This is a genomic window from Serratia sp. TSA_198.1 (assembly GCF_052686505.1).
In genome coordinates this window covers 2,056,021-2,111,762 of the sequence record NZ_JBQZFP010000001.1, presented here as the reverse complement: position 1 = coordinate 2,111,762, position 55,742 = coordinate 2,056,021, and the positions used below count along the sequence as shown (strand labels likewise).

55 protein-coding genes, 6 tRNA genes, 1 pseudogene and 1 riboswitch (2 of these 63 only partly in view) are annotated in these 55,742 nt (G+C 56.5%); of the genes and pseudogenes, 13 read left to right on the top strand and 49 right to left on the bottom strand.

Going from position 1 to position 55,742, the window contains the following annotated elements:
* The 3 genes in view from ACUTSW_RS10140 to ACUTSW_RS10130 are tightly spaced (at most 26 nt apart) and all read left to right on the top strand, a layout consistent with a single transcriptional unit that may run on beyond the window.
* Positions 1–578 carry the 3' portion of a 2Fe-2S iron-sulfur cluster-binding protein gene (locus ACUTSW_RS10140; protein WP_445584306.1) on the top strand. Its footprint begins 493 nt before the window's first position, so the window shows 578 of its 1,071 coding nt (coding positions 494–1,071); the start codon falls outside the window, past its left edge; the stop codon is at positions 576–578.
* A complete protein-coding gene (locus tag ACUTSW_RS10135; RefSeq protein ID WP_445584305.1) occupies positions 572–1,726 on the top strand; it encodes an alkane 1-monooxygenase in 1,155 nt (384 codons plus the stop codon). The genes ACUTSW_RS10140 and ACUTSW_RS10135 overlap by 7 nt, the downstream gene beginning before the upstream one ends.
* Before the next feature lie 26 nt (positions 1,727–1,752).
* Positions 1,753–2,670, top strand: a complete 918-nt coding sequence (locus ACUTSW_RS10130; RefSeq protein ID WP_020438618.1) for an alpha/beta fold hydrolase — start codon at positions 1,753–1,755, stop codon at positions 2,668–2,670.
* Positions 2,671–2,758: 88 nt separating this feature from the next.
* On the opposite strand, the pseudogene ACUTSW_RS10125 reads toward ACUTSW_RS10130, so the two are convergent.
* Positions 2,759–2,929 (bottom strand): annotated as a pseudogene (locus tag ACUTSW_RS10125) (helix-turn-helix domain-containing protein); the annotation flags it as partial.
* Positions 2,930–3,055: 126 nt separating this feature from the next.
* Here ACUTSW_RS10125 and ACUTSW_RS10120 point away from each other — a divergent pair.
* The gene (locus ACUTSW_RS10120) at positions 3,056–4,600 is read left to right on the top strand and encodes a glycosyltransferase family 39 protein (RefSeq protein ID WP_445584304.1); all 1,545 of its coding nucleotides are present in this window, start codon (positions 3,056–3,058) and stop codon (positions 4,598–4,600) included.
* 71 nt (positions 4,601–4,671) lie between these two features.
* Here ACUTSW_RS10120 and ACUTSW_RS10115 read toward each other — a convergent pair whose 3' ends face one another.
* The gene (locus ACUTSW_RS10115; protein WP_164713296.1) at positions 4,672–4,836 is read right to left on the bottom strand and encodes a YnfU family zinc-binding protein; all 165 of its coding nucleotides are present in this window, start codon (positions 4,834–4,836) and stop codon (positions 4,672–4,674) included.
* Positions 4,837–5,145: 309 nt separating this feature from the next.
* Positions 5,146–6,210 (bottom strand): aldo/keto reductase, encoded by a 1,065-nt coding sequence (locus ACUTSW_RS10110; RefSeq protein ID WP_062869904.1) that lies wholly within the window; start codon positions 6,208–6,210, stop codon positions 5,146–5,148.
* 97 nt (positions 6,211–6,307) lie between these two features.
* Here ACUTSW_RS10110 and ACUTSW_RS10105 point away from each other — a divergent pair, with 97 nt between their 5' ends.
* The 3 genes from ACUTSW_RS10105 to ACUTSW_RS10095 all read left to right on the top strand — a co-directional run bounded on the left by ACUTSW_RS10105 (position 6,308) and on the right by ACUTSW_RS10095 (position 9,980).
* A complete protein-coding gene (locus ACUTSW_RS10105) occupies positions 6,308–7,219 on the top strand; it encodes a LysR family transcriptional regulator (RefSeq protein ID WP_445584303.1) in 912 nt (303 codons plus the stop codon).
* A 130-nt stretch (positions 7,220–7,349) separates the two neighbouring features.
* Complete coding sequence (locus tag ACUTSW_RS10100; protein ID WP_004949530.1) at positions 7,350–7,901, top strand: flavodoxin family protein; 552 nt, start codon at positions 7,350–7,352, stop codon at positions 7,899–7,901.
* A gap of 630 nt (positions 7,902–8,531) precedes the next feature.
* The gene (locus tag ACUTSW_RS10095; protein ID WP_037433888.1) at positions 8,532–9,980 is read left to right on the top strand and encodes a GGDEF domain-containing protein; all 1,449 of its coding nucleotides are present in this window, start codon (positions 8,532–8,534) and stop codon (positions 9,978–9,980) included.
* Positions 9,981–9,985: 5 nt separating this feature from the next.
* Here the strand turns inward: ACUTSW_RS10095 and ACUTSW_RS10090 are convergent, their stop codons facing one another.
* Complete coding sequence (locus tag ACUTSW_RS10090; protein ID WP_006324059.1) at positions 9,986–10,147, bottom strand: YnfU family zinc-binding protein; 162 nt, start codon at positions 10,145–10,147, stop codon at positions 9,986–9,988.
* 172 nt (positions 10,148–10,319) lie between these two features.
* The gene (locus tag ACUTSW_RS10085; RefSeq protein WP_020438622.1) at positions 10,320–10,799 is read right to left on the bottom strand and encodes a cold-shock protein; all 480 of its coding nucleotides are present in this window, start codon (positions 10,797–10,799) and stop codon (positions 10,320–10,322) included.
* Between the two features lie 289 nt (positions 10,800–11,088).
* Between ACUTSW_RS10085 and ACUTSW_RS10080 the strand changes: the two genes are divergently transcribed.
* Positions 11,089–11,601 (top strand): VOC family protein, encoded by a 513-nt coding sequence (locus ACUTSW_RS10080; RefSeq protein ID WP_006324061.1) that lies wholly within the window; start codon positions 11,089–11,091, stop codon positions 11,599–11,601.
* 34 nt (positions 11,602–11,635) lie between these two features.
* Here ACUTSW_RS10080 and ACUTSW_RS10075 read toward each other — a convergent pair whose 3' ends face one another.
* The 5 genes from ACUTSW_RS10075 to ACUTSW_RS10055 all read right to left on the bottom strand — a co-directional run bounded on the left by ACUTSW_RS10075 (position 11,636) and on the right by ACUTSW_RS10055 (position 16,748).
* Complete coding sequence (locus tag ACUTSW_RS10075; protein WP_445584302.1) at positions 11,636–12,463, bottom strand: amino acid ABC transporter ATP-binding protein; 828 nt, start codon at positions 12,461–12,463, stop codon at positions 11,636–11,638.
* Between the two features lie 8 nt (positions 12,464–12,471).
* Positions 12,472–13,359, bottom strand: coding sequence for an amino acid ABC transporter permease (locus ACUTSW_RS10070; protein WP_006324063.1), 888 nt, complete (start codon positions 13,357–13,359; stop codon positions 12,472–12,474).
* 41 nt (positions 13,360–13,400) lie between these two features.
* On the bottom strand, positions 13,401–13,928 hold the full coding sequence (locus tag ACUTSW_RS10065; RefSeq protein ID WP_445584301.1) for a GNAT family N-acetyltransferase: 528 nt from the start codon (positions 13,926–13,928) through the stop codon (positions 13,401–13,403).
* 132 nt (positions 13,929–14,060) lie between these two features.
* On the bottom strand, positions 14,061–15,386 hold the full coding sequence (locus ACUTSW_RS10060; protein ID WP_020438625.1) for an LLM class flavin-dependent oxidoreductase: 1,326 nt from the start codon (positions 15,384–15,386) through the stop codon (positions 14,061–14,063).
* 198 nt (positions 15,387–15,584) lie between these two features.
* Complete coding sequence (locus tag ACUTSW_RS10055) at positions 15,585–16,748, bottom strand: M20 peptidase aminoacylase family protein (protein WP_006324065.1); 1,164 nt, start codon at positions 16,746–16,748, stop codon at positions 15,585–15,587.
* A gap of 345 nt (positions 16,749–17,093) precedes the next feature.
* Here ACUTSW_RS10055 and cspE point away from each other — a divergent pair, with 345 nt between their 5' ends.
* Positions 17,094–17,303 (top strand): transcription antiterminator/RNA stability regulator CspE, encoded by a 210-nt coding sequence (gene cspE, locus ACUTSW_RS10050; RefSeq protein ID WP_002210315.1) that lies wholly within the window; start codon positions 17,094–17,096, stop codon positions 17,301–17,303.
* A gap of 68 nt (positions 17,304–17,371) precedes the next feature.
* On the opposite strand, the gene ACUTSW_RS10045 is transcribed toward cspE, so the two are convergent.
* The 3 genes from ACUTSW_RS10045 to crcB form a co-directional block, all read right to left on the bottom strand.
* Positions 17,372–18,562: a multidrug effflux MFS transporter gene (locus ACUTSW_RS10045; RefSeq protein ID WP_445584300.1), complete on the bottom strand. Its 1,191-nt coding sequence runs from the start codon at positions 18,560–18,562 to the stop codon at positions 17,372–17,374.
* Positions 18,563–18,568: 6 nt separating this feature from the next.
* Positions 18,569–19,165: a TetR/AcrR family transcriptional regulator gene (locus ACUTSW_RS10040; RefSeq protein ID WP_004949559.1), complete on the bottom strand. Its 597-nt coding sequence runs from the start codon at positions 19,163–19,165 to the stop codon at positions 18,569–18,571.
* Between the two features lie 294 nt (positions 19,166–19,459).
* Positions 19,460–19,843: a fluoride efflux transporter CrcB gene (gene crcB / locus ACUTSW_RS10035; protein WP_004949564.1), complete on the bottom strand. Its 384-nt coding sequence runs from the start codon at positions 19,841–19,843 to the stop codon at positions 19,460–19,462.
* A 77-nt stretch (positions 19,844–19,920) separates the two neighbouring features.
* Positions 19,921–19,983: riboswitch (Fluoride riboswitch) on the bottom strand.
* Between the two features lie 81 nt (positions 19,984–20,064).
* Here crcB and ACUTSW_RS10030 point away from each other — a divergent pair.
* A complete protein-coding gene (locus ACUTSW_RS10030) occupies positions 20,065–20,496 on the top strand; it encodes a GNAT family N-acetyltransferase (RefSeq protein WP_445584299.1) in 432 nt (143 codons plus the stop codon).
* Here ACUTSW_RS10030 and ACUTSW_RS10025 read toward each other — a convergent pair.
* The gene (locus tag ACUTSW_RS10025; protein ID WP_445584298.1) at positions 20,493–21,554 is read right to left on the bottom strand and encodes a diguanylate cyclase; all 1,062 of its coding nucleotides are present in this window, start codon (positions 21,552–21,554) and stop codon (positions 20,493–20,495) included. The genes ACUTSW_RS10030 and ACUTSW_RS10025 overlap by 4 nt on opposite strands.
* Positions 21,555–21,772: 218 nt before the next feature.
* On the opposite strand from ACUTSW_RS10025, the gene tatA reads away from it, so the two are divergent.
* On the top strand, positions 21,773–21,982 hold the full coding sequence (gene tatA / locus ACUTSW_RS10020; RefSeq protein WP_445584297.1) for a Sec-independent protein translocase subunit TatA: 210 nt from the start codon (positions 21,773–21,775) through the stop codon (positions 21,980–21,982).
* 95 nt (positions 21,983–22,077) lie between these two features.
* Here the strand turns inward: tatA and lipA are convergent, their stop codons facing one another.
* The 13 genes from lipA to leuS all read right to left on the bottom strand — a co-directional run bounded on the left by lipA (position 22,078) and on the right by leuS (position 35,637).
* On the bottom strand, positions 22,078–23,043 hold the full coding sequence (lipA, locus tag ACUTSW_RS10015; protein WP_062869912.1) for a lipoyl synthase: 966 nt from the start codon (positions 23,041–23,043) through the stop codon (positions 22,078–22,080).
* Positions 23,036–23,704 carry a lipoyl(octanoyl) transferase LipB gene (lipB, locus tag ACUTSW_RS10010; protein ID WP_073441164.1) on the bottom strand — a complete coding sequence of 223 codons (669 nt, stop codon included), beginning with the start codon at positions 23,702–23,704 and terminating at the stop codon, positions 23,036–23,038. Before lipB ends, lipA begins: the two co-directional genes overlap by 8 nt.
* A 134-nt stretch (positions 23,705–23,838) precedes the next feature.
* On the bottom strand, positions 23,839–24,102 hold the full coding sequence (ybeD, locus tag ACUTSW_RS10005) for a DUF493 family protein YbeD (RefSeq protein ID WP_004949579.1): 264 nt from the start codon (positions 24,100–24,102) through the stop codon (positions 23,839–23,841).
* A gap of 111 nt (positions 24,103–24,213) precedes the next feature.
* Positions 24,214–25,425 (bottom strand): D-alanyl-D-alanine carboxypeptidase DacA, encoded by a 1,212-nt coding sequence (gene dacA, locus ACUTSW_RS10000; protein WP_006324071.1) that lies wholly within the window; start codon positions 25,423–25,425, stop codon positions 24,214–24,216.
* 241 nt (positions 25,426–25,666) lie between these two features.
* Entirely contained in the window at positions 25,667–26,752 is a 1,086-nt protein-coding gene (gene rlpA / locus ACUTSW_RS09995) for an endolytic peptidoglycan transglycosylase RlpA (RefSeq protein ID WP_445584296.1), read from the bottom strand.
* A gap of 10 nt (positions 26,753–26,762) precedes the next feature.
* Positions 26,763–27,875: a peptidoglycan glycosyltransferase MrdB gene (gene mrdB / locus ACUTSW_RS09990; RefSeq protein ID WP_004949591.1), complete on the bottom strand. Its 1,113-nt coding sequence runs from the start codon at positions 27,873–27,875 to the stop codon at positions 26,763–26,765.
* An 8-nt stretch (positions 27,876–27,883) separates the two neighbouring features.
* Positions 27,884–29,779, bottom strand: coding sequence for a peptidoglycan DD-transpeptidase MrdA (mrdA, locus tag ACUTSW_RS09985; protein ID WP_004949593.1), 1,896 nt, complete (start codon positions 29,777–29,779; stop codon positions 27,884–27,886).
* 38 nt (positions 29,780–29,817) lie between these two features.
* The gene (rlmH, locus tag ACUTSW_RS09980) at positions 29,818–30,288 is read right to left on the bottom strand and encodes a 23S rRNA (pseudouridine(1915)-N(3))-methyltransferase RlmH (protein ID WP_004949595.1); all 471 of its coding nucleotides are present in this window, start codon (positions 30,286–30,288) and stop codon (positions 29,818–29,820) included.
* Between the two features lie 3 nt (positions 30,289–30,291).
* On the bottom strand, positions 30,292–30,609 hold the full coding sequence (gene rsfS, locus ACUTSW_RS09975) for a ribosome silencing factor (protein ID WP_004949598.1): 318 nt from the start codon (positions 30,607–30,609) through the stop codon (positions 30,292–30,294).
* Positions 30,610–30,796: 187 nt separating this feature from the next.
* Positions 30,797–31,459, bottom strand: coding sequence for a nicotinate-nucleotide adenylyltransferase (gene nadD / locus ACUTSW_RS09970; RefSeq protein ID WP_445584295.1), 663 nt, complete (start codon positions 31,457–31,459; stop codon positions 30,797–30,799).
* Positions 31,449–32,483 (bottom strand): DNA polymerase III subunit delta, encoded by a 1,035-nt coding sequence (holA, locus tag ACUTSW_RS09965; RefSeq protein WP_004949603.1) that lies wholly within the window; start codon positions 32,481–32,483, stop codon positions 31,449–31,451. Before holA ends, nadD begins: the two co-directional genes overlap by 11 nt.
* Positions 32,480–33,040: an LPS assembly lipoprotein LptE gene (gene lptE / locus ACUTSW_RS09960; protein ID WP_004949605.1), complete on the bottom strand. Its 561-nt coding sequence runs from the start codon at positions 33,038–33,040 to the stop codon at positions 32,480–32,482. The genes holA and lptE overlap by 4 nt, the downstream gene beginning before the upstream one ends.
* Positions 33,041–33,054: 14 nt before the next feature.
* Positions 33,055–35,637 carry a leucine--tRNA ligase gene (leuS, locus tag ACUTSW_RS09955; RefSeq protein ID WP_445584294.1) on the bottom strand — a complete coding sequence of 861 codons (2,583 nt, stop codon included), beginning with the start codon at positions 35,635–35,637 and terminating at the stop codon, positions 33,055–33,057.
* A gap of 266 nt (positions 35,638–35,903) precedes the next feature.
* Between leuS and ACUTSW_RS09950 the strand changes: the two genes are divergently transcribed.
* Complete coding sequence (locus tag ACUTSW_RS09950) at positions 35,904–36,386, top strand: zinc ribbon-containing protein (protein ID WP_004949608.1); 483 nt, start codon at positions 35,904–35,906, stop codon at positions 36,384–36,386.
* 51 nt (positions 36,387–36,437) lie between these two features.
* Here the strand turns inward: ACUTSW_RS09950 and ACUTSW_RS09945 are convergent, their stop codons facing one another.
* From ACUTSW_RS09945 to miaB, 12 genes are all read right to left on the bottom strand, one after another.
* Positions 36,438–37,136 (bottom strand): FMN-dependent NADH-azoreductase, encoded by a 699-nt coding sequence (locus ACUTSW_RS09945; protein WP_445584293.1) that lies wholly within the window; start codon positions 37,134–37,136, stop codon positions 36,438–36,440.
* Positions 37,137–37,284: 148 nt separating this feature from the next.
* Positions 37,285–38,217: a pyrimidine-specific ribonucleoside hydrolase RihA gene (gene rihA, locus ACUTSW_RS09940; protein ID WP_445584292.1), complete on the bottom strand. Its 933-nt coding sequence runs from the start codon at positions 38,215–38,217 to the stop codon at positions 37,285–37,287.
* A gap of 120 nt (positions 38,218–38,337) precedes the next feature.
* On the bottom strand, positions 38,338–39,063 hold the full coding sequence (locus tag ACUTSW_RS09935) for an amino acid ABC transporter ATP-binding protein (RefSeq protein ID WP_004949614.1): 726 nt from the start codon (positions 39,061–39,063) through the stop codon (positions 38,338–38,340).
* Positions 39,063–39,737, bottom strand: a complete 675-nt coding sequence (gltK, locus tag ACUTSW_RS09930; RefSeq protein ID WP_004949616.1) for a glutamate/aspartate ABC transporter permease GltK — start codon at positions 39,735–39,737, stop codon at positions 39,063–39,065. The genes ACUTSW_RS09935 and gltK overlap by 1 nt, the downstream gene beginning before the upstream one ends.
* Positions 39,737–40,477: an amino acid ABC transporter permease gene (locus ACUTSW_RS09925; RefSeq protein ID WP_020438628.1), complete on the bottom strand. Its 741-nt coding sequence runs from the start codon at positions 40,475–40,477 to the stop codon at positions 39,737–39,739. The genes gltK and ACUTSW_RS09925 overlap by 1 nt, the downstream gene beginning before the upstream one ends.
* 211 nt (positions 40,478–40,688) lie before the next feature.
* Complete coding sequence (locus tag ACUTSW_RS09920) at positions 40,689–41,585, bottom strand: amino acid ABC transporter substrate-binding protein (RefSeq protein ID WP_006324078.1); 897 nt, start codon at positions 41,583–41,585, stop codon at positions 40,689–40,691.
* A 383-nt stretch (positions 41,586–41,968) separates the two neighbouring features.
* Complete coding sequence (gene lnt, locus ACUTSW_RS09915; RefSeq protein WP_062869920.1) at positions 41,969–43,498, bottom strand: apolipoprotein N-acyltransferase; 1,530 nt, start codon at positions 43,496–43,498, stop codon at positions 41,969–41,971.
* Between the two features lie 7 nt (positions 43,499–43,505).
* Positions 43,506–44,384: a CNNM family magnesium/cobalt transport protein CorC gene (gene corC, locus ACUTSW_RS09910; protein ID WP_004949631.1), complete on the bottom strand. Its 879-nt coding sequence runs from the start codon at positions 44,382–44,384 to the stop codon at positions 43,506–43,508.
* An 83-nt stretch (positions 44,385–44,467) separates the two neighbouring features.
* Positions 44,468–44,941, bottom strand: a complete 474-nt coding sequence (ybeY, locus tag ACUTSW_RS09905; protein ID WP_004949634.1) for an rRNA maturation RNase YbeY — start codon at positions 44,939–44,941, stop codon at positions 44,468–44,470.
* A complete protein-coding gene (locus ACUTSW_RS09900) occupies positions 44,938–45,993 on the bottom strand; it encodes a PhoH family protein (RefSeq protein ID WP_004949638.1) in 1,056 nt (351 codons plus the stop codon). The genes ybeY and ACUTSW_RS09900 overlap by 4 nt, the downstream gene beginning before the upstream one ends.
* Before the next feature lie 202 nt (positions 45,994–46,195).
* On the bottom strand, positions 46,196–46,531 hold the full coding sequence (locus ACUTSW_RS09895; RefSeq protein WP_013811883.1) for a zinc ribbon domain-containing protein YjdM: 336 nt from the start codon (positions 46,529–46,531) through the stop codon (positions 46,196–46,198).
* A gap of 130 nt (positions 46,532–46,661) precedes the next feature.
* The gene (miaB, locus tag ACUTSW_RS09890; protein ID WP_062869922.1) at positions 46,662–48,086 is read right to left on the bottom strand and encodes a tRNA (N6-isopentenyl adenosine(37)-C2)-methylthiotransferase MiaB; all 1,425 of its coding nucleotides are present in this window, start codon (positions 48,084–48,086) and stop codon (positions 46,662–46,664) included.
* 197 nt (positions 48,087–48,283) lie between these two features.
* On the opposite strand from miaB, the gene ubiF reads away from it, so the two are divergent.
* Positions 48,284–49,465: a 3-demethoxyubiquinol 3-hydroxylase gene (gene ubiF, locus ACUTSW_RS09885; protein WP_445584291.1), complete on the top strand. Its 1,182-nt coding sequence runs from the start codon at positions 48,284–48,286 to the stop codon at positions 49,463–49,465.
* Positions 49,466–49,572: 107 nt separating this feature from the next.
* Here the strand turns inward: ubiF and ACUTSW_RS09880 are convergent.
* The 10 genes from ACUTSW_RS09880 to nagC all read right to left on the bottom strand — a co-directional run.
* Positions 49,573–49,647 (bottom strand) — tRNA-Gln (locus ACUTSW_RS09880).
* 19 nt (positions 49,648–49,666) lie between these two features.
* Positions 49,667–49,743, bottom strand: a tRNA-Met gene (locus ACUTSW_RS09875).
* A 40-nt stretch (positions 49,744–49,783) separates the two neighbouring features.
* Positions 49,784–49,858: transfer RNA gene (locus ACUTSW_RS09870), tRNA-Gln, on the bottom strand.
* A gap of 44 nt (positions 49,859–49,902) precedes the next feature.
* Positions 49,903–49,977 (bottom strand) — tRNA-Gln (locus ACUTSW_RS09865).
* Between the two features lie 29 nt (positions 49,978–50,006).
* Positions 50,007–50,091, bottom strand: a tRNA-Leu gene (locus ACUTSW_RS09860).
* A gap of 7 nt (positions 50,092–50,098) precedes the next feature.
* Positions 50,099–50,175 (bottom strand) — tRNA-Met (locus tag ACUTSW_RS09855).
* Positions 50,176–50,393: 218 nt separating this feature from the next.
* The gene (asnB, locus tag ACUTSW_RS09850; protein ID WP_445584290.1) at positions 50,394–52,058 is read right to left on the bottom strand and encodes an asparagine synthase B; all 1,665 of its coding nucleotides are present in this window, start codon (positions 52,056–52,058) and stop codon (positions 50,394–50,396) included.
* Positions 52,059–52,346: 288 nt separating this feature from the next.
* Entirely contained in the window at positions 52,347–53,792 is a 1,446-nt protein-coding gene (locus ACUTSW_RS09845; RefSeq protein ID WP_445584289.1) for a carbohydrate-binding protein, read from the bottom strand.
* Positions 53,793–53,993: 201 nt separating this feature from the next.
* Entirely contained in the window at positions 53,994–54,746 is a 753-nt protein-coding gene (locus ACUTSW_RS09840) for an HAD-IIA family hydrolase (protein WP_004949656.1), read from the bottom strand.
* 67 nt (positions 54,747–54,813) lie between these two features.
* Positions 54,814–55,742: the 3' portion of a DNA-binding transcriptional regulator NagC gene (nagC, locus tag ACUTSW_RS09835; protein WP_445584288.1), read on the bottom strand. The gene runs 292 nt beyond the window's last position; 929 of the gene's 1,221 nt are visible here — the last part of the coding sequence; its start codon lies beyond the right edge, outside the window; it ends in the stop codon at positions 54,814–54,816.

Below are 55,742 nucleotides of genomic sequence, written 5' to 3'. Positions count from 1 at the left end.
TCACGCTGAGAGAGCAGGGGCGCGTTTCTCCCCTTTTATGCAATCCGGGCAGCGTCGGGCGCACCCTGTGGGTATCTGGCTGTAGCGGGCGGTTTGGGCAAGTCGATGACGGGAAAGGGCCATTGCTGGCCATAGCCAGCGGCTCAGGTTTAGGAACCACGTTGGGGCTGGTTCGTGCGGCTCTGGCGCGTAATCCCTATCGGGCGGTAATGCTGGTGCATGCCATTCGCAAGCGGCAGGACAAGTTTGACGTTGCCGAACTGCAGCGGTTGCAACAACAGCATGAAGGCTTTCATTACTTGCATGCGTTGTCGCAGGAGAATGAGGGGAAACAGCACGAACTTGCGGGGCGCTTTACATCCTGGCTGGAAGAGTGGCGCAGCCTCTATCCGTACCAAAAATACCGGCTGGAGGCTCCCGGTTGGCGGGCGATGATCTGCGGTAACCCAGGGCTGGCGCAGGCGTGCCAACGGGGGCTGCTTGCGACCGGGGTGATGGCGCGACATATCCAGACGGACTGTTTTTCTCCCGCCGGCGCCGAGGAAAAAATCTCGAACAATAAGGAGTTAGTATGTTGAGTTACCTAAGATTCGCCCTGGTGCCACTGGTGTTTTTACCCATGACAGCGGCGGCCAACGTGCTCGGCGGCGGGTGGATACTGGCCGCCATGCTGTGCGTATCCTTGAGTTATTTGATCTTTGATAATGTGACCCCGGTAGATACTGCCGATCACCACTATCGCTTCACCGCTCTTCTGGCGCTGATCCCCTATCTGCAACTTCCTGCGGCCCTGCTGGCGTTGTTTACGTTGATCTGGCAGGCGGCACCGGGCGATGTGCTGGGGTTTGGGGCCGGGGTCTCGGCGGCGACGGGGTGGGATGTCCCGGCCTTGCACGGTATGCGAATGCCGGAATTGCTGCTGGCCGCCGTGTCCACCGGCTATACGCTGAGTACCAACACGGTGGTGGCTCATGAGCTTATCCACAAAACCCAGAGCTGGTTGGCGATGACCGTCGGGCGCTGGTTACTGGCATTGGTTGCGGACGCGCAGTTTTCTATCTCCCATGTGTACTCGCATCACCCCAATGTGGCGACGTACGCCGATGGGGCGACGGCACGCCGTGGCGAGCATGTTTACCGTTTCTTTATCCGCTCGTCCCTGTCGCAGTACCGCGAGTCATGGCAGGTGGAACAGCAACGGCTAAAAGGCCAGGGCAAGCGGAGTATTACGCTGGGCAATAGGGTGATTCGCAGCGTTATCATGAGCCTGACGATCCTGGCCGCCTGTTATGCAGCGGCAGGGGGGCGTGGATTACTCGCTTGCCTGGTGGCCATGCTGGTCTCCAAGTTCTTGTTTGAAACCGTCAACTATATCCAGCATTACGGCTTAATCCGGGTTCCCAATACCCGCGTTGAGCCACGCCACAGCTGGGATTGCAACAACCAGGCATCTTCTGCCGGCCTGTTGAATCTGACGCGCCACTCGGATCACCACACGAATCCACGTCGGGAGTTCTGGCGGCTGCAAGCGCACAGCTATGCGGTGGGGATCGATCATGGTTACGTGGCGCATATCCTGTATGCGTTGGTACCGCCACTGTGGTTTAAACGCATGGAAGCAAAACTGGCGTATTGGGATCGGCATGTCGCCACGGATGCGGAAAGGGCCCTTATTCGGCAGCTCGATAAGCGTCAAGCGGCGCAAGATGCGCCCGCGCAAGTCTAACGTCATCCGCGATTCTGGAGAGTACAATGAGCGAACACTTTGACCAACTTATCGAACAAGCCTACCGGCAGTATCGTGGGCCGGCGTATATGCGCTCACCGGCCGTATCCTGCATTAAAGTGGGTATCCGGTTGATGGATTTTGTGGTGCCTGGCCCAACGGCCGCCTACCTTGGCAAACGCTTTTTCACCCCACGCCGCGTCCCGACACGCGAAAGCGATAAACAGACGATGGGCATGGCGAGCAGCATTACGTACATCACCCTGAGCAACGATAAGCAGGCGGTGGTGTACCACTGGGGACAACAGGGGCCAAAGGTGCTGTTGGCGCACGGTTGGGAGTCGCGGGCATCGCATTTCTCGCGTTTGATCCAGGTATTGGTGGAACGGGGTTTCCAGGTTGTCGGCTTTGACGCACCGGCACACGGGGATGCGGAAGGCGACCAGAGCAGTATTGTCGAGTTTATCGAAATCATTCAGCGACTGGAGCGGCAAGAGGGCGGTTTTGACGCGATTGTGGCCCACTCCTTCGGTGGCCTGTCGGCGATCAACGCTGTGAAAGCCGGGCTGCGTACCAAAGCCTTGGTGATTGTCGGCGCACCCACGCACTTTAGCGGCCTGGTGACCAAGTATGCTTCTATCCTCAATTTGCCGGCGCGTCAGCAGCAACGTTTACGGGGTTACATTGAGCGTTACTTTGGCATCGGGGATGCCGTTTGGCAGCGCTTTAACGCTTATGAAGGGTTGCGGCAGATTGAACAACCGGCGTTAATCATCCACGACAGCGCCGACGATATCGTCCTGGAAGTGGAAGCAGAATGCCTGGCCCAAGCCTGGCCTGCCGCCTGTCTGGTGAAGACCCAGGGGCTGGGGCATAACCCGTTGCGCCGCCCGGGGGAGGGCATAGATCTGGTGTTGGCGCATCTGGCTCCGCTTCAACCTTAACCGGCGCTATTCTTGCCGGGGCGGGATTGCCCGATAGTCAGGGATAATGGCTATCGGGTTCCGGCGCGGGGGCAAACCCCGCGCATCTTCAGAGCCGGATCCTCGCCTTCCTGTCCAGCAGCAACCCGGCGTCGTCATAATAACGGCCAGGCCAGATCTCGGCGGGATGGACGCCGACGGCTTCGGCAATCATCCATTCACCTTTGGGCCAGGGCCGCACAAGGGCGTTTGCCAGCGTTGAAGAACTCAGCCTTGCCGCCTAGCGCCGCCAGGTTAAAGCGGCGTTGGCTTATTTTGGTGATGATTGAGCTGCCATTTACCTAAGCTCGGTAATGATGATCGCCACGTCTCCACACTGTGTGGAACAACCCGGCGGAATGCGGTTATGTCTCTGCAACAGATCTCTACTAACCTCCTGGCCGGCAAGGCGCTAAAAGGTTTTGGCTACCGGCATTACGTTTATCTGATCCTGATGTTTGCCGCCGGGATCCGGTTTATTTCTTTAACCGGCAGATACCTTTGGTGTGACGAGGCCTCCAGCGTGCTGACCAGCCGTTATGACGTCTCGGCGCTGCTGTACCATGCTTCTTTTGACGTCCATCCTCCGCTTTATTATCTGCTGCTGCGTGGCTGGATGCTGCTGTTCGGCGATAGCATTTTGGCTGTCCGTTCTCTCAGCCTGCTGTTTGGCGTTATTACGGTCGCGCTGGCCATAAAGCTGACGCGCAAGGTCGCCAATGAACGGGCGGCACTGCTGGCCGGCAGCCTGATGGCGATGATGCCGATGGCGGTGCGTTACAGCCAGGAGGCGCGTATGTATGCGCTGATGGGCATGTTGACGATCGCCGCTACCCTGGCGCTGGTGATGTGGTTAAAGGCGCCCGCTAACCGTCGTTATTTGGCGGTTTATGCGTTATTGATGGCGTTGAGTTTTTATACGCATTACTTCACCATTTTTGCCTTAATGACGCACTGGATCGTGCTGTTGGCGCTGTCCTGCCGGCGTGATGAGCCCCAATGTTATCTCAAGCAACCGGCATGGTGGCTGGCCAATTTGGCTATAGGATTGGCCTATATCCCCTGGCTGCTGGTGTTGGTGAACTTGCTGGATCATATTGCGGAGCTGAAAGTGGGCGGGGATGTTGGCTGGATCCCCCAGGTTGTGTGGAGCGATCTTCCTGCCATGTATTGGCGGTTATTCACCGGGAATGATGGCAGAGGTTATCCCGCGATCATTTTTTGGCTGTTGCCGGTGTGCTTCACCGGGTTGTCATGCCTGTGGCTGATGGGGCGGGGAGGGGAAAGAAAATACCTTCTGCTGTTGCTTTGCAGCGTATTTATCCCCGTTACTCTGCTGTTTATTATTTCGTTCCGAACGCCGTTATTCGTCGACCGTTATTTATTTTTCTCCTCATTAGGCATTCCGATCATCCTGGCCCTGTTAATTACTGAAAACGAAAAAAAGGCGCACAGGATTTTATTGTTGTTGCTGGTTAGCCTGCTGTTTGGCAGCGGGTTGCGCAATGATTATCCGCCGGAGAAAGATGAGTTTAAGGAGATGGTGCGCTATATCAACAGTGGCTATCAACCTGATGATGCCGTTGTCGTCAGCAATATGTTCAATTATCTGAGTTATGTTTATTACAACGAGAAAGGGCATCGCGCGTTGCTGTATACGCCGGTCAAGCCCAACGGTAATTCCGGAAAACCCAATGCCTATGGTTTTGGCACTTTTTTCCACGATCGGGCGGCGCAGACCTATGTCGATAATCTCAATGCCCTGGTGGGGGCCCATCGTCGGGTGTGGTTGGTCAGCGGCGGCGATTTTAATCAGGATTTTGGGCGGTTGCCGCCGGGATGGGCCAACACCAGCACCTTTAAAAGCGGCGGGTTCGAATCGCGGCTGTTTATCGTTAAATCAGGCAGGTGAAAGCCGAGGGCAGCGGCGGGTCTTTGATAGCCGCCAACGACACCACTCCGCGGGTGCATTGACGGGAAAAATTACTTTTCTTCTCCAGGGCGGAAATAATGCCCGCATTTAGGGCAGATCATGGTGATATTTTTGCGCACCTTGCTGCTGCTTTGCTCGGAGGCGTAAGCGCATTTTGGGCAAGTCACTTTCACGGATGTGGCGCTGAACATCTTAAGGGCATCAAAGATAGACATATCTTTCACCGGGTAGATGTAGGGGTTATCAGTATACCACCGGGTGCTCCCAATAGCCCTGAATCGATTATTTATTAATCGGTTGTGTGAGATGGGTAAGGCGCCATGCCCATCCCTGAGCGCCGGCGCCACGGTCAACATGTCACATTTCCATCCGGCGTTACATCTGCCGGAGCAACCTTACGCAGGAATGACAGTTCTATACATTGGGATTGGTAAGGTAGTCCTACCCGATGATGTTGTGTGTTAGTCCCTGTAGTGTATTACCCCATCCCTGTTAAGTTTATCCCGCCTCGTGCGGGATTTTTTTTATCTGCGTCCGACGATATTCAGGCCGCCGAACATGATGTTGCGGGTGGTCGACAGCGTCAGAAAATCATGCGGGAAGCCCAATTCAATCGCGCTGAGCGCATCCAGACGTTGCCAGCGATCTTCCGCCAACCTGACCTCCAGCGCACCGAGGTTGTCATCCAGTTGCGTCAGCGTGCGTGCGCCGATAATCGGCGCGCTCACCGCCGGATTGCGCAGCGTCCAGGCCAACGCCACTTGAGCGGGCGTGTAACCGGCTTCGCGGGCGATATCGCTCACGGCATCGGCAATGTCGAGGTTGTGGGCGGTCAGCGTTCCCTTGGTGCGCACGACCTCGCGTCGGGTACCTGTTTCATCCCCCTCCGGTTGCAGATCCTGCCGCCGGTATTTGCCGCTCAGCACACCGCCCGCAAGCGGCGACCAGGGGATCACGCCCAGCCCCAGCTCTTGCGCCATCGGGATCAATTCGCGCTCCACCGTGCGTTCCAGCAGGCTGTATTCGATTTGCAGGCCGATAAGAGGCGACCAGCCACGCAAATCCGCCAGCATCTGCATTCTGGCGGCCTGCCAGGCCGGGAGATCCGATACCGCCAGGTACAGCACCTTGCCGGCGCGCACCAGATCGTCCATCGCGCGCATGATTTCTTCCACCGGGGTGGTGTAGTCCCAGGCGTGCAGATAGAGCAGGTCTATATAGTCGGTATTCAGGCGCCGCAGGCTATCCTCCACCGATCGCACCATGCTTTTGCGGTGATTGCCGCCGGAGTTCGGGTTATCGGGTTGCATCGGCAAGGTGTATTTGGTGGCGATCACCAGACGATCGCGGCGGCCGGTGGCGAATTCACCGACAAAGCGTTCGGCGCTGCCTTCGGTATAGCGGTTGGCGGTATCGATAAAGTTGCCGCCGTGGTCGACATAGGCGTCGAACAGGCGGCGGGCTTCGGCCTGTTCTGCTCCCCAACCCCAGTCGGCGCCGAAGGTCATGGTGCCAAGCGCCAGCGGCGAGACGCGCAGGCCGGAGCGGCCCAGCAGGCGGTAACTGTCCAGCGATAAGGATGTGTTCATGGGCGTTCTCCTGTTGATGTTGATTTCAAGATAGACCCGGCGGGCTGTTCACGGAATACGCTATAATCTTCATGAATTATTAATCAATGGAGGCATAATGAGAGGAAGTGAATTTGCAGAGTTACGCGCTTTTGCCGCCATTGTTGAACACGGCAGCTTCGCCCGCGCCGCCGTGCACCTGGGCATGACCGCTTCAGCGCTGAGTCAGACGCTGCGCAATTTGGAAAGCCGCCTAGGGTTGCGGCTGCTGAACCGTACCACCCGCAGCGTGGCGCCCACCGACGCCGGGGCGCAGATGTTGGCGCGCCTGTTGCCGGCTATCGCCGAAATCGATGCGGCGGTGGAACAGGCAGTCAACCAACGCCAGCAGCCCAGCGGGCGTTTGCGGCTCAATGTTACGCGGATCGCCGCCATGCATTTTCTGGCGCCGTTGATCGCGCCTTTTCACCGGCAGTACCCGGATATCCTCCTCGATCTCAACGTGGAAGACCGGCTGGTGGACATTGTCGCCGGCGGTTTCGATGCCGGCGTGCGTCTGCACGAGAAGCTGGAGAAGGACATGGTGGCGATCAAGCTTGGCGGAGACCTTCGGATGCGGGTAGTGGTCTCCCCGGCGTATCTGGCTCGTCATGGCCAACCGCAGGCGCCGCGCGAGCTGCGCCAACATCTTTGCCTGAATTTTCGCTGGCCAACCAATGGCAATCTTTACCGCTGGGAATTCGAGCGCGACGGGGAAAAGTTGGATATCGCGGTGGAAGGGCCGGTGATCGTTGACGAACCGGAGATCCTGGTGCGGGCGGCGCTGGACGGCGTGGGCATCGCTTACCTGTTTGAGCATCAGGTGGCCGCCGCGCTGGCCGATGGCCGGCTGGTGCCGCTGTTGGATGCCTGGACGCCGCCTTTTCCCGGTTTTTACCTTTACTACCCCGCCAACCGACAAATGCCACGTCCACTACGCGCATTTATTGATTTCGCTCGGCAGCAGGGCGCGCAGGCGGCTGGGGCGTAAATGCCACCCGGTTTTTTTGAATAACTCCGTCAGATAAATTGGGTATTCACCTTGAGGCCGCTTGAGTAGATTGGATCAGCGTATTTACGGGTGCCGCCGGCACCTCGATGCAACTACCTGGGAGTTCCTTATGGCGAAGACAGTGGTGATTTTTCATTCCGGCTACGGCCACACCGAGCGTTTGGCGAACATTGTTGCCGAAGGCGCAGAAGCTGAGCTGATCGCTATCGATCAAGACGGCAATATCAGCGAAGAAGCCTGGCAGAAACTGGATGAGGCCGACGCCATCATCTTTGGTTCGCCGACCTACATGGGCGGCCCGTCGTGGCAGTTCAAGAAATTTGCCGACGCCAGCTCAAAAGCCTGGTTCACTCGCAAATGGCAAGACAAGGTGTTCGGCGGTTTCACCAACAGCGCCAGCCTGAACGGCGACAAGCAGGTCACGCTGATCGCCCTGCAAACGCTGGCTTCACAGCACGGCGGCCTGTGGGTCAGCCTGGGGCTGCCACCGGCCAACAGCAAAGCGGCGCAGCGTACCGATGTGAACAATCTGGGCGGATCTGTCGGCCTGTTGGTACAGACACCTGCCGATGCCGGCGTAGATGAAATGCTGTCGGGGGATTTGGAAACCGCCAAATTGTATGGTCAGCGCGTCGCGAGCATTGCCGCCAAACTGGCGTGATCCCATTCCCCATCGCGTTCGGTGGGGATATCGCGCCGTTCATTTTTTCTGCACATTTGGCGTGTAAACTGAGAAATGTTATTAGCCTGCTTGGGCTAACACTGCATTTCGTACAAATATTCCCGGTTCCTAGACCGGGTTTTTTGTTGCTAAGGTCCGCTTAAGCTTCCGGCTATATAGTGAATAGCGGCACAGGCAGACAATGGCTGTGCCGTAACTGTCAATTTGCTGCTCTTCAAGCGAGCCCGCTCTGCGGGTTTTTTTTATGTTTCCGGTTCTAATTGCGCTTCCGGGTGACTTGCTGGAAAATAATCTCAGGCACAATAGGGTAAACGCTAAATAGCCATCTTATTGTTGTGGTTTTGTGCTGATGCGGTTCAATGGCGGCTTAGGCTATGCTGGTAGATATCGCTGAACATTTTTCTTCGGTTTTGCGTGAATGCGTTCACTCCAGGTTGCGGCGACGAGCTGTGGAGTTAAGAACGTTCTGCTAAATAAAAATGAATGTCTCTTTGTTTTTGAATCATCTGTATTTACTGGTTGAGAACGGGTTTTTTGTCCTCCTTATCATGCCGGGCGAGGGAATATGCAGATAATTGCTCTGGTTATTATGAATTTATGGGTAAGGTGATGAACGCCAGAATAAACGCCAAACATGGCTTGCCCGTTACCCTCCAGCTGATCACTCTTTTTCTGCTGGCATTTTTGCTTTCCTTGTTGGGTATATTTACTCGTCCGATTGGATCCCTTTCCCTGTTTTGGCCGGTGAATGCGATTTTACTCGGCCTGCTATTGCGCAAACCCGCTTATGCCACGCCGCTGGGCTGGCTAACCACCTACCTTGGCATGATTGCCGCCGATTTGACGACCGGCGAAGCGCTACCTTTGGTCATGTGGTTGAACGCCTGCAATATGTCGCTGATTGCCACCGGTTATGGCGTGATGCTGCTGTTGCCGCAGTCGCAGCGCAGAATGGGCAAGCCTCAGGCGATACTTTATATGTTTACCGCCAGCCTGAGTGGTGCTGCGGTGGCGTCGACCCTGTCGATACTGCGCAATGACAGCCTGTACAATAATACGGTGATCACCGCCTGGCTGGCGTGGTTCAGTGAACAGTTCTCTACCAACCTGTTGCTATTGCCGGTGTTCCTGGCGGCACCGCGGCTGAAGCAACTGTTGCGTATGCAGATCAACTGGCCGCTGCGTGCCGGCATGCCGCTGCTGGCGCTGCTGTTTTCCCTGATATTCAGCGTGTACATCGGTGGCCCGGGGGCGATTGCCTTCCCGATCCCGGCGCTGCTGTGGTGTGCGGTCCGCTACCAGCTGTTCACCGTGACCTTGCTGACGCTGTTGACCGGTATGACCGAAATCAGCAGCATCTCCGCCAACCTGATGCTGTATGAAACGCCGAACAACCACAACGCGTTCCTCGATACCCTGATGTCGGCCCGGTTGGGGATTGCCATGCTGGTCATGGGGCCGCTGATCCTCGCCAGTTCGATAGCCGTTAACCGCAAGCTGATGCGCCGGCTGGAGCACAGCGCCAATCACGATTTCCTGACCGGGGTGCTGGCGCGCAGTGCGCTGACGCGAAAGGCCGGTGAACTGCTGGAGCACAAATATAAATCGAAAGAGGCGGTATCGCTGCTGCTGATTGATATCGATCATTTTAAACTCATTAACGACACTCACGGGCACGAAGTCGGCGATCAGGCACTGGCTACCTTCGCTCATATTGTCCGGCGCGAACTGCGCCACGATCAGCTGTTTGGTCGCTTGGGCGGGGAAGATTTTGCGATTATGCTGCCGCGCGCGCTGGCGGCGCAGGGGGTGGCATTGGCGGAGCATTTACGGCAACTGGTGCAAAAAACCGACCTGTATCCCGGAGGCAAAGCGCCGCTGAAAGTGACCATCAGCGTGGGGGTCGCCAGCCTGGCGATGAACGAAGTGAAGTCGCTGGCACAGCTGATGAATATGGCGGACATCGCGCTTTATCGCGCCAAGTCGCAGGGGCGCAATCGCGTGGAGTCGTTTAACGCGGTGAGTGGCAACAGCGTTGGGCACATAGTGTTCAAATAAGCGTTTCAGTTCTGCCTGGGTTCAAACCGGGTGCCGCAGTTCGGGCAGATAAGCAGAACGTTTTGCCGTAGCGTCGCGCATTTTTGGCTGGTGACGTAGGCGCATTTGGGGCAGGCGATGTTGGTGGAACGATTGATAAAGCCTTTAACGCTGCTGGAATCAGTCATATAGCACGGCCTGTGTCAGGTGAAAACCCACGCTAACACAGGTGATATAAAATTGCTTCGAATGTTTTTTATACGCGCCCCCATTAGTAGGGCGCGAATATATTCGTCCCGACGGAGGCGGGCGAAGCAGATAGCGCCCCGACAAGGGGCAGGGATAGGCGTTGGGCCGTGATTAGAGGCTTTTCAGTACTTTCAGCGTTTCATCCATGTCGATCTCCTGCTCGGAGAAGGTATGGGTCGCGTTCTGGAACGTGGTGATGGTCAGCATGCGCAGCGTCTGCATGGTTTGCGGCGCGTCTTCGGACTGCGGGCGGATGCGGTTCATCAGCAGGCCCACCGACAGCACGGTATTTTCTTTGTCCACGTCCGCTTTCACCGGCACTTCTTTGGTGAAAGTGTTGAAAGATTTGATGCTGGTGATCTTGATTCTTTCGTTGGCGATGATGATGTATTTGCTCGCCGCCTGCACCTTGACCGCATACGCCGAAGGGCCTTTGGTGTTGTTGGTCGGTTCGAAGGTCACCGCCGCGTTTTTCTTAATCAGCTCCGGGTTTTGCACTTTAATCACGTGAAAATAACGATTTTCCCCGTTCTCATCGGTAATAAAGCCGAAGCCTTTGTCTTCAAAAAAAGTCGTTATTTTGCCGTTCATCATCATTCTCGTTAATTCGTTCAATACAATATTTATCCCCTATGAATTTCAAGTTGCGGCTGGGCGACCAGCTCGCTCACGCCAGGCGCTTACTTAAGTAAGTCACTGGGGGCACGAGTGCAGACCACAAGGCTGCGGCTTGAAAGGCGACGGGGATATGATAGCGCGGAATGCCTTGCAGTGACAGGTTACGCGCACCGGTTTTGATAATGCGATAACGGCATTTAGCGGGGTTCCGGACACATGCTATTTTCAAGCTGACTTTATTCAATGCGGAAAGGGAAAATCGATGGGAATTAAACGGCTTAACCACGCGGTGCTGTATGTCAGCGATGTGCAGCAAAGCGCGGAGTTTTATCATCAGGTGCTGGGGTTCAAGCTAAAACCTTCGGGCAGCCCCGACAAAGCGGTGTTTACCCAAGCGGCCGATTCGGATAACGATCACGATCTGGCGCTGTTCAGCAAAAATCTTGGGCAACAGCGCGCCGGAGTGTTTCGCGCCAACGGCGAACCGCCGGCGGAAAACGAACCACCGGCCGGGCTGTACCATCTGGCCTGGGAAGTCGATAGCCTGGATGAGCTCGAACGCATTCGCGATCAATTGGCGCAGCGCGGCATTCTCGGGCTGGAGGAGGATCACGGCGTGCACAAGAGCATCTATGGCCACGATCCGGACGGGCTCTTGTTTGAAGTGACCTGGTTTATCCCGCCGGCGCTGTTGACCGAGCAGGATCGCAATCAGCGCGGCATCAAGCCGCTGGATTTCGCCGCCGAGAAACGCCGCTTCGCTGCTGAGGCTTAAGATTATCGGGCGGGGCGCGGTTGCGCCCCGTGAGTCACAGAACTTTGTTGAGGAAGTTAATGGTGCGCTGGTGCTGCGGATGGTTCAGCACCTGCCGGGCGTTGCCCTGTTCGACGACCTGGCCGTCGACCATAAACACAATCTGATCCGCCGCTTCACGCGCAAAGCCAATCTCATGGGTGACCACCACCAGCGTCACGCCCAAGTCCGCCAGCCCTTTGATCACGTCCAGCACTTCGCCGACCAGCTCCGGATCGAGCGCCGAGGTGGGTTCGTCAAACAAAATGACCTTCGGGTTCAACGCCAGCGCACGCGCAATGGCAATGCGTTGCTGCTGGCCGCCGGACAGGTGGCGCGGATAAGCGTCGGCCTTGTGGCGCAGGCCGACGGTATCCAGCAGCTGATAAGCGACTTCTTTTGCCTGAGCGCGCGAATAAATCTTATGCACCACCGGCGCTTCAATGATGTTCTCCAGCACCGTCAGATGCGGGAACAGGTTAAAGTTTTGGAACACGTAGCCGACGTTGATACGCTGCTTGAGAATCGCGTTCTCTTTCAGTTCATACAGTTTGTCGCCTTTACGCCGGTAGCCGACGTAGTCGCCGTCGATGCGGATAAAGCCTTCATCGACGCGCTCCAGGTGGTTGATGGCGCGCAGCAGGGTGGATTTGCCCGAGCCGGACGGCCCGAGGATCACCGTGACCGTGCCCGGGCGCAGCGTCAGGCTGACGTCGTCGAGCGCCTTGTGCTTGCCGAAAAATTTGCTCACGTTGCTGATTTCAATCAGGCCGCGCGCCGGAACCGGAACGACGTTGCGCACCGGCGCTTCGCGCAGGGCATAGTAATCAATAGCTTCGGACATAAATCCTCCTAACGTTTTATCCAGCCGGCCAGTTTCTGCCAGGGTGACGGCGGCAACTCGCGTACTGCGCCTCGGGCAAAATAGCGTTCAATGTAGTATTGGATCACCGACAGCGCGGTAGTGATGAACAGGTACCAGACGGTCGCGACCATCAGCAGCGGTATTACCTGCTGCGTGCGGTTATAGATGACCTGAATGGTGTAAAACAGCTCCGGCAACGCCAGCACGTAAACGATCGAGGTGCCCTTTGCCAGACTGATGATTTCGTTGAAACCGGTCGGAACTATTGATCGCAGCGCCTGCGGCAAAATGATGCGGAAAGTGCGGCGATAGCCCGGCAGACCGAGCGCCGCTGCGGCCTCATGCTGGCCGTATTCCACCCCGAGAATGCCGCCGCGGATGATTTCTGCGGTATAGGCCGATTGCACCAGGGTTAGCCCCAGGACCGCGACGGAAAACTGGCTGAGGATATCGATGGTCGGGTAGCTGGCGAACACCAGCGAGGTAAAGGGAATGCCCAGCGAGATGGAGTCATACAGGTAAGAGAAGTTATACAAGATGATCAGCACCAGAATCAGCGGCAGCGAACGGAACAGCCAGATATAGCCCCAGGCCAGCGAAGCCAACAGATAAGAGCGCGACAACCGCGCCAGCGCCAGCAAGGTGCCGAAAATAATGCTGAACAGCGTGCCGAGCAGCGTCAGCAGCAGGGTTTGCCCCAAGCCGGAAAGCACTGCCGGCGCAAAGAACCACTCGGCAAATACTCCCCATTCCCAGCGCTCGTTGACTGCCACCGACTGGACGATCGCCGCCAGAATAAACACCGAAAACAGTGCGCCCACCAGCCGCAGCGGATAGCGTGCGGGAACCACTTTTAACACTTCTTGTTTGGACATCGTATTGCTCCTGAAACAGATAAAGGGAGGGGGACCGGCCCCTAGGCAATCTTCCTTTCCTGCGCGCAACAGAGTGCGCCTGCTGTTATCAGGCTTTTGCGAAACGGCAATCGGCCGTCGTAGGGCGGGCGGCTGTAAACTTCACTGTCGACGGTGGGATCGAACTGCGGCTGATAGCCGTTGCTCAGATACAGGCCCACTGCCTCCGGCTGGCGAAAGCCGGTGGTCAGGTAGAGCTGGCGGTAACCCTGTTCTTTTGCCAGCGTTTCCAGTTGCTGCAAGACCTTTTGCGCCAACCCCTGGCGACGCAGGTCGGTTCGCGTCCAGATGCGTTTCAGCTCTGCGGTGTGCTGATCGTAGCGTTTGAACGCGCCCATGGCGATCGGCTCCCCGGCGCGCAGCAGCACGATAAACGCGCCCTGTGGCGGGGCGTACAGATCCAGCGCTTCTTGTTCCTGGTCACCAAAATAATCGCCGTAGCGTTGACGATACTCGCCGAACAGCCCTTCAATCACCGGCTCGACCAACGGGTCGTCCGGCAGTGTTTGGATAAAGACGTCGTTTGCCATCGGTATGCTCCTAGTCGCCCAGACCTTGCTGATTTTTCGCCACTTGGCGACGGGTTTTGATGGCTTTTACATGGATGCCGGAGCCGGTAAAGGTGTTTTGCATAGCGGAATATCCCTGAAAAAATATTATTGTTATTGGGTAAATTGGTTCAGCGGCTGCTTCAGGCCAAGGTGGTCGCGCAGCGTGTCGCCGCTGTAATCGCTGCGGAACAGGCCGCGTTGCTGCAGGATGGGCACAACGCGGTCAATAAAGTGGCCGAAGGAGTTCGGCGTGCCGCCGCTGATGATGAAACCGTCGGCGGCCTGGGTGTCGAACCAGTTTTGCAGACCGTCCGCTACCGCCTCCGGCGTGCCGCCGAACACCGGGCGCGGCGAGGCCGCTTCCAGCGCCACTTCACGCAGCGTCAGATTACGCTCGCGGGCGTTGCGTTTGATGGCATCGGTGGTGCTGCGGAAGCTGTTTTGCCCTAAATCGCCGATGTCCGGGAAGGGCTCATCCAGCGGATGGCGGGAAAAGTCATAATGCTCGAAATAGCGGCCAAGGTAGTTGAGCGCGTTCTCGATGCTGACCAGACGTGCGGTTTCCCAATATTGGCGTTCCACGTCTTCATTGTCGTCGCCGACGATCACGCTGACGCCCTGGAAAATTCGCAGATCGTCCGGCTCGCGGCCCTGTTCCACCAGTTGGTTTTTTACGTCCTGATAAAACGCCTGCGCCAACTGCTGGGTTTCATGGTGGGTGAAAATGGCATCGGCGTGTTTGGCCGCCAACTGCTTGCCGTCTTCCGACGCACCGGCCTGGAACAAGATCGGGCGGCCCTGCGGCGTACGGCCGATATTCAGCGGCCCTTGTACCGAGAAGAATTCCCCCTGGTGGTTCAGGGTATGCAGCTTGCCGGCGCTGAAAAATTCGCCGCTGTTTTTGTTCCGCACAAAGGCGTCACTTTCCCACGAGTCCCACAGCCCTTTGGTGACATCGAGATACTCACTGGCGATGCGATAACGCAGGCTGTGCTCCGGGTGTTCGGTGCGCGAGAAATTCTTTGCCGACCCTTCCAGCGGTGACGTCACCACGTTCCAGCCCGCCCGGCCTTTGCTCAGGTGATCCAGGCTGGCGAACTGGCGTGCGACGGTAAAGGGATCGCTGTATGAGGTGGACAACGTGCCCACCAGCCCGATTTTGTCGGTGGCGGCGGACAGGGCGGCAAGCAGGGTCAGGGGTTCAAAACGGTTAAGGAAATGCGGAATGGATTTCTCATTGATATATAAGCCGTCGGCAACAAACACGAAATCCAATTTACCCTGTTCGGCTTTTTTCGCCGTGGCAATATTAAAATCGAGATTAATGCTGGCGTCGGCGGTGGCATCCGGATGCCGCCAGGCAGACATATTTCCCGATGCGCCATGCAAAATGGCGCCAAGACGCAATTGCCGTTTGTTTTTCGCATTGTTGCTCATTGCTTTCACCCTGTTAAGTGCCGCTGTGGCGCTATCTGTCGAGTTCCCACTATTGATGAGCGTCCTCAGGATGTAAAACAACAAAACAGCATATTCAAATGTTGAAATAGCAAATATCGTGGCGCGTATGGATAACGGGAAAATAATAAATCGCAGCGCAGAAGAGTCTGTGCCGCGAAATAATAATGAGGGGAGTTTTTACGCCTTGCTGGTGATTTTTTCCGGCGCGGTGGCTAATTGTTGCAACGTGCGCTCAGCGAGTAGCTCGAAATATTGCGAGGCCGGGAAGATCGCCTGTTCATCCGGGTTAAAGCGCGGATGGTGCAAGCCGAACTCACTGGCTGAACCGATACTGACAAAAGCGCCCGGCACGTGGTGCAGATAAAGCGCGAAATCCTCGCCGCCCATTTGCAGATCCGCTTCTTCTACCCGATAACCGGCTTCGGCGGCGACGGTTTTGCTGAAGGCCGCCCAGCGCGCGTCGTTGACCACCGCCGGTGGGCCTGGCTGCCAGCGCAGTTCCGCCTGCGCGCCAAGCGATGCGGCTACGCCGTTAATCACCTGGCGGATTTTGTCCGGGACCTGATGGCGGACTTTCTCGTTGTGGGTACGCACCGTGCCTTCCAGTTCCACGGTCTGCGGCAACACGTTCCAGGTGTTGCCACCCTCGATGCGCGTCACGCTCACCACCAGCGACTCCAGCGAGCTAAAGCTGCGGCTGGGCAGGGTTTGCAACGCGTTGACAATTTGGCTGGCGGTGACGATGGTGTCTACGCCTTGCTCCGGTTTGGCGGCATGTGCGCCTTTGCCGGTGATCAGGATCTGGAAGCGATCGACATTGGCGTAAAATGCCCCGGCGCGGGTGGCGAAGGTGCCGGTCGGCAGCTCCGGCGCATTATGCAGGCCGAATACCGCAGCCACGTTATCCAGCGCACCGGCGTCGATCAGATGCTGGGCACCGTTAAAGGTTTCCTCTGCCGGTTGGAAGAAAATACGTACCGTGCCGGGCAGGGTGGCCTCGCGCGCTTTCAGCAAATGCGCTGCGCCGAGCATCACCGAGGTATGAAAATCATGCCCGCAGGCGTGCATGACGCCGCTATTTTGCGAACTGAAGGGAACGCCGGAGATTTCTTCTATCGGCAGGGCGTCAATATCGCCGCGCAGCGCAATGATCGGGCCTTTGCCGCTGCCGATTTCGGCGACCACGCCGGTCTTCAGCCCCAGCGGCAGAATACGGATACCCGCCTCTTCCAGCCAACGGGTGAGGCGGGCGGTAGTGGCAAACTCGTGGTTGGACAGCTCAGGGTTCTGATGCAGTTCACGGCGGTAGGCGACGATCTTCTCGGCCAGTTGGCTGGTCATAGTCTTGGCTCACAGTGGTTGATAAGCTCTAACCCTAGTGCAGCTCGGCCGGAAGCAAAAAGACTATCTGGTTATATTTCATAGCGATTATGTCTGCATCACGCTGGCAACGAACGCTGCCGGGGCTGAAACAGGCGTTCGGCCGTTGTTCGATGGAGATTAAAGAGCATTGAGCTGTCAAGACTGGTTACAACAAGCGGTGCAAGAGATTTACAGTGGGCGATACCGATTTTTTCACTCTTTATCGGTTTTATGTGATCCAGGTTGTGGACAAAATCCGGTCTAATTGCTGTACTGTACTGGACACAGGTTTAGTGTCTTACATTCACGTTAAAGGTAAGTTTGATGTCTAAGATTAAAGGTAGCGTTAAGTGGTTTAATGAATCCAAAGGCTTCGGCTTCATTACCCCGGAAGATGGTAGCAAGGACGTTTTCGTTCACTTCTCTGCCATCGCTAGCAATGGTTTCAAAACTCTTGCTGAAGGCCAGCGTGTAGAATTTGAAATCACGAACGGTGCCAAAGGGCCATCTGCTGCTAACGTTATCGCTATCTAAGCTACAGTAGCCGAAATTCTTAAAACCCGCTCCCTGAGCGGGTTTTTTATTGCCCTTTTTACGGTGCCTTACGCCTGAGGTTTGCGCACCAGCAGGGTGAACAGCACGATGGCAATGGCGTAACAGCCGACAATGGTCAGCGCCATCGACACGCTGGAAGTGCCGCCCAGCCCGGTGATAGGCACGCTGCACGCGCCGAGCGCGAACATGCACACGCCGATCAACGCCGAGGCGCTGCCGGCTTTGTCGCCCTGGCTTTGCATCGCCAATGATGACGCCGTAGGGCCGACAATGCCGATCACGGCCACTGAGAAGAACAGCGGTACCATCAGCAGCGCCAGCGGTGCGTGGAGGCTACCTGCCAGCAGCAACAGCAGCGAGGCGACAGCCGCTAATGTCAAGCCGCCTTTCAGCACTAGCCTTTCCCCCCAGCGCGCGCTCAGACGGCTGGCAAGCTGCGCAGAAATAATCAAACCGACGCCGTTAACGGCAAAGCACAGGCTGAACATCTGCGGACTGAGACCATAAATCTGCTGCAATACGAAGGGAGATGCGCCGATGTAGGCGAACATCCCGGCCATGACGAACCCCTGCGTCAGGCACAGGCCCATAAACTGGCGCTGGGTCAGTAACCCGCCCAGCGACATCAGCATGGCCAAAATGCCACCCTGGCTGCGGCGTTCCACGGGCAGCGATTCACGCAGCTTAAGGCTTGAAAGGCTAAACAGCAGCACGGCAATGGCCGCCAGTACGCCGAAAATCCCGCGCCAGTCCATCAATTGCAGCATGGCGCCGCCCAGCACCGGCGCAATAATCGGCGCCAGGCCGTTAACCAGCATCAGCAGAGCGAAGAAGCGCGTCAGTTCATGTCCGGCATAGAGATCGCGCGCGATGGCACGAGAGATCACCGCACCGCCGGCACCGGCCAGCCCCTGCAACAGGCGGGCGATCAGCAACTGGTCGATATTTGGCGCCAGCGCGCACCACAGAGAGGCGGCCAGCAACAGCACCAGCGACAGCAGCAGCGGCCGCATACGGCCGAGCTTGTCGCTGAAGGGGCCAAATATCAGTTGGCCGACGCCCAGCCCAAGCAGGCCGGCAGTCAGGCTGAGCTGCGCCGTGGCGGTGGACGTATTCAACTCGCCGGCCATTTCCGGCAGGGCGGGCAGGTAGAGATCGGTGCACAGCGGCCCCAGTGCGGCCAGCAGGCCAAGCACCACCGCGTACACCAGACGTTGTCTGGATAAGTGTCTGGTCATGGGAAATTAGGGTTTCCTGAATAGGTGAGAGATAGCTTGTTGATACAGGCCGTTCAGCAAGCTGACATCGGCTTTTTGCGTGGTAAGGATGCGATAACCTGTGCCTTCGCTTAAGACGGCGACAAACTCCACCCGTGCGGCGATTTCCTGTTCGGTGAAATACGGGTACATCCGCTGCAGGTTTTGGCAGACGTGATGGAACAACCGCGTTTCCGCGTCGCTGAGCATTTTCGCCACCACCGGGTTGCGCGTGGCTTCGGCGGTGACTTCCAGCATCAGCATATGGTCAGTTTCGTTTTCACCGGGTTGTTGGAACAGCGCACGCGCCGACAGGGTACTGGCGATCAGGTTAATGTGATCGCCAAGATCCTCCAGACGCTGCATTTTACTGGCGATAATACGGTTGACGATTTCTTCGATGATCGCGTCTTTATTGGCGAAATAACGGTAGATTTGACCGACGCTGAGCTGTGAAGCCTGAGCGATTTCCGCCATGCTGGCGGCGTGAAAACCATGCCGACGAAAACAGACTTTCGCCGCCTCGACGATTTGATCGCGGCGGGCTTGCGCTTTGGCTTGCCTGCTGTCGCTGGTGGATATCATTTCCCGATCCTTTGCCAAGAGAGGGGTTCGCATTCTGGGTGCGAACGTTCATTCTCAATTGTAATGCAAGAACGGCAGCAGGGGAACTATAAAGGGAGGATCCTGCGGGGGCGAAGCCTCAGGCGAACAGATAGACCTTGATGAAAGCGGCGACAATCAGCAGGCACAGCAGGGTAGCGATCACTTCAGCGGCGGTTTTGGGCAAGCGAAACATCAGAATTCTCATCCAGTTTGGGACAGTGGATGAGATTATGCGCATGGCTGATTAAGGAAACATTAAGAGAACGAAATCAGCTACTGCCCGTTAACCCAGATGACCAGCATAAACGCCAGCAAGGTCATCGCCAGGGAGCCGGCCAGATTGAGCAGCATATTGGCCAGCGCCCAGGCAAAACGGCCATCCTGCAGCAAGTACACCACCTCCAGCGAAAACGTGGAGAAGGTGGTTAAACCGCCGCAGAAGCCGGTGGTAATCAGCAATTTCCAGGTGGGATCCAGGTGCGTCATGCGGGTAAAGGTGGCGATGGCCAACCCGATGATAAAACCGCCCACCAGGTTCACCGCCAATGTGCCCAAAGGGATATGCGCGTTAAGCGGATTCATCTTCATGCTGATAACCCAACGCAGCACGCTGCCGACACCACCGCCAATAAAGACTGCCAGTAAAGAACTCAACATGGTTGAAATACCTTTCACTAAAAGGGGAAACCAAGGCTCAGAAAGGGGCTGGCGCAACGCTACGCACCCCTTCGAGAGGTTACGTAGACATCATCAGCCTGTGAAGGCGGTTATGGAGGAATGTCATCTCCGTTGTTCGGCGCCGCTTTTTGCCGCGCAGGCTGGATCTTACACCTGGCGTCACCTATTTTGTAGTATCTGTGACGGAGGAAACAACCGAAATGAAAGTGAGGACGGCGGTACAGGCTGATAAAGAAGCTATTGTGGCGTTAATGGCTGCGCTGGATTACGCCGGAACCGAGGCATTTATTGACGCGCGTCTGGCGCAACTATTGGCGCACCCCGATGAAGCGTTGCTGGTCGCGACCGACGACGACGATAATGAGGTGCTGGGGATTTTGTCGCTGCATTTCTTGCCGCAGTTGGCGTTGGCCGGGGATATTTGCCGTATCAGCTATTTTTGCGTTGATAGCCACGCGCGTGGCCTGGGCGTCGGTCAGTTATTGCTGGCTGAAGGCGAAGCATTGGCCCGCCGGCGCGGCTGCGATCGCCTTGAAGTGCATTGCCACAGCCGCCGTGAACGGGCCCACGCGTTCTATCAGCGGGAGGGTTTTTTTGAAGCTCCTAAATACTTTGCCAAGCTGTTAAGTTAGTTGCCGGGCACCGCCAGTTCCAGACGGTTGCGACCATTGTTTTTTGCCCGGTACAGCGCATTGTCGGCGGCTTTCAGCCAGTCCAGATAGCCGCCCATTTCACTGTGGTAATCGGCTATGCCGGCGCTGATGTTCAGCCGCAACTGCGGCGCTTCACGAAAAATAATGTCGTTCAATCGTTCCTGGATGCGCTGCAGCGCAATGCTGGCCTGTTCGGCACTGGTGTTCGGCAGTACTGCGCCAAATTCGTCCCCGCCATAACGCCCGACAATATCCACGGCACGCAGGCCGATTAACAGCTCTTCCGCCAGCACCGCCAGCGCCTCGTCACCCAGCGCATGGCCGAAGGTGTCATTGATGGTTTTAAAACGATCGACATCCATCAGGATCAGGGTCGCAGTGTGTTGGTAACGGCGGCAACTGTCGAATTGGTGATGCAGCAAATGTTCCCAATGGCGGCGATTGTACAACCCGGTCAGGCCGTCACGCATGCTGATGCGCAGCAGCTCCTGTTTTTTCTGCGCTAATCGTTTGGCGGTGCGGTAGGTGACTAACCCCAACAGTGCCGGGTAGAGGTAGATCATCGGCAGGCAGAGGTAGATCTGTAGCGGCGTGCTCTGTGGCTGGAAGGGAAAACCCAACAGGGCGCTGACCGTCAGGGCGCCGGCCAGCTGTGCCACCAGCCCTTTAAAGAACAGTGTCTTGCCGGCGGCGGCAATATTGTTCATGCCCATCATCGACAGAATGACCACCGACGGCAATGCATTGAAGGCCATCATCGCTGCCCACAGACCGCCAAAAAACGAATCGATCAGCAGGTTGCGGGTTTCCGCCTTGAAGGGCGTGGCAGAGCGACGCGCCCATTGGTAGGCGACATGCGGCCAAATAAAACCGTGAAAAATCAGCAGGCCCCACACCCAGGGGGCCGAAGGCTGGGAATGGAGCACCGAAAACACGCACAGAAAACCAATCCCCAGGCCGACGATGCGTGGCAGATAGGTACGTCTGGCGAAGCTGAGGCCGGATCGTCTGGTATCGATAACTGATGGTGCATACATCCTGCGGCTCCCTGATAGGTGTAACGACAGCGTACCATGCAGCGTGATAACTCAGAATAGTCTGATTAATGCGCAATGCATTTAAAAGAGGTCTCGCCGCAGGGATCTCACTCTGTTACATGTTGCTGTTGTCTTGGCTTGGCGAAAGTAGGTAAATAACCCTAGGCAAGGTTTGTTTTTCGCTGCCTCTGCAGCGCTATATGAATAAGAAGGTGAGTATGGAAGGTATCAGTATTACCAAACTTCTGGTGATTGCGGTGTTGGTTATCTTGCTGTTCGGTACCAGCAAACTGCGCACCTTGGGTGCCGATCTGGGCGCTGCGCTGAAGGGCTTTAAAAAGGCCGTGAGCGACGACACGACTCCGCCGCCGGCAAACACGGCAGAAAGCCAATCCAACCCGCAGAGCGTCGAAAAGAAAGACGTGTAATCACGTTTTCTGTTTGGCAATAAAAAACGGATGCCGCAAGGACATCCGTTTTTTGGCTTTTCCGCAAGCTCAAGCGTAACAAATTGTTACCGCATTTACTTCACTTCCATCCCTTTCGCCTGCAAATCGGCATGGTAGGAGGAACGAACAAACGGGCCACAGGCCGCATGGGTAAAGCCCATCGCCATCGCTTCTTCTTTCATTTCATCGAATTCGGCCGGGCTAACATAGCGCTGTACCGGCAGGTGATGACGGCTTGGCTGCAGGTATTGGCCCAGGGTCAACATGGTGACGCCGTGGCGACGCAGGTCGCGCATGACTTCAACGATTTCCGCATTGGTTTCCCCCAGGCCGACCATCAGACCGGATTTGGTTGGGATGTGCGGGTGCGCTTCTTTAAACCGTTCGAGCAGTTTTAGCGACCATTCGTAGTTGGCGCCCGGACGAACCTGGCGGTAGACGCGCGGCACGTTTTCCAGATTGTGGTTGAACACGTCCGGCGGCGTCTCTGTCAGAATTTCCAGCGCGCGATCCATACGGCCACGGAAATCCGGCACCAGCGTTTCAATTTTGATGGTCGGGTTTTTCACGCGAATGGCGGCGATACAGTCGGCAAAGTGCTGAGCACCGCCGTCACGCAAGTCGTCGCGGTCAACCGAAGTGATCACCACATAGCGCAGGCCCATGTCGGCGATGGTCTGAGCCAGTTTCTCCGGTTCGTTGGCATCCGGGGCCACCGGACGGCCGTGGGCCACGTCGCAGAACGGGCAACGGCGGGTACAGATAGCGCCCAGGATCATAAAGGTGGCGGTGCCGTGGTTAAAGCATTCAGACAGGTTCGGGCAGGAAGCTTCTTCGCACACCGAATGCAGACCGTTTTTACGCATGGCGGCTTTAATGCCCTGAATGCGCGTAGAGTCGGCAGGGAGTTTGATCTTCATCCACTCGGGTTTACGTAACAGCTCCTGCCGTTCGGTGACCACCGTTTTAACCGGGATCAACGCCATTTTGTCTGCATCGCGGTATTTAACGCCGCGTTCCATCTGAATTGGTTTACTCATAATCGTGCAGGTTCCAGTTACGAAGCTCGACCTTCGGGTAGCCGAGTAAATGAACAAATTCCTGTACCAGGATTGGGTGTACGTCTTCTATGCCTACGCCGGGCACCAGCGCGCTGACCTGCGCCATTTGCATACCGGCGTAACCGCAAGGGTTGATACGTTGGAAGGGGTTGAGATCCATGGCCACATTCAGCGCCAGGCCGTGAAATGAACTGCCTTTGCGGATCCGCAAACCCAACGAACAGATTTTTTGCTCCCCCACGTAAACACCGGGCGCATCCGGGCGGGCGCGCGATTCGATATGAAAGTGGGCGAGGGTATTAATAACGGTATCTTCGATAGCCGTGACCAGTTGGCGAACGCCAACCTTGTTGCGTTTCAGATCGATCATCACGTACATCACCTGCTGCCCTGGACCGTGGTAGGTCACTTGGCCGCCGCGATCGCTCTGGACCACCGGAATATCACCCGGCATTAACAGATGCTCCGCTTTACCGGCCTGGCCCTGGGTAAACACGGGCTGATGCTGAACCAACCACAGCTCATCGGGCGTGGTATCGGTTCTGCGATCGGTGAAGTTGTGCATGGCTTGGGATACAGGCTCATAGGGCTGCAACCCCAGCTGACGCAAAATGATCTTGTCTGGTTGCAAAAGAGTCATCGTCAGGTTACAGAAGTGGTAATGCCATTATACCGGGCGCTCTGGCCGGCGACCAGCATTTAGCTGACCAAAAATGCGCAACCCGGGCAGACGATCCTCTGGCCCGGGTTGGTTAGCAGGGTTTTGTGCTGGAATTACAGCACCATGCGGACAATTTCAATGTTGCCCAATTCATCATATAACGTCTCAACCTGGTCGATATGGGTGGCGTTGATGGTGATGGAAACGGAGTGGTAATTGCCTTTGCTGCTCGGTTTGACTTCAGGGTTGTAATCCCCGGGAGCATGGCGCTGCACCACTTCAACCACCTGGTCCACCAGCTCAGGTTGTGCCAGGCCCATTACCTTGTAGGTAAACGAGCAAGGGAATTCGAGCAGTTCGTTCAGTTTAGTTTTCATGTGCGCTCCAGAGTGCTGCTATCAACATAGCGAATCTATAAATTATAACTCCCGCCGGAGCGGGAGTTAATGTTAATCAGTATATGAGGGCAATTTTGCCCGTTTCAACTGTTAACCGAACCAGTGGTGGAACATCAGTTTGATATAATCCACGATGCGGCTGAAGAAACCGCCTTCTTTCACTTCGTTCATTACCACCAGAGGGCGCTGATCGATGGTTTTGCCATCCAGCTGGAAGTTGATGCTGCCGACAACCTGGTTTTTGGCCAGTGGCGCATGAATCTCCGGTGTGTTCAGCACGTAGCTGGCTTTGAGATCTTTCATTCGGCCGCGTGGGATGGTCAGGTAGACGTCTTTGTCCACGCCCAGCTCAACGCGATCCGAATCGCCGAACCAGACCGGTTCAGACGCAAACTCTTTGCCCACTTTCAGCGGTGCAACGGTTTCGAAGAAGCGGAAGCCCCAGGTCAGCAGTTTCTTGCTTTCGGTTTCACGGCCTTTATAAGTCCGACCGCCCAGTACCGCAGAGATCAGGCGCATCTGGCCTTCGGTGGCGGAAGCCACCAGGTTGTAGCCTGCCGCATCGGTATGGCCGGTTTTGATGCCGTCCACGTTCAGGCTGGTGTCCCACAACAGACCGTTACGGTTCATCTGACGGATATTGTTGAAGGTGAACTCTTTTTCTTTATAAATCGCGTATTCGTCCGGCACGTCGCGGATCAGCGCCTGGCCGATCAACGCCATATCGCGCGCCGAGCTGTACTGGCCCTGTGCGTCGAGGCCGTGTACCGTCTGGAAGTGGGTGTTTTGCAGGCCCAGCTTGCTGACGTAGGTGTTCATCAGGTTAACGAACGCGTCCTGGCTGCCGGCCACGTAATCGGCCATCGCCACGCAGGCGTCGTTACCGGATTGCAGGTTGATGCCGCGGGTCAGTTTGGATACCGGCACGCGATCGCCTGGCTTCAGGAACATCAGCGAAGAACCTTTGAATACCGGGTTGCCGGTCGCCCAGGCATCTTGTCCCACGGTAACCATGTCTTCCGGGCCGATTTTACCCGCTTTCAGCGCCTGACCGATGACGTAGCTGGTCATCATTTTTGTCAGGCTGGCCGGATCGCGGCGCGCGTCGGCATTCATTTCCGCCAAAACTTTACCGGAGTTGTAATCAATCAGGACGTAGGCTTCCGCATCGATTTGCGGCACTCCTGGGATCATGGTTTTGATATTAACGTCATCGGCTTGCGCAACGGAAGCTGCACTCATCGCGATAACGGAGCCGAGCGCTATGCTCTTGATTAAGCGAAAAGAAGTTACTTGTTTCATGATCGAGAGGACAACATCCATGAGGGTAAAGTTAAAAACGAGCCACACTATAACAGATGAGATTCCGGCAGGCATTATCCATTCATCTGACTAATAGCGCTTTACCGGCATTTTGCTGAAAGAAAATGTTTCAGCTAGAGAAACGCTTATCAGTCGCGATCGCCCGCCGGGGCTTCATGCTTTTGACCTTTCAAGCTGCAGCAGTGTCGGCTGCAGCTTGAAATTGATCGGGTATCTTTGTTTAGGGTGCGGCAGTGACAAAAGATTGTTGTTGCGCTTCCGCAGCCAGGCGCTGTTGCAACTGTGCCGCCTGCTGGCGATCGCTGAACGGGCCTAACTGCACGCGATAGACACCGCCGCTGGCCGCAACCTTGCCAGGCACGCCAAATTGCCGGCTCAGGCTCTGTTGCCAGGTTTGTGCGCGTTCAGCGCTGCTGAGTGCACCAACCTGGACGACATAGCTCCCGGCGGAAGAGGCTCCGGCAGCAACGGCTGCGGTGGCGGCGACGGGGGCTGCAATGGCGGCGGCGGTGACGGCCGGTTCAGGTTCTGAACCTTCCAACACGCCGGCGGGAACCTGGCTTGGTGCGCCGAGGAAGCCGGTGCGGCTGCTGCCGGCAGCGGCGGCTGGGGCGTTGTCACCGGTGTCCAGGCTGCTGTTATCTATTGGACGTACTGCGGCGCCGCTGGCGATGGGGGCTTCCTGCCGTACGGGAGTTCCCATGCTGCTCGAGCCAAGATCGGGGCGCGACGGCAGGGCGTAGCTTTGTTTGGCGACGATTGTCCCTATGGTGCCGGGGCCGCTCAGGGTGCCATCCGGTGCCACATTGATGAAATCAACTTTAACCTTGGTGTTGTTGGACAGGTTCAGACGGTCGGCAACGGCTTTCGACAGATCGATAATGCGGCCATTGGTGTAAGGCCCGCGATCGTTCACGCGTACTACCAGTTGACGGCCGTTGGCGAGGTTGGTCACGCGCACGTAGCTTGGGATCGGCAGCGTGGGGTGCGCGGCGGTGAGGCCGTTAGGATCGAACTGCTCGCCCAGCGCGGTGGTGTTGCCCCGGGCTTCTTCGCCATAGGAGCTGGCCAGACCGGTCTGCGAGAAATTCTGCGGGTCCTTCACGATGCGGTAAGTATCGCCATTAACCTTATAATCCTGCAGGGTGCCAGGGTTATAGGGTTCATATTGAGGCTCAACGCCGCCGATTTCCACCACCGGCCCGTTATACGGCTGCTGCGGCGGCGCCTGCTGTTCCGTGGTCGGGGAGGTACAGGCGGAAAGCAACACAGCCACTACGCCGACCCAAAGCCATTCCTTACGCATTACTCACCTCTTATAAACTTTTAGACAGCATTTTCCGATGCGTGTGGATCGACATGATAATGCCGAACCCAGCCATAAGTACGATCAGCGCCGAACCCCCGTAACTGACCAGAGGCAAAGGTACGCCAACTACCGGTAAAATGCCACTGACCATACCAATGTTAACAAACACATAAACGAACAGAATCAGCATCAGGCCGCCGACCATGACGCGGCCGAAGGTTGTCTGCGCCTTGGCGGCGATCATCAGCCCGCGGATAATCACCAGCAGGTACAGCGCCAACAGCACCAGCACCCCAATCAGCCCAAGTTCTTCGGCCAATACCGCGAAGATGAAGTCGGTATGGCGCTCCGGCAAGAACTCCAGCTGCGACTGGGTGCCGTGCAGCCAGCCCTTGCCGGACAGGCCGCCGGAACCTATGGCGATTTTCGACTGAATAATATGGTAGCCGGCACCGAGCGGATCACTTTCCGGATCGAGCAGCATCATGACGCGGTCGCGTTGATAGCCGTGCATCAGGAAGAACCACAGCACGGGAATAAAGGCCGCCAGCATCACGGCGGCAACGGCGATCAGCTTCCAACTCATGCCGGACAGGAACAGCACGAACAGACCGGAGGCGGCGATAAGAATCGACGTGCCCAGGTCCGGCTGCGCAGCAACCAGCAGGGTCGGCAGGAAAATCAGCACCAGCGCAATGGCGGTATTCTTCAGCGAAGGCGGGCAGACGTCGCGGTTCATAAAGCGCGCAACCATCAGCGGAACGGCGATTTTAGCGATTTCTGACGGCTGGAAGCGCACAAAGCCGAGATCCAGCCAACGCTGAGCACCTTTACTGATCTGCCCGAACGCGTCCACCATGATCAGCAGAATCACACAGAAAATGTACAGATAGGGCGCCCAGCTTTCATAGACCCGCGGCGGGATCTGAGCCATTACGCCCATCACGATCAGGCCCATGACGATCTGGCCGATTTTGCGTTCCATCATGCCGATATCCTGGCCGCTGGCACTCCACATCACGAATGCGCTGTAGACCAGCAGAGCCAGAATGAATAACAGGAAAGTGGGGTCGATATGGATTTTGGTCCAGATCGAGCCTTTTTGTTGGCTTTCAGTCATGTTCTACCTTAATCACCTTCTACACCAGGCGGCAGTGGAGCCTCGGAGGGTAATTGCGTATTGTTGTCGCCCAGCAGGATATGGTCGAGGATCTGACGGGTAATCGTCCCGACCGCCGGACCGGAACCGCCGTTTTCCAAAATGATGGCGACCGACACCGTTGGATTGTTGTACGGCGCAAAGGCGGTCATCAGTTTGTGGTCACGCAGATGCTCTGCGAGTTTGTGGGCGTTATAGGTTTCGTAGCCGAATACCTGTGCGGTACCCGATTTTGCCGCGGCTTTGTAGGGTGCATCCGCGAAGTACTTACGCGCCGTCCCGTTAGGGCGGTTGGCGACACCATACATGCCGTCTTTGGCAATTTCCCAGAAGCCGGAATGAATATCGCCGATCTGCGTGTTCTCTTCCTGACGGAACGGCACCAGCGCACCGTTGATTCGGGTGCTCTGCATCAGATGCGGCGTTTTGACGTTGCCGTCGTTAATCAGGGTATTCAGCGCCTTGGACATCTGGATCGGCGTTGCCGTCCAGTAGCCCTGGCCGATGCCCACCGGAATGGTGTCGCCCTGATACCAGGGTTTTTTATAGCGTTTGAATTTCCAGTCGCGGGTCGGCATCAGGCCGGAACGTTCTTCGGAAAGATCGATGCCGGTGTACTGGCCGTAGCCAAACTTGGTCAACCAGGTCGACAGGCGATCGATGCCCATGTCGTATGCCACCTGATAGAAGAAGGTATCTGCCGATTCCTCCAGCGCTTTGGTGACGTTCAGGCGGCCGTGGCCCCATTTTTTCCAGTCGCGAAAGCGTTTTTCCGAACCGGGCAACTGCCACCAGCCGGGATCGAACACTATGGTGTTTTTGGTGATCACCCCGGCGCTGAGCGCCGAGACGGAAATATAGGGTTTCACCGTTGACGCAGGCGGGTAAACCCCTTGCGTGGCACGGTTGATCAGTGGCCGGTTAGGATCGTTCAACAGCCCCTGGTAATCCTTGCTGGAGATGCCGTCCACGAACAGGTTCGGGTCATAACTGGGGTTGGAGACCATCGCCAGAATGCCGCCGGTGCGCGGATCGCTCACCACCACTGCCGCCCGACTGCCCACCAGCAATTGCTCGATATAGCGTTGCAGGTTGAGATCCAGCGTCAGGTAAACGTCCTGGCCGGCGGAAGGCGGCTGCTCGTGCAACTGACGGATTACCCGACCGCGGTTGTTGACCTCGACCTCTTCGTAGCCGGTTTTGCCATGCAGGGTGTCTTCGTAATAGCGCTCGATACCCAGCTTGCCGATATCGTGGGTGGCGGCGTAGTTCGCCAGCTTGCCGTCTTTGTCCAACCGCTCGACGTCGCGATCGTTGATCTTCGAGACGTAACCGGTGACGTGAGTGAGGGCGGAACCATAAGGATAATAGCGGCGCTGGTAGCCTTTCACTTCCACGCCGGGGAAGCGGAACTGATTGACCGCAAAGCGGGCGACCTGCACTTCGTTCAGTGCGGTTTTCACCGGGATGGAGACGAAACGGCGTGAGCGCTTGCGCTCTTTCTCGAAGTTGGTGATGTCGTCGTCGGTCAGATCGACCACCGGACGCAGCGCCTGCAGCGTCGCTTTCAGATCGTCGATCTTTTCCGGCATCAGCTCCAACTGATAGATAGTGCGGTTGAGCGCCAGCGGGGTGCCGTTACGATCGTAAATAATGCCGCGGCTGGGGGCGATGGGCACCAGCTTGATGCGGTTTTCGTTGGAACGGGTGCGGTAATCCTCAACGCGGACAATTTGCAGATTATACAGATTGGCGATCAGGGTGCCGCTCAGCACCAGAATGACCAAAAACGCCACCAGGGCGCGGCGTACAAACAGGGCAGATTCAGCCGTATAGTCGCGAAAAGGGTTACGTTCTATTTTCATCCCGCTGCTTTATTTCACTCTGTCACTGTCACCACCGGTTATTCCCGGTGGTAAGGATGATTTGTTGTAATACTCCAGGCGCGATAGAGGCTTTCAGCCACCAATACGCGCACTAAAGGATGCGGCAATGTCAATGGCGAGAGCGACCAGCTTTGTTCGGCAGCGGCTTTGCAGGCCGGTGCCAGCCCTTCAGGGCCGCCAATCAGCAGGCTGACGTTGCGGCCATCCTGCTTCCAGCGTTCGAGCTGTTGCGCCAACTGCGGCGTTTCCCACGGCGTACCGGGGATATCCAGCGTGACAATGCGGTTGCCTTTGCCCACCGCAGCCAGCATCTGCTCGCCTTCCTTTTCCAGAATGCGTTTGATGTCGGCATTCTTGCCGCGCTTGCCTGCCGGGATTTCGGTCAGCTCAAACGGCATGTCTTTCGGAAAACGATGCAGATAATCCATAAAACCGGTCTGCACCCAGTCTGGCATCTTAGTGCCGACCGCTACCAGTTGCAGTTTCACCGCTTAGCTCCAGAGTTTTTCCAGCTCATACAGCTGACGGCTTTCTTCCTGCATGATATGTACGATCACATCGCCCAAATCGACCACGACCCAGTCGGAGGCTTCCTGACCTTTCATGCCATACAGTTCCATCCCTGCGGAGCGGGCTTCCTGCACTACGTGGTTGGCGATCGACATCACGTGGCGGGTAGAGGTCCCGGTGCAGATGATCATGCAGTCGGTGATGCTGGATTTGCCCTGTACATCCAGAGCGATAATGTCTTGGCCTTTCAGGTCATCGATTTTATCGATGACGAAATCTTGGAGCGCTTTACCTTGCAAAGGTTCCCCCTCGGGTGTGTTCTGTTTGTTCGACTGCGGCAGGCAAATGCCCGCATGCGGCCTGAATCAATGATAATGTCGGCAGGATGCCGCTGAAAGCCAGCTGATAATTGCCCGGCAGCTAAGGTTTCCGGGGTTTTCAGCGAATACCTGAAAAATAGCGGCGCAGTATATCACGCGACTCCGGCTAGCGATATAAACCCTGTAACTCGATATAGCGCTGTACCGAACGCGGCAACAGGTCGTCACAGCTGAGGCCCTGATGGCGGCGCTGGCGGATTTCCGTGGCGGAAATTTCCAACTGCGGCGTGTCGGCCAGGTAAATATGTCCCTGCGGCCATTGGCTGAGCAGCGCGGCGTCGGTGACCCGATGACGCTCCAGCCACTGTTGCAGTTCCGGCGTATCCATTTGGTCATTGTAGCCAGGGCGGGCCAGCACCAACAGATGGCAGACATCCAGCAATGCCTGCCAGCGGTGCCACTTGTGCAGCGTCAGCAGAGAATCCTGGCCAATAATAAAGGCCAATGGCAACGCGGGGCCACGTTCTTTACGAAGGGTTTCCAGCGTTTCAATGGTATAGGACGGCGTGGTGCGGTGCAGTTCACGATCGTCAACGGCGAACAGCGGGTTATTGGCGATCGCCAGTTCAACCATCTTCAGCCGCTGTTGGGCATTGGCCTCAGGCTGCGGGCGGTGCGGGGGGACGTGGTTTGGCAGCAGCGTGACCTGGTTCAGGCCGACTTCTGCGGCCAGCGCTTCCACCGGCCGCAAATGGCCGTAATGGATAGGATCAAAGGTGCCGCCGAACAGGGCATGCAGGATTGTCGCGCTTTGCGGATTAGTGGGCATCTGAAAAACTCGTGGCCAGGGGTTTGCCGCACAGCAGCATAGACAGGGTTTCCAGTTCCGGCCATACCGACTGACCGTAATCCTGCTTCAGGGTGATCTCAATTTGCGTCAGCAGATGAACCGCCTGCTGCAATTGAGCGCCGGACAGCCGCTGCAGGGCCTGCGTCACCAGGTTACGGCGGTTTTGCCAGACCTTGTATTGATCGAACAGCGTGCGCAGCGGTACGGATGCCATGCGGCGTTGCAGGTTGAGCAGTTGCAGCAGCTCGCGTTGCAGGGTGCGCAACAGGATCACCGGTTCGACATCTTCCTGCTGCATTTGCTGCAGAATGTGCCAGGCGCGTTTGCTTTTGCCCGCCAGCAGGGCGTCCAGCCAATGAAATGGCGTAAAGTGAGCGGCGTCGTTCACCGCCAGTTCAACGCGTGGCAGCGTGAGCTTACCGTCCGGATGCAACAGCGACAGCCTTTCCAGCGCCTGCGACAGCGCCAGCAGGTTGCCTTCGTAGCAATAGCACAGCAACTGGTTGGCCGCATCGTCCAGCTCGAGCTTCATGGTTTTGGCGCGCTGTGCCACCCAGCGGGGTAACTGTGCTTGTTCCGGCGTCTGGCAACTGACGTAAGCGCCATTTGGGCTAAGCGCTTTGAACCAGGCGCTGTTTTCCTGCGCTTTGGTCAGGCGAGGGCCGCGCAGCATCAGCAAAATGTCGTCATGCAGCAGCGCCGCCAGCTTGATCAGTTGCTCGCCGAGCGGGGCCGTCGGGCCGTTATCCGGGAAGATAAGCAGCAGGGTCTGGCGGCTGGCGAACAGGCTCATGGCCTGGCAGATGCTGAAAATGGCGTCCCAGTCGGTATGGGCGTCGAGAGAAATGCTGTAGTGCTCGGTGAACTGCTGTTGTTGCGCGGCTTGCCGGATCAGATCCTGGCTTTCCTGCAGCAATAACGGCTCATTGCCACTCAATAAATAACAAGCGCGCAGCCCCTCTCGGAGCTGCGCGGCAAGTTGTTCAGGATAAATACGGATCATTGCGCTGAGAGACTTTCCGCTTTTTCACCGGCGGCGGCAGCTTTTTGCTGGGTTTGTTCTTCCGCCGCATGCACCGTCAACAGTTTGCGGACCAGTTGCTGGGCGGCCTGCTCACGCATTTCCTGGCGAATAATGTCCTGTTCGGAGTCTTTTGCCAGCGCGGTCAGCGGGTTGTCGAAGAACGAACGGAAGACTTTCACGTTCAGCGGATACAGATCATGACCGGGGATCAGGACCTGCGCTTGAACGGTCAGCACCATCTGATACTCAGCGGTTTTGCCGTCCCGGAAGATCGAGGCGGTGTCCTGGCTTTCGCTGGAACCGACGAGACGCAGGGAAGGAATATCCTTACGTTTCGGATCTTTGACGATAGTCACGTCGTTCAGACGCAATTGCTCACGCACTGCGCGGGCCAGCGGACCGTAAGGATCCCCACTGTCCAGTATCAGCGTTTTCATTTCCGAGGGGACCTGCGTGGTGCCACGCAGGTGAAAACCGCAGCCGGCGGTGACCAGCACCGCCAACCCCAGCAACAGCGTCAGAATACGATGTCGCACAACTCCTCCTTGTGTTAACCCACAACCAGGTTAAGCAATTTGCCCGGAACATAGATCACTTTACGAACCGTAACCCCGTCCAGATATTTAGCGACCAGATGTTCCTCGGCGGCACGCGCACGTACCTGCTCTTCGGTTGCATCTGCTGCCACAGTGATTTTAGCGCGAACTTTGCCGTTTACCTGTACCACGACCAGCTTGGAGTCTTCGACCATCGCCTGCTCGTCAGCCTGTGGCCAGGCTGCGGTATCCACATCGCCTTCGCCGCCCAACGCCTGCCACAGCGAGAAGCAAACGTGCGGGGTAAACGGATACAGCATACGAACGACGGACAGCAACGCTTCTTGCAGCAGAGCGCGATCCTGCTCGCTGTCCTGCGGTGCGCGGGCCAGTTTGTTCATCAGCTCCATCACGGCCGCAATGGCGGTGTTGAAGGTCTGACGACGGCCAATATCATCGGTCACTTTGGCGATGGTTTTGTGCAGATCACGGCGCAGCGCTTTCTGATCTTCGTTCAGCGCCGCGACGTTCAGCGGCTGGACAGCGCCTTTCTCAAGGTGTTCGTAGGCCAGTTTCCAAACGCGTTTCAGGAAGCGGTTTGCCCCTTCCACACCGGATTCCTGCCATTCCAGCGTCATTTCTGCCGGCGAGGCGAACATCATGAACAGACGCACGGTATCCGCGCCGTATTTCTCGACCATCACTTGCGGGTCGATGCCGTTGTTCTTCGACTTCGACATTTTGCTCATGCCAGCATAGACCAGTTCGCGGCCTTGTGGATCGGTGGCTTTAACAATGCGGCCTTTATCGTCGCGTTCAACGGTGGCGTCGACCGGGGAAACCCAGACGCGCTCGCCGCTGTTACCGGTGTAATAGAAGGCATCCGCCAGCACCATACCCTGACACAGCAGGCGTTTTGCCGGCTCGTCCGAATCCACCAGGCCTGCGTCACGCAGCAGTTTGTGGAAGAAGCGGAAATACATCAGGTGCATGATGGCATGTTCGATACCGCCGACATACTGATCGACCGGCAGCCAGTAGTTGGCGGCGGCCGGATCCAGCATGCCCTGGTCGTACTGCGGGCAGGTGTAACGTGCGTAGTACCAGGAAGACTCCATAAAGGTGTCAAAGGTGTCGGTTTCACGCAGCGCCGGTTGGCCGTTAACGGTGGTTTTCGCCCACTCGGGATCGGCCTTGATCGGGCTGGTAATGCCGTCCATCACTACGTCTTCCGGCAGGATCACCGGCAGTTGGTCTTCCGGGGTTGGCATTACGGTACCGTCTTCCAGCGTCACCATCGGGATCGGTGCGCCCCAGTAACGTTGACGGGACACACCCCAGTCGCGCAGACGGTAGTTGACCTTGCGTTGGCCCACGCCCATGGCGACCAGTTTGTCGGCAATGGCGTTGAAACCGGCTTCGTGATCCAGGCCATCGAACTCGCCGGAGTTGAACAGCGTGCCTTTTTCGGTCATCGCTTCGGCGTGTACGTCCGGCTGGCTGCCGTCGAGCGCCAGCACCACCGGTTTGATCGGCAGGCCATATTTGGTGGCGAACTCCCAGTCGCGCTGGTCGTGAGCCGGAACCGCCATCACTGCGCCGGTGCCGTATTCCATCAAGACGAAGTTGGCAACCCAAACCGGCACCTTCTCGCCGGACAGCGGATGAAGGGCGAACAGGCCGGTCGGCATGCCTTTCTTCTCCATCGTCGCCATGTCGGCTTCGGCCACCTTGGTATTGCGGCACTCTTCGATAAATTCAGCCAGCGCCGGGTTATTCACCGCACCCTGTTGCGCCAGCGGATGGCCCGCCGCGACGGCCACATAGGTGGCGCCCATGAAGGTATCCGGACGGGTGGTGTAAACGGTCAGCTTCTCGTCGCTGCCCGCCACGTCAAAGGTGATGTCCACTCCTTCGGAACGGCCAATCCAGTTGCGCTGCATGGTTTTCACCTGTTCTGGCCAGCTTTCCAGCGTATCCAGATCGTTGAGCAACTGATCGGCGTAGTCGGTGATTTTGATAAACCACTGCGGGATCTCTTTACGCTCGACCTTGGTGTCGCAGCGCCAGCAGCAGCCGTCGATAACCTGTTCGTTGGCCAGCACGGTCAGATCGTGCGGGCACCAGTTGACGGCGGAGGTTTTCTTGTAGACCAGGCCTTTTTCGTACAGCTTGGTGAAGAACCACTGTTCCCAACGGTAGTAATCCGGATCGCAGGTGGCGATCTCGCGATCCCAGTCATAGCCAAAGCCCAGCAGTTTCAACTGGTTCTTCATGTATTCGATGTTGTCGTAGGTCCACGGAGCCGGTGCAGTGTTGTTTTTAACCGCAGCGCCTTCCGCCGGCAGGCCGAACGCATCCCAGCCGATCGGCTGCAGCACGTTTTTGCCCAGCATGCGCTGATAGCGCGAGATCACGTCGCCGATAGTGTAGTTACGAACGTGTCCCATGTGCAGACGGCCTGATGGGTAGGGCAGCATGGATAGGCAGTAGTACTTTTCCTTGCTCGCGTCTTCGGTAACCTTGAAAGTTTGCTTCTCTTGCCAGTGAAGCTGTACGTTCGATTCTATGTCTTCTGGACGGTATTGCTCTTGCATGGCGGCTGGTGGTCCTGTAGGTGTAAAACAGCTACATCCGTAGCATTCTGTTGAGTACTTATAGATCCGCATAGCATAGCTGATAAGACCTCCCGGCAACAACACCAAGCGCCCGACTCGGCGCATTTAAAAAATCCCCGCCATGATATGACTCACATCTTGAGGAGCCGGTGCCTTGCCAAGTGACATCAGCAATTTACGACTAAAATGATAAGAGATAGTTTTGGGAGATAAGCCCTGTCACGTAAGTTCATCGAGGAGAGAATATGAACAAGGTTGCTCAGTATTACCGCGAATTGGTGGCATCTCTGACCGAACGCCTGAAAAATGGAGAGCGTGATATTGACGAATTGGTCGCCGGTGCCGAAAAACGGCTGAACGAAGCGGGTGAATTGACGCGCGGCGAAGTAGAGCAGGTGATCCAGGCGGTACGGCGCGACCTGGAAGAGTTCGCCCGCAGTTACCAGGAAAGCAAGGGCGAGTTTACCGACAGCGTTTTTATGCGGGTCATCAAGGAGAGCCTGTGGCAAGAGCTGGCGGATATTACGGACAAAACCCAGTTGGAATGGCGGGAAGTGTTTAAAGACGTCAGCCATCACGGCGTTTACCACAGCGGTGAGGTGGTAGGGTTGGGCAATCTGGTGTGCGAGCAGTGCCACCATCATTTGGCGTTTTACACGCCGGAAGTGCTGCCGCTGTGCCCTAAGTGCGGTCATGACCAGTTCCAGCGTCGGCCCTTCGAACCTTGAGTGTTGCCCCCTCATCCTTCTTGCTTGGCAAATCAGGATGAGGGGAGACGATCAGCCGAAGAGCTTTTTCATCAGATTACTCAGAAAGCCGCCGCTCGCCGGGGCTTGTACCGCCGCAGGCTGGGTTGCCGGGGCCAATTGCGCCCTGGGCGGCACCTTTTGCGTCACGGCAATGCGGCTGTCTTGCGCGGCTTTTTCAGCGACTTCCGGCCCATAGGCAAAACCCTCCGCCAGCACGAATTCTACGTCGGTGATGCCGATAAACCCGAGGAACAGCTTCAGATAAGGGGTGATCAGATCGGTTGGCGTATCGGCGTGGATACCGCCGCGGCTGGAGATCACTATCGCTTTTTTCCCGGTCACCAGGCCTTCCGCGCCTTCAGAGGTGTAACGGAAGGTTTGGCCGGCGCGTGCCACCAGGTCGAAATAAATTTTCAGCTGGGTAGGAATATTGAAATTGTACATTGGGGCACCGATGATGACAGTGTCGTGCGATTTCAATTCAGCAATCAGCTCATCGGAAAGCGCCAGCGTCTCTTTTTGGTGCTGCGTCAAGGGTTTATCACCGGCGTTAAAACCGCCAACCACTTCACCATCCAGCTCGGGCAGGGTTGGGTTGGCCAGATCGCGAACGGTAAATGTGTCATTCGGGTGTGCTTCACGCCACTGTTCAACAAAAAAATCGACTAATTTTCCAGACTGGGAATAATCGCCCAGAATACTTGATTTCAGGACCAGTATACGACTCATTGGGCTATCTCCAGACTTGCTCTAAGGTGTTAGTGATGCGGTGTATAAGGCATCTTAGAGGTAAGCCGTAGCCAGTGATAGCGTAAAAATTCGCTGGGTTAAATCAAAAAAATTGAATGTGCCGGGGCGCAGTAAACGCCCCGGCCAATCAGTAACGCGCCACGCGTTCAATCAGCAGTTCGATAAATCCTTCGCGATCAATACCGGTCAGCACTTCAACGTTGGCCGGTTTACCGCTCTGCTGGAAGTCATCCACTACCGTCATGCCGACGGTATATTCCCCTTGGGTTTCCACGCCGACCCAACGTTCGATGCCGGTAAACAGCTGCGGTGCCAGCAGCCAGGCGATGGTGCAGGGATCGTGCATCGCGGCGCCCGGCAACCCGCGTGGGTGGCTGAGGTACAGCGGCAGATAGAAATCGAGCATCTCTGCAACCGCCTGTGCCACCGGATTGTTAATCTGGCGGATACGTTCGATATCCTGCGGCAGCACCAGCGCCTGATGGGTAACGTTCAACCCGGCCATGGTCAGCGGCACGCCGGACTTCAGCACTATTTCTGCGGCTTCGGGATCGACAAAGATATTGAATTCCGCCACCGGCGTGGCGTTGCCGGCATTCATTCCGCCGCCCATAAATACAATGCGCTCGATGTTGCTTTTCAGCTCGGCATGCTGGGCCAGTAACAGGGCGATATTGGTCATCGGGCCGGTGACCACCAGGGTGAGCGGTTGCGGGCTGGTGCGCAGCAGGCCGGCGATCAGTTCCACGGCGGTTTGCGTGACCGGTTTTATCGTTGGCGTTGGCAGATGGGTATTGCCCATACCGGTTTTGCCGTGGACATGATCGGCAATCACCAGCGGGCGCATCAGCGGTGCCGCGGCACCGGCAGCGACGGGAATATCTTCGCGTTTCATCAGCGTCAGTAGACCGAGCGCGTTATGCAGGGTTTTCTCCGGCGTCTGGTTGCCGGCGGATGTGGTGATGGCCTTGATGTCCAGTTCCGGCGAGCGCAGCGCCATGGCAAGGGCAATGGCGTCGTCCAGGCCGGGGTCGCAATCGATAATGATAGGGCGGGGCATGTTTATCTCCTTTGTTGTTATCCAGTGAGCATCGGATCAAAACAGGGGAGAAACAAGCGCTTTTAGTGCCGGGATAGGGGCGGAGAATGCGCCCCGGGCGGGGCGCATAGTGTCAATGAATCAATGCAGGATCTTGGCCAGGAAGTCTTTTGCGCGTTCGGATTCCGGGTTGTTGAAGAAGTCGTCTTTGTTGCGGTCTTCGACAATTTTGCCTTCGTCCATAAAGATCACCCGGTGGGCCACCTTACGGGCAAAGCCCATTTCGTGGGTCACCACCATCATGGTCATGCCTTCTTGCGCCAGCTCGACCATGACGTCCAGCACTTCGTTGATCATTTCCGGATCAAGCGCGGAGGTCGGTTCATCGAACAGCATGGCGATCGGGTCCATGCACAGCGCTCGGGCGATAGCCACACGCTGCTGCTGGCCGCCGGAAAGTTGCCCAGGGAACTTGTTGGCATGGGCGGAAAGCCCCACGCGCTCCAGCAGCTTAAGGCCCTTCTCGCGTGAGGCGTCCTTGTCGCGCTTGAGGACTTTTACCTGCGCCAGCGTCAGATTGTCGATGATCGACAGATGCGGGAACAGCTCAAAGTGCTGGAATACCATGCCCACTTTGGAACGCAACTGCGCCAGGTTGGTGTTCTTGTTGTTGACGGCCGTGCCATTCACCAGGATATCGCCTTGCTGAATCGGCTCCAGACCGTTGACGGTTTTGATCAGGGTGGATTTGCCCGAGCCTGAAGGACCGCAGACTACCACCACCTCGCCTTTTTTCACTTCGGTGGTGCAATCGGTCAGAACCTGAAAGTGACCGTACCACTTAGAAACATTTTTCAGGGATATCATCAAACAGTCCTTTTCTTCAAATAGCTTACCAGCGCCGAGGCGGCGAGACTGATAACAAAATAGACAAAACCGGCGAACAGGATCATTTCAACCTGTGTGCCGTCGCGCTCGCCGATGGTTGAGGCGGTACGGAAGAAGTCGGCCAGGCTCAGCACGTAGACCAGCGATGTATCCTGGAACAGTACGATGCCCTGAGTCAGCAGCAGCGGAACCATGGCGCGGAACGCCTGCGGCAGGATCACCAGTTTCATCGACTGCCAGTGGGTCATGCCCAGCGCCAGCGCAGCGGAAGATTGGCCACGGGAAATACTGATAATGCCTGCACGGATAATTTCCGAGTAATAGGCCGCTTCAAACAGGGAAAAGGCTACCATAGCCGAGATCAGGCGAATATCGGTTTTCGGCGATAGCCCCAGAACTTGTTGTAATAAGCTTGGAACCACCAGGTAGAACCACAGCAGCACCATCACCAGCGGAACGGAACGGAACAGGTTGACGTAGAGTGTGGCAAACCAGCTGATAGGCTTGATGGGCGACAGACGCATGACCGCCAGAATGGTGCCCCAGAGGATGCCAAAAACGATGGCGGTCACGGTGATCTTCAGCGTGATGACCAACCCTTGCAGCAGGTAAGGGAAGCTTGGGACAATGGATGCCCAGTCAAATTCGTACATTATTTACTCCCCATATTGCCAGGCAACTGCACTTTCTTCTCTACCAGACGCATAAACAGCATGATCACGGCGTTGATGCCGATATAGGCCAGCGTAATGGCGGTAAAGGATTCATAGGCATGCGCGGAGTAATCCAGCAGCTTACCGGCCTGAGCCGCCATATCCACCAGGCCAATGGTTGAAGCGATGGCGGAGTTTTTGACCAGGTTGAGCATTTCCGAGGTCATCGGCGGCACAATCACCCGGTAGGCGTTCGGTAACAGCACATAGCGATAGGTTTGCGGCAGCGTCAGGCCCATGGCCAGCCCGGCGGCGCGTTGGCCACGCGGCAGGGACTGAATCGCGGCGCGCACCTGCTCGCACACGCGGGCGGCGGTAAACAGCCCGAGGCACAGCATGGAGGAGATAAAGAACTGGACGTTAGGATCGAGTTCGGTTTTGAACCACATGCCCAGATTGGCAGGCAGCAGCTCCGGCATCACCAGATACCAGGTAAAGAATTGCACAATCAGCGGCACGTTACGGAACAGTTCGACGTAGCAGGTGCCGAGAGCGGAAAGAAAACGGTTTGGCACGGTACGTAAAATACCGAACAGCGAACCGACAAAGAAAGCGATAATCCATGCACAGACGGAGAGGGCTACCGTGACCTGGAAGCCGGACCAAATCCAGCCGAGGTAAGTGGTATTCCCAAACGGGGCCTGCTGCAGGAAGATACCCCAGTTCCAATCTATTGACATAACAAACTCCGTTAAGCGGGCGCAGAGCGCCTAAAGATTGATGACTATTCAGCGCCGATCGCATCGCGGCCAGTCAGGCTGGCTTATGTGCGCGGATATCGGTTGTGAGTTAGGGGGAAAATGAGGGAGGGGAACGGCCCCCCTCATTCCTGTCTGTCCCAGCCATCAACAGGGCTGGTTTGGCCTGGCGGCCGCACCAGCTCTCTTTCTATTAGTTCAGTGCTTTATCGTTAGGCTCTTTGAACAGTTGCTTCATGTCGTCTGACAGGGCGAAGTTCATGTTGAGGTTCTTTGGTGGAATTGGCTGGTTGAACCATTTATCAAACCATTTTGCCGCTTCACCGGAGGTTTGGGCCTGAGCGATGGTGTCATCGACCAGTTTTTTGAACTCGGCGTCGTCTTTACGCAGCATACAGCCGTAAGCTTCTTTCGACTGCGGCGTGCCGAGAATTTCCCATTGATCCGGCTTCTTCGCTTTGGCACGTTCGCCCGCCAGCAGCGCGTCATCCATCATAAAGGCTACGGCGCGGCCGCTTTCCAGGGTACGGAACGAGTCACCGTGGTCTTTGGCGCTGATGATGCGCATGTTCATCTTGCCGCTGTCGTTCAGTTTGTTCAGCAGCACTTCTGACGTTGTGCCGGAGGTGACCACTACCGGTTTGCCGGCCAGGTCTTTGAAGTCTTTGACGTCAGAGCCTTTTTTCACCAGCAAGCGGGTACCGACCACGAAGATGGTGTCGGAGAAGGCCGCCTGTTTTTGACGCTCAACGTTGTTGGTGGTTGAACCGCATTCAAAATCAAAGGTGCCGTTCTGCAGCAGTGGGATACGGTTCTGCGAGGTGATCGGCAGCATTTTTACCTGCAGATCGGGCATGTTCAGTTTTTTCTTAACAGCATCAACGATTTGGTTGGAGTAGTCCTGGGAGTAGCCCACAACTTTCTGCTGGTTGTCGTAGTAGGAGAACGGCACTGACGATTCGCGGTGGCCGACAACGATCACGCCGTTGTCTTTGATTTTCTTCAGCGTACCGGTCAGTTCTTCCGCATGGGCTACGTTACCCGCCATACCGATCAGCAGTAACGATAACGCCAATTTACGCATTTGCATGGTCCAGCTCCTTTGCTGTTGTCGTGGTTCTGACTCAAGAGTGTCAGGTTTAAAACGGGGGATCTCTTACTCAAGATATAAAGATAGTCTTGGCACAGATAACCGTTAGAAAATAGCCGATTGTGAACACAATGAAACTAAAATGTTTCATTTTTTGAGACGCCACGCGCACCAAATTAATGCAACAAAACCCTGATGCACCCTTCTGGTGCCAGTGATGCTCTCAAGTTGTGCATAAGTGCGACAAAACGTCAGTAAAAGTAAATCGGTCTTAAATCACAGAGTGATTAAAGCAAGGAGTGTGCCAGAAAGGTTTATTTAACGGGTATTTGACGGGGACGGAGACGCGGTGCGCAGTTCAGTGAACTGCGCACCGGTTGAGATTACCTGCGACGCAGGCCGAGCATCAACGCCATGCCGCCAAGCAGCAGGGTAATGATCCACAGCGGTGTGGCGCCAAAACGGGCGTATGGCGTAATGCCGGTGGTCGGGGTGACTTTCACCTCGAGCACGCTGCGGGTGAACTGCGGGATCTCGGCAATCACCTCGCCGTTGGCGTCAACGGCGGCGGTTACGCCATTGTTGGTGCTGCGCAACAGCGGGCGTCCCAGTTCCAGCGCACGCATGCGCGCCATCTGGAAGTGCTGCCACGGGCCGATGGAATGGCCGAACCAGGCGTCATTGGAGAGGGTCAGCAGGAAATTGGTGTCCGGGCGGAAGTTATCGCGCACCTGTTGGCCGAGAACAATCTCATAACAGATCGCTGCCGTCAGGTTATAGCCCTTCACGCTCAGTTGTGGTTGGACGTAATCGCCGCGGCTGAAGGACGACATCGGCAGATCGAAGAACGGCGCCAGTGGCCGCAGCAGCGTCTCCAGCGGCACAAACTCACCGAACGGCACCAGATGATGCTTGTTATAGCGGTCTTTAGCCGGGTAGACGTACGGAGTCTGTTCACCCAATACAATGGCGCTGTTATAGATTTGCTGGCCCTGCGGGGTGGCGCGCACGTCGACAATGCCGGTGATCAGGCTGCTGTTTTTGGCGCGCATCAGGTCGTCCATCATGGTCAGGAAACCGTTCTGGCTGGCTTCGTAATCCGGGATGGCGGATTCCGGCCAGATGATGATCGGCGCCTTGCCCATGTAAGGGCGGGTTTCATCCAGATAGGTTTGCAGCGTGCTGACCAGCGCTTTCGGATCCCACTTCATCGATTGGGCGATATTGCCTTGCACCATGGCGACATTCACCGCTTTCTCCGGTTGCGGGGTGAACCACTGCAACTGACGCAGCGGCCAGGGCAACAGCAGCAACGCGACGGCAACGGCCGCTGCGGCAACGCGGCGTTGATTGATGGCATACACCAGCAATCCGGCGATCGCCATCAGGATGAAGGTGATGGCATCAACCCCCAGCAGCGGCGCGACGCCTTTCAGCGGGCCGTTGAGCTGGCTGTAGCCGAATTGCAACCAGGGGAAACCGGTCAGCACCCAGCCGCGCAGAAACTCGGTCACTTGCCACAGCACCGGCGCGGCAATCGCCAGGCGGTACCAACTGGTGGTTGGCCACAGGCGCGCCAGCAAGCCGGCGAACAGCCCGGTATACAACGCCAGGTAGGCGGCCAGCAGGGCGACCAGGAAAATATTGACGGCAAACGGCATGCCGCCGAAGTCGGCAATGCTGACGTAAACCCAGTTGACGCCGGCGCCAAACAGGCCGAACCCCCAGCAGAAGCCGAGTAGGGCGGATTGTCTGGTGGTGCGGTTCAGGGTAACGGCCAACAGGCCGAACAGGGAAACAATGGCCGCAGGCCAAATATCGTAAGGAGAAAACGCCAGCGCGCCGCCGGCACCAGACAACAGCGCCAGCAGGGCACGAACCCGCTGGCGTTCAAGGAAAGAGGCTTTAGCCATGTTTGATTTAGTCTTCCAGTTTCGGTTGCGGAGAATCGTCCGGAATTTTTACATGAACCTGGATGATACGTCGACTGTCGGCCATCGCAACCTTAAACAGGTAACCTTCGATTTCAATGGTTTCCCCGCGCGCCGGCAAGTGCCCGAAGGCCTGCATCACCAGGCCGCCGATGGTGTCGACCTCGTCGTCGCTGAAGTGCGTATTAAAGGCTTCGTTGAAGTCTTCAATCGGCGCCAATGCCCGCACGGTATACATATGGCGGCTAAGCTGGCGGATATCCAGATCTTCCTCGTCGTCATATTCGTCTTCGATTTCGCCGACAATCAGTTCCAGAATGTCTTCGATGGTGACCAGGCCGGAAACGCCGCCGAATTCGTCAATGACAATCGCCATGTGATAGCGCTGGGAGCGGAACTCCTTCAGCATCCGATCAACACGCTTGCTTTCGGGCACCACCACCGCGGCGCGCAGCACCTTATCTATGCTGAACGGCTCAGACTCTGCACGCATAAACGGCAGCAGATCCTTGGCCATCAGAATGCCTTCGATGTGATCTTTATCTTCGCTGATCACCGGGAAGCGCGAGTGGGCGGATTCGATAATCACGTCCAGGCACTCTTCCAGCGTCTGGTTACGCTTGAGCGTGACCATCTGGGAACGCGGGATCATGATGTCGCGCACGCGCTGCTCGGCGATATCCATCACGCCTTCCAGCATGTCTCGGGTATCGGGATCGATCAGGTCGTTTTGCTCGGAATCACGGATCAGCTCTACCAGATCGCCACGGTTTTTCGGTTCGCCGTGGAACAGCTGGTTAAGGATGAGAGTAAAGAACCCCTTCTTGGGACTGGGGCTGTCATTGCTTTGTGAATGGTCGTCGCTCATGGCGTTTTAGTTAATATCACTCATGTAAGAGTTAGGGGCGTCAGCGACAGCCCCTTACAGGGGCTGCGGGGAATCAGCTGACGTCAGAGGGGGTCTTTTTCCGCCAGGTACGGGTCCGGATAGCCCAGGCCGTGCATGATTTCGGTTTCCAAAGACTCCATTTCTTCGGCTTCATCGTCTTCGATGTGGTCATACCCTAGCAGATGAAGGCTGCCATGGACAACCATATGCGCCCAGTGGGCCTCCAGCGCCTTGTCTTGCTCAACCGCTTCCTGTTCAACGACCTGACGGCAGATGATCAGATCGCCGAGCAGCGGCAGCTCTATGCCCGGTGGGGCTTCGAACGGGAAGGACAGCACGTTGGTCGGTTTATCCTTCCCGCGGTAGGTCAGGTTCAGTTCGTTGCTTTCGGCTTCGTCCACCAGGCGAATGGTGACCTCGGCTTCTTCCTGAAACTGCGGCAGCACGCCTTCCAGCCAACGCTGGAAGGTGGCTTCGTCCGGCAGGCCGTTGCTGTCTGCACAGGCAATCTGCAGATCCAAAATCACCTGGCTCATAGTGTCTCCTGCCCGGAGGCGATGATGGCCTCGTGCTTACGTTGTTCGGCAATCGCGTCTTTGCGTTTTTGTTCGGCGGCTTCCCAGGCTTCATAGGCGATAACCACGCGGGCTACCACCGGGTGGCGCACCACGTCTTCGCTGTGGAAGAAGTTGAAGCTCAGTTCTTCGACATCCGACAGGACTTCTATCGCATGGCGAAGGCCGGATTTCTGGTTGCGCGGCAGGTCAATCTGCGTCACGTCACCGGTAATCACCGCCTTCGAGTTGAAGCCGATGCGCGTCAGGAACATCTTCATCTGTTCGATGGTGGTGTTCTGGCTCTCATCGAGAATGATAAATGCGTCGTTCAGGGTGCGGCCGCGCATATAGGCCAGCGGCGCGACCTCAATCACGTTGCGTTCGATCAGCTTCTCCACGCGCTCGAAGCCCAGCATTTCGAACAGGGCGTCGTACAGCGGGCGCAGGTAAGGATCGACCTTCTGGCTCAGATCCCCCGGCAGGAAGCCCAGTTTTTCACCGGCTTCAACCGCCGGGCGCGTCAGCAGAATGCGGCGAATCTCCTGGCGCTCCAGGGCGTCTACCGCAGCGGCGACGGCCAGATAGGTTTTCCCGGTACCCGCCGGCCCAATCCCGAAGGTGATGTCGTGATCGAGAATATTGGCGATGTACTGCGCCTGATTCGGCGTGCGCGGTTTCACCATGCCGCGCTTGGTTTTGATGGTCACCGCTTTACCGTAATCCGGCACGCTGTCGGCTACCTGCTCAAGCACCCGGCTTTCTTTGATCGCCAGATGGATCTGTTCCGGGTCGATATCCGGGATCACGCCGCGAATGGGCGCGGTGTCCACGTACAGGTGGCGCAAGATATCGGCGGCGGCAACCACGCACGGGTTTTTGCCAACCAGCTTAAAACGGTTGTCTCGGCGGTTGATCTCGATCCCCAACCGGCGTTCGATCTGTTTGATATTGTCATCAAATGGGCCGCACAGGCTGAGCAATCGCTTATTGTCTGCCGGCTCTAACAAAATTTCTTGTGTTGCGACGTTCAAACTATTCCTCAAGGCTCACATCGGGCCTGGTTGATTTTCGGTACGCGCATTCAGGGCAAACCCTGACGTTTCTACCTTGAATTATTCATGGTGCGCCGCACCGGCGCAAGTTTACCCATGATCTATCTGTGCGCCGACGGTGTAATTCAAGGACCGGGAGAGGAAAAAACGCGGCAAAAACAGCCGCGTAATTGTGTGAGGATCAGTTCTTTTTCACGAATTCGGATTTCAGCTTCATCGGGCCAAAACCATCGATTTTACAGTCAATGTTGTGGTCGCCTTCCACCAGACGAATGTTCTTCACCTTGGTGCCAATCTTCAGCATCGAGGAGCTGCCTTTGACCTTCAGATCTTTCACTACGGTCACGGCATCGCCGTCGGCCAGCAGGTTGCCGTTGGCGTCTTTGACAATCAAGGTATCGCTGTCCGCCGCAGGCGCGCTGTCGCTCCACTCATGGGCGCATTCAGGGCAGATAAACATCGCATTGTCCTGATAGGTGTATTCGGAGTTGCACTTCGGGCAGTGTGGGAGTTGCATGCTATGTCGCCTCTTTATAATAAAAAACAAAAAAGAACATCACCGGACGCAAGCGCCCGGCGGAGAAATAATAAGGATAAACGTTAACGTGGCGACGGGCGCCACGGCTTACGGCAATGCGGAAACGGCGTCAGGGCTGGTAAGTGCCGACACCCAGCGCATTTTCTTTGCGGGTACGGGCGATCACCGATTGCGGGGATTCATGTACGCGCAGATCCATCTGCTGCTCGGTACGCACCACTGCACCACGCAGTGTGTTGGTCATTACCTCGGTGATTTCCACATCAACGAATTGGCCGATCATATCCGGTGTGCCTTCAAAGTTCACCATACGGTTGCATTCGGTACGACCAGCCAGCTCCATCACGCTTTTGCGCGAGGTGCCCTCAACCAGAATACGCTGCACGGTTCCGAGCATGCGGCGGCTGAACTGCAACACCTGCTGGTTGATGCGATCCTGCAGGATGTACAGGCGCTGTTTCTTTTCATCTTCGCTGACGTCGTCCACCATATCGGCCGCCGGGGTGCCCGGGCGTGACGAATAGATAAAACTGAAGCTGGCGTCGAAGTTAATCTCGGCGACAAGGTTCATGGTCTGTTCGAAGTCGGCCTGGGTTTCCCCCGGGAAGCCGATGATAAAATCAGAGCTGAGCTGTATGTTCGGCCGCGCCTTGCGCAGCTTGCGAATGATCGCTTTGTATTCCAATGCGGTGTGCGCGCGTTTCATCATGGTCAGAATGCGATCGGAGCCGCTCTGTACCGGGAGATGCAGGAAGCTGACCAGTTCAGGCGTGTCTTGATACACCGCGATGATGTCGTCGGTGAATTCAATCGGATGGCTGGTGGTGAAACGGATGCGGTCGATGCCGTCAATCGCTGCCACCAAACGCAGCAGTTCGGCAAACGAACAGATGCCGCCGTCGTAGGTGGCGCCGCGGTAGGCGTTGACGTTCTGACCGAGCAGATTCACTTCACGCACGCCCTGCGCCGCCAGTTGGGCGATCTCGAACAGCACGTCATCGCTTGGGCGACTCACTTCTTCACCGCGGGTGTAAGGCACCACGCAGAAAGTACAGTATTTGTTGCAGCCTTCCATTATGGAGACAAAGGCGGTTGGGCCTTCGGCGCGCGGTTCCGGCAGGCGGTCGAACTTCTCGATCTCCGGGAAGCTGATGTCGACGATTGGGCTGCGGGTGCCGCGCACGTGGTTGATCATTTCCGGCAGGCGGTGCAAGGTCTGCGGGCCAAACACAACGTCGACGCAAGGTGCGCGGCTGCGAATGTGTTCGCCTTCCTGAGAAGCCACGCAGCCGCCAACGCCGATGATCAACGCCGGGTTCTTTTCTTTCAGCAGTTTCCAGCGCCCTAACATGGCGAAAACTTTTTCCTGCGCTTTTTCACGGATTGAACAGGTATTCAGCAGCAGTACATCCGCTTCTTCAGCGTTGTCGGTCCATTCGAACCCGTGTGTGCTTCCCAGTAAGTCCGCCATTTTTGATGAATCATATTCATTCATCTGGCAGCCCCAGGTTTTGATATGCAGTTTTTTGGTCATTGACTTGCCATTACTCAGTGCGGAGCGAAAGTTGCGATACGCGACATGCAGGGGGCGTATTGTAATCATTTGGCGCCGTTGTGACCAGCGCGGGGAAAACGGTATGCGACCTGATGCGCAATTAAAAATCCGGTACACTGATGCCAAACGCCGTGCCCGTTGGGATGGCGATAATTCACTAAGAAAACATGGCCAAAATGAACACATCTCAAAAAAGGTATGACGCCGTAGTGGTAGGCGGCGGGATGGTCGGCGCGGCGGCGGCGCTGGGGTTGGCGCAGGCCGGTTGGTCGGTGGCATTGCTGGAACATCAGCCGCCGCAGGCGTTCGATGCCCAAAGCCCGCCGGATCTGCGTATTTCAGCCATCGGCTGCACTTCGGTCGGGTTGCTCAAGCAGCTTGACGTCTGGAAAGCGGTGGTGGGCATGCGCGTGGCGCCGTATCGCCGGTTGGAAACCTGGGAATGGGCGTCTTCACGCGTAGCGTTTGACGCGGCTTCGCTGGGGCTGCCTGAACTGGGCTTTATGGTGGAGAATCGGATTTTGCAATTGGCGCTGTGGCAGCAAATGGAGCAGTGCGACAATTTGACGCTCTGTTGCCCCGCCAGGCTGCGTTCGCTGCAACGGGAAGATGACCACTGGCAATTGGAGCTGGACTCTTCTGAGAAGCTGCAGGCGCGGCTGGTGGTGGGTGCAGACGGTGCGAATTCGCAGGTACGTAATCTGGCGGCCATCGGCACCAGCGGTTGGCAATATCGCCAGTCCTGCATGTTGATCACCGTCGATACCGGCGAGCCGCAACAGGATGTGACCTGGCAGCAGTTTTTCCCTTCCGGGCCGCGCGCTTTCCTGCCCCTGTATGACCAATGGGCTTCACTGGTGTGGTATGACAGTCCGCAACGCATCCGCCAGCTGCAAGCGATGCCGCCGGCGCAGCTTGAGAGGGAAATTGCTGAAGCATTTCCGGCGCGCCTGGGGGCGGTAAAAGTGCATGCCGCCGGGGCTTTCCCGCTGGCGCGCCGCCATGCACAACGCTATGTTCTGCCGGGGCTGGCGTTGCTCGGTGATGCAGCGCACACCATCAACCCGTTAGCGGGGCAGGGGGTGAACCTGGGCTATCGCGATGTGGAAGCGTTGCTGGCGGTACTGAGTGACGCCCGGGAGCAGGGCGAGGACTGGAGCAGTGAAGCGGTGTTGATGCGCTACCAGCGCCGTCGTCGCACCGATAACCTGTTGATGCAAAGCGGCATGGATCTGTTTTATACCGCGTTCAGCAATAATTTGGCGCCACTGAACGTAGCGCGCAATATTGCGCTGATGGCGGCCCAGCGGGCGGGCAAGCTGAAGGAACATGCGCTGAAATACGCACTGGGGCTGTAGTCGAGGTGGTGTTTTCCTGGTACGGGCGCAGCAGGTTGCGCCCGCTTTAACGAGACTTCACGAACGCAGAATAGCAAAAAGCCCGCCGAAGCGGGCTTTTCTAAATGTGGCTGGGGTGCCAGGATTCGAACCTGGGTATGCTGGTATCAGAAACCAGAGCCTTACCGCTTGGCGACACCCCAATTGTATAACAGTAAAATATGGTGGCTACGACGGGATTTGAACCTGTGACCCCATCATTATGAGTGATGTGCTCTAACCAGCTGAGCTACGTAGCCATTTTTCGATATTTTACCTTAAAAGTCAACAGTGTTGGTATGGCTGGGGTACCTGGATTCGAACCAGGGAATGCTGGTATCAAAAACCAGTGCCTTACCGCTTGGCGATACCCCATCAACACGTAAACCTTTTTTGCAGCATCCCCATCCTAAAAAAGATGGCTGGGGTACCTGGATTCGAACCAGGGAATGCCGGTATCAAAAACCGGTGCCTTACCGCTTGGCGATACCCCACCTGCTGCCTGCTCGACGATGAAAAGAAATGGTGCGGGAGGCGAGACTTGAACTCGCACACCTTGCGGCGCTAGAACCTAAATCTAGTGCGTCTACCAATTTCGCCACTCCCGCAAAAAGATGGTGGCTACGACGGGATTTGAACCTGTGACCCCATCATTATGAGTGATGTGCTCTAACCAGCTGAGCTACGTAGCCATCTTTTTCGCGCAACCTTCATCGGCGTTGCGGGGCGCATTATGCGTATATGGCCGTTTTGCGTCAACAAGTTTTTTCCCGAAAAAGCGGCTGGATGTGTTGTTTGTTTGGGTTGTGAACAGTATGGTGATAAAATCATCAATTCAGGTGATTAATGGTTGAAAACATCAATAAAAAAGCGGGCCATGAGGCCCGCCCTGGATATAAAACCCGCGTGATTACTTGTAGGCGGATTGGTGGACGCCAACGGCACGGCCAGAAGGATCGTCCATCTTTTTGAAGGATTCATCCCATTCGATGGCTTTCGCTGAAGAACAAGCCACTGACGGGCCGCCAGGTACGCATTCGGCCGCGCTTGGCAGTGGGAACAGCTCTTCGAAGATTTCGCGATACAGGTAGCCTTCTTTTGAGCTCGGCGTGTTGTACGGGAAACGGAAACGTGCGGTTTCGAGCTGTTGATCGCTGATTTGCTTCGCAGCGACTTCTTTCAGCGTGTCGATCCAGCTGTAGCCCACGCCGTCGGAGAACTGCTCTTTCTGGCGCCAGGCCACGCTGGCCGGCAGATAGGATTCAAAACACTCGCGCAGGATGTGTTTTTCCATTTTGCCGTTGCCGCACATTTTATCTTTCGGATTGATGCGCATCGCCACGTCGAGGAATTTTTTATCCAGGAAGGGGACGCGAGCTTCCACGCCCCAGGCGGACATCGCCTTGTTGGCGCGTGCGCAGTCAAACATATGCAGCGCCAGCAGCTTACGCACGGTCTCGTCGTGGAACTCACGCGCATCCGGTGCCTTATGGAAGTACAGATAACCGCCGAACACTTCGTCCGCACCCTCGCCGGACAGCACCATCTTGATGCCCATCGCTTTGATTTTACGCGACATCAGGTACATTGGCGTGGAGGCGCGAATGGTGGTGACGTCGTAGGTTTCGATGTGATAAATCACGTCGCGGATGGCGTCCAGGCCTTCCTGCACGGTGAAATGAATTTCATGGTGCACGGTGCCCAAATGGTTGGCCACTTCCTGCGCGGCGCGCAGATCCGGTGAACCTTCCAGGCCGACGGCAAAGGAGTGCAGCTGTGGCCACCAGGCTTCGCTGCGCTCTTGATCTTCCACACGGCGTGCGGCGTATTTTTTGGTAATGGCGGAGATTACGGAAGAATCCAGGCCGCCAGACAGCAGTACGCCGTACGGCACGTCGGACATCAGGTGGCTTTTCACCGAATCTTCCAGCGCGTTGCGCAGTGCGTTGGCATCGGTCACGTTGTCTTTGACATTGTCGTAATCGAACCAGTCGCGCTGGTAATATTCGCGGATCTCACCGTCCTGGCTCCACAGATAGCTGCCCGCCGGGAATTCTTTGATGGTGCGGCAGACCGGCACCAGCGCTTTCATTTCGGAGGCGACATACAGGTTGCCGAATTCGTCATGGCCCATGTAGAGCGGGATAATGCCCAGGTGATCGCGGCCAATCAGGTAAGCGTCTTTCTCTGAATCATAAAGGGCGAAGGCGAACATGCCCTGCAAGTCGTCGAGGAAGTCGATGCCTTTTTCCTGATACAGCGCCAGGATCACTTCACAGTCGGATGCGGTCTGGAACTCGTAGCGCTCGCCCAGTTCATAACGCAGTGCCTGGTGGTTATAGATCTCACCGTTTACGGCCAAAACGTGGGTGTGCGCAGCGTTGTACAGCGGTTGGGCGCCATTGTTGACGTCGACAATCGACAGGCGCTCATGCACCAGAATGGCTTTATCGCTGGCGTAAACGCCGGACCAGTCCGGGCCGCGGTGGCGCATCAGACGAGACAGCTCCAGCGCTTTCTTACGCAGTTCAACGGGATCGGACTTCAGATCGAGCACACCGAAAATAGAACACATATAACGACTCTCCTAACGACTTTTTTAGACTGTGATGTTGATTTGCTGTTATGGGCGGCGCGGCCGGTTCATCAGCGATGACGCGGTTTTGCTGCGTTGTGTTTATGAAAATGCGTCAAAACCGGCAGGGGATGCAAGTGTTTTAGCGTTACGCAGAAAAATAGTTGTTTGGGGTCTGTCGATTTTTAGCGGATATTTAGTTTTTATCGTTTTTAATTAGAGGATATTCAATTTTTAGGTGGATGAGTGAGTCGCCGGCCAATTTTACCGGCGACTTGTTGCCGACTATCAGGCGGTCAACTGCCACAGGGTGAAGGCGGCATCCGGTGTCCAACCGGGATTCGAGGTGTGTGCCTGGAGGCAGGTGTATTTTTTGCCTTTATAGGTCACGACATCGCCCGCCTTGTAGTTGTGATTGATCTGCCACTCGGTCACGCCCGGTTCAGGCGGAGTACCGCCGTCTGCGGTTTTCACCGCCAGCGCACTGCTTGGCAGCGAGGTATTTCCCTGGTTGTCGGTTGCGGTGACAAAATAGCTGTATTGAGTGGACGGGGTCAGACCGCTGTCCTGCAGCGAAAGGCCGCCGGTCTGGCCGATGGCGTTGCCGTTGCGGTAAACGCTGTAACTGGCGATCGGCGCAGGGCCGGTTGCGGCGCGCCAGCTCAGTGTCAGCGAGGTAGCAGCCAGTTCTGAGGCTGTCAGCGCCGTGGGCGCATCAGGCTTTCCCGGCTGCGGCGGGGTGACGCCACCCTGGATCAACGGCGCATAGCGCGTTTTGAACTCCCAGTTATAGGCAACGCCGGCGCTGCTTTTGCCGTTGTCCCAGTTGATCGACCAGGTCATCAGCCCCTTGATCGACAGTCCTTTGGCATCCAGACGTTTGAAAGCGTTGAACACCGCCTGCGGATTGATCACATAGCCGCTTCCTGCTGCGTCCACGTTGCTTGGCAGGCCGATCACAAACTTGGCCGCCGGGATCTTGGTGTAACCGCGGGTGCCGGTAACCAGGCTTTCGGTCAGGTAATAAAGAAACTCTTCTTTTTTGGCATCGTCGACCTGGGTGATCCAGGCATTGAGTTCGTCAACCCAAATGCCATCACCGCCCTGGTTATAGAACTGCGGCGCGATAAAATCATAATAGCCTTCGAGTGAGGTAATATAATCCAGATAGCTGCCGTTGGTACGCAAATAAGGGAATTCAGGCGCCATGCTGATAATGAATTTTTTGCCTTGCGCGGCATAATAATCCTTAACTTTTTTCAGCGCGGCGGGCAATACGGTTTTATTATTGGCTGCGCCAATCGCCGCTTGTTCCAGGTCAATATCCAGGCCATCAAAGCCATAGGTTTCTACCAGACGAATAATTTCATCTTTCAGCTTATCTTCATCGCCGGTTTTCAACTCGATGTGCGCGTCTGCGCCGCCCAGTGAAATCAGCACCGCCCGGCCCTGACTGTTCAGCACGCCAACCTGGCGGCGGAACTCGGCGTCGGACAGGTTGTAAGGTTTGAAGGTAGGAATGCCTTCGCCTTTCATAAAGGCGACCGCCACCACATTATATTCAGGCGGAATATCGGTCAGATCCATATTGACGAATTTGCCTTGCTTGTAACCATCGCTGGCGCCGGCGAGCCAGTTATGCCAAAAACCCATCAGGATTTTTTTACCGGTCAGGTCTGGCATCGCGGCAGCAGCGTCTGCGGCTTGTACGTTGATAATATTATTCGTGCTCATGATGGCCTCGTTATCTTTTTGAGTAAGGGTATTTTCACTCGCCGGCAATTCAGTGATTGGCGGGGTGTAAATACATAGTGCGGATTTTTAACGAGGGCAGGCTGAAACCTTTTGCGCCCATGAATAAATTAAATTCACGCTGGCGAAGGTTTTATTATTGAGATAATGGGGCAGAGGCGGCCATTGAGGCCGCCGCAGGAATTAAAAAATGGTGATGTCGGCTACGGAGGGGAAAATATAGCTCGGACGGAACGGCATGGTTTCGACATCGTTAAGCGTCGAGACGCCGGACAGCACCAGCACGGTTTCCAGACCCGCCTGGAAGCCCGCCAGAATGTCGGTGCGCAGGTTGTCGCCCACGATCACCGTTTCTTCCGAATGCGCCTGCATCTTGTTCAGCGCAGCGCGAATGATCCACGGGCTTGGCTTGCCGACGTAAAACGGCTTACGGCCGGTGATCTTTTCGATAGGTGCGCACAGCGCACCACAGGCCGGCGTGAAGCCATGACCATGGCTATCCGGGTTGGTGGCGATAAAGCGCGCGCCGTTATTAACGAAGTAGGCGGCCTTGTGCATCATATCCCAGTTGTAGGAACGGGTTTCGCCGACAATCACGAAGTCCGGGTTGATGTCGGTAATGGTAAAACCGGCCTTATACAGTTCGTGAATCAACGCGCCTTCACCGACCACGTAGGCTTTTTTGCCTTCCTGGCGGCGCAGAAAATCGGCGGTGGCCATCGCGGAGGTATAAAACGCGCTCTCAGGCACTTCCAGCCCGGCGGCGGCAAAGCGGTTTGCCAGATCCTGCGCGGTCTGCGACGGGTAGTTGGTCAGCACCACCAGCGGCATGCCCTGTTCCTGAATGCGCGCCAGGAAAAGATCGGCGCCGGGAACCGGCGTGTTGTCATGCAGCAGCACGCCATCGATATCACATATAACGTTCTTGATTGTCATCGTTGCTGTTTCTCATGATTTACGGCAGGCAAAAACGCGAAGATGCACACCTGCCTGAAGCGGCGGCTCAACTTTCCAGCAATCGCTGCAATAGCACGCCGTTGAGCATTGCCCGCTTGGCCAGGGCGAAAGCGCCGATCGCCGAGCGATGATTGAGTTCGGAAGTGACCACCGGCAGATTTCTGCGGAAGTCCTTCAGTACCTGAGTATTGATGCAGCTTTGGATCGCCGGCAGCAACACTTTTTCGGCTTCGGTAATTTCCCCGGCGATCACCACTTTTTGCGGATTAAACAGGTTAATGGCGATAGCCACCGCTTTGCCGAGGTAACGGCCAACGTGCTCGATCACTTCGCTGGCCAGCAGATCGCCACGGTTGGCGGCTTTGCAGATGGCGGCGATGCTGCAATCGTCGAGCGTCAGCTTGCTTGGATAACCCTGAGTCAGCAAATGGCGCACGCGGTGTTCAATCGCGGCGTTGGCGGCCACGGTTTCCAGACAGCCGAAGTTGCCGCAGTGGCAGCGTTCGCCCAAGGGATCGATCTGAATGTGGCCGATTTCGCCGACGTTGCCGTTATTGCCCAGGAAAATCTGGCCATTGACGATAATGCCGGCACCGGTACCCCGGTGCAGACGGACCAGAATAGAGTCTTCGCAGTCACGGGTGGCGCCAAAGTAATGCTCCGCCAGCGCCAGGCTGCGGATATCGTGGCCGACAAAGCTGGTGACGTTGAAACGTTGCTGCAGGTTATCTACCAACGGCCAGTGGTTGACGCTGATGTGCGGCATGTAGCGCACCACGCCCAGCGCCGGATCAACCAGACCCGGCAGGATCACCGCGATGGCGATCAGTTCGCGCAGCTTGCGCTGGTAGCTTTCGATAAACTGCGCAATGGCGTTGAACAGCGCATTTTCCAGCGTCTCTTGCGTACGTTCCGGCAGCGGGTAGTGTTCTTCACCGAGCGATTTTCCGCTCATGTCGTACAGGGTGATGGTGG

Bases quoted from the DNA above. Each gene is read 5' to 3' on its own strand.
- ACUTSW_RS10135 (WP_445584305.1), top strand. From the start codon at position 572: ATGTTGAGTTACCTAAGATTCGCCCTGGTGCCACTGGTGTTTTTACCC.
- ACUTSW_RS10130 (WP_020438618.1), top strand. From the start codon at position 1,753: ATGAGCGAACACTTTGACCAACTTATCGAACAAGCCTACCGGCAGTAT.
- ACUTSW_RS10120 (WP_445584304.1), top strand. From the start codon at position 3,056: ATGTCTCTGCAACAGATCTCTACTAACCTCCTGGCCGGCAAGGCGCTA.
- ACUTSW_RS10115 (WP_164713296.1), bottom strand. From the start codon at position 4,836: ATGTCTATCTTTGATGCCCTTAAGATGTTCAGCGCCACATCCGTGAAA.
- ACUTSW_RS10110 (WP_062869904.1), bottom strand. From the start codon at position 6,210: ATGAACACATCCTTATCGCTGGACAGTTACCGCCTGCTGGGCCGCTCC.
- ACUTSW_RS10105 (WP_445584303.1), top strand. From the start codon at position 6,308: ATGAGAGGAAGTGAATTTGCAGAGTTACGCGCTTTTGCCGCCATTGTT.
- ACUTSW_RS10100 (WP_004949530.1), top strand. From the start codon at position 7,350: ATGGCGAAGACAGTGGTGATTTTTCATTCCGGCTACGGCCACACCGAG.
- ACUTSW_RS10095 (WP_037433888.1), top strand. From the start codon at position 8,532: ATGAACGCCAGAATAAACGCCAAACATGGCTTGCCCGTTACCCTCCAG.
- ACUTSW_RS10090 (WP_006324059.1), bottom strand. From the start codon at position 10,147: ATGACTGATTCCAGCAGCGTTAAAGGCTTTATCAATCGTTCCACCAAC.
- ACUTSW_RS10085 (WP_020438622.1), bottom strand. From the start codon at position 10,799: ATGAACGGCAAAATAACGACTTTTTTTGAAGACAAAGGCTTCGGCTTT.
- ACUTSW_RS10080 (WP_006324061.1), top strand. From the start codon at position 11,089: ATGGGAATTAAACGGCTTAACCACGCGGTGCTGTATGTCAGCGATGTG.
- ACUTSW_RS10075 (WP_445584302.1), bottom strand. From the start codon at position 12,463: ATGTCCGAAGCTATTGATTACTATGCCCTGCGCGAAGCGCCGGTGCGC.
- ACUTSW_RS10070 (WP_006324063.1), bottom strand. From the start codon at position 13,359: ATGTCCAAACAAGAAGTGTTAAAAGTGGTTCCCGCACGCTATCCGCTG.
- ACUTSW_RS10065 (WP_445584301.1), bottom strand. From the start codon at position 13,928: ATGGCAAACGACGTCTTTATCCAAACACTGCCGGACGACCCGTTGGTC.
- ACUTSW_RS10060 (WP_020438625.1), bottom strand. From the start codon at position 15,386: ATGAGCAACAATGCGAAAAACAAACGGCAATTGCGTCTTGGCGCCATT.
- ACUTSW_RS10055 (WP_006324065.1), bottom strand. From the start codon at position 16,748: ATGACCAGCCAACTGGCCGAGAAGATCGTCGCCTACCGCCGTGAACTG.
- cspE (WP_002210315.1), top strand. From the start codon at position 17,094: ATGTCTAAGATTAAAGGTAGCGTTAAGTGGTTTAATGAATCCAAAGGC.
- ACUTSW_RS10045 (WP_445584300.1), bottom strand. From the start codon at position 18,562: ATGACCAGACACTTATCCAGACAACGTCTGGTGTACGCGGTGGTGCTT.
- ACUTSW_RS10040 (WP_004949559.1), bottom strand. From the start codon at position 19,165: ATGATATCCACCAGCGACAGCAGGCAAGCCAAAGCGCAAGCCCGCCGC.
- crcB (WP_004949564.1), bottom strand. From the start codon at position 19,843: ATGTTGAGTTCTTTACTGGCAGTCTTTATTGGCGGTGGTGTCGGCAGC.
- ACUTSW_RS10030 (WP_445584299.1), top strand. From the start codon at position 20,065: ATGAAAGTGAGGACGGCGGTACAGGCTGATAAAGAAGCTATTGTGGCG.
- ACUTSW_RS10025 (WP_445584298.1), bottom strand. From the start codon at position 21,554: ATGTATGCACCATCAGTTATCGATACCAGACGATCCGGCCTCAGCTTC.
- tatA (WP_445584297.1), top strand. From the start codon at position 21,773: ATGGAAGGTATCAGTATTACCAAACTTCTGGTGATTGCGGTGTTGGTT.
- lipA (WP_062869912.1), bottom strand. From the start codon at position 23,043: ATGAGTAAACCAATTCAGATGGAACGCGGCGTTAAATACCGCGATGCA.
- lipB (WP_073441164.1), bottom strand. From the start codon at position 23,704: ATGACTCTTTTGCAACCAGACAAGATCATTTTGCGTCAGCTGGGGTTG.
- ybeD (WP_004949579.1), bottom strand. From the start codon at position 24,102: ATGAAAACTAAACTGAACGAACTGCTCGAATTCCCTTGCTCGTTTACC.
- dacA (WP_006324071.1), bottom strand. From the start codon at position 25,425: ATGAAACAAGTAACTTCTTTTCGCTTAATCAAGAGCATAGCGCTCGGC.
- rlpA (WP_445584296.1), bottom strand. From the start codon at position 26,752: ATGCGTAAGGAATGGCTTTGGGTCGGCGTAGTGGCTGTGTTGCTTTCC.
- mrdB (WP_004949591.1), bottom strand. From the start codon at position 27,875: ATGACTGAAAGCCAACAAAAAGGCTCGATCTGGACCAAAATCCATATC.
- mrdA (WP_004949593.1), bottom strand. From the start codon at position 29,779: ATGAAAATAGAACGTAACCCTTTTCGCGACTATACGGCTGAATCTGCC.
- nadD (WP_445584295.1), bottom strand. From the start codon at position 31,459: ATGCCCACTAATCCGCAAAGCGCGACAATCCTGCATGCCCTGTTCGGC.
- holA (WP_004949603.1), bottom strand. From the start codon at position 32,483: ATGATCCGTATTTATCCTGAACAACTTGCCGCGCAGCTCCGAGAGGGG.
- leuS (WP_445584294.1), bottom strand. From the start codon at position 35,637: ATGCAAGAGCAATACCGTCCAGAAGACATAGAATCGAACGTACAGCTT.
- ACUTSW_RS09950 (WP_004949608.1), top strand. From the start codon at position 35,904: ATGAACAAGGTTGCTCAGTATTACCGCGAATTGGTGGCATCTCTGACC.
- ACUTSW_RS09945 (WP_445584293.1), bottom strand. From the start codon at position 37,136: ATGAGTCGTATACTGGTCCTGAAATCAAGTATTCTGGGCGATTATTCC.
- rihA (WP_445584292.1), bottom strand. From the start codon at position 38,217: ATGCCCCGCCCTATCATTATCGATTGCGACCCCGGCCTGGACGACGCC.
- ACUTSW_RS09935 (WP_004949614.1), bottom strand. From the start codon at position 39,063: ATGATATCCCTGAAAAATGTTTCTAAGTGGTACGGTCACTTTCAGGTT.
- gltK (WP_004949616.1), bottom strand. From the start codon at position 39,737: ATGTACGAATTTGACTGGGCATCCATTGTCCCAAGCTTCCCTTACCTG.
- ACUTSW_RS09925 (WP_020438628.1), bottom strand. From the start codon at position 40,477: ATGTCAATAGATTGGAACTGGGGTATCTTCCTGCAGCAGGCCCCGTTT.
- ACUTSW_RS09920 (WP_006324078.1), bottom strand. From the start codon at position 41,585: ATGCAAATGCGTAAATTGGCGTTATCGTTACTGCTGATCGGTATGGCG.
- lnt (WP_062869920.1), bottom strand. From the start codon at position 43,498: ATGGCTAAAGCCTCTTTCCTTGAACGCCAGCGGGTTCGTGCCCTGCTG.
- corC (WP_004949631.1), bottom strand. From the start codon at position 44,384: ATGAGCGACGACCATTCACAAAGCAATGACAGCCCCAGTCCCAAGAAG.
- ybeY (WP_004949634.1), bottom strand. From the start codon at position 44,941: ATGAGCCAGGTGATTTTGGATCTGCAGATTGCCTGTGCAGACAGCAAC.
- ACUTSW_RS09895 (WP_013811883.1), bottom strand. From the start codon at position 46,531: ATGCAACTCCCACACTGCCCGAAGTGCAACTCCGAATACACCTATCAG.
- miaB (WP_062869922.1), bottom strand. From the start codon at position 48,086: ATGACCAAAAAACTGCATATCAAAACCTGGGGCTGCCAGATGAATGAA.
- ubiF (WP_445584291.1), top strand. From the start codon at position 48,284: ATGAACACATCTCAAAAAAGGTATGACGCCGTAGTGGTAGGCGGCGGG.
- asnB (WP_445584290.1), bottom strand. From the start codon at position 52,058: ATGTGTTCTATTTTCGGTGTGCTCGATCTGAAGTCCGATCCCGTTGAA.
- ACUTSW_RS09845 (WP_445584289.1), bottom strand. From the start codon at position 53,792: ATGAGCACGAATAATATTATCAACGTACAAGCCGCAGACGCTGCTGCC.
- ACUTSW_RS09840 (WP_004949656.1), bottom strand. From the start codon at position 54,746: ATGACAATCAAGAACGTTATATGTGATATCGATGGCGTGCTGCTGCAT.